The following is a 56,196-nucleotide window of genomic DNA, read 5'->3' on the forward strand; positions in this document are numbered from 1 at the left end:
GCGCCGAAGGCGGCGACTGGGGCACGAGCATGTTCGGGCTGAAAGGTATCGAAAATCTGGGCGGCGGCACGTCGGCCATCTTCACGCTCGAAACCGCCTTGCAGATCATGAACGGCACAACGGGCGGCGGACGCATGTGGTCGCGGCGCGCTTATGTGGGGCTGACTTCGAAAGAGTGGGGGCAATTGCAGGCCGGCCGTAATCTTTTCATCGATAGCGACGGCGTCTGGGAATTCGATCCCTTCGTGCAGCAGGCGGTGTCGTCGGCATCGCTCGTGAGAGGACGCAACTGGCAGCAAAGCAGCAATAACGTCGAATATCACAGCCCGGTGTTTCATGGCCTCGACGTGCAGGGGCAGTATGCGTTCGGCAATCAGCCGGGCGCGTTCAACAAGGGCGCGACGGGCGAGTTCGGCCGCTCGGACGGCATCATGCTTACCTATCATTCGTCGATGCTCGACGTGCGCGGCATCTACGATGAACTGCGCAGCGTGGATGGCCGGCTCGACAACATCTTCCAGGCGTCGCGCGAATACTTTGTCGGTGCAAACGTGAAGGTCGACAAGTTCAAGCTGCAGGCCGCGTACACGCACTACGCCGCGCCGGATTCGCCCGCAGGCGTGGCGGATAGCGCCGATCACTACTGGCTCGGCGCGACTTACCAGTGGACGCCGCAATGGGCCGTGACGGCCGCAGGCTTTTACATTCACGTGGGCGACGGCACGGGCGATACGGCGCACGATCCAGCCAGTCACGCGACGCTCTATGCGCTCGGCACGACCTACAACTTCACCAAGCGCACGTTCGTCTATGGCACGGTAGCCTACGTGCGCAACAGCGCGAACGGCACGTTTTCGGTGTTCGCCACGCCGCGCGACACGACGCCCAGCACGAGCCCGCTCGCGGGAGAATCGCAAACGGGTGCGTATGTCGGCTTGATGCACATCTTCTGATTCAGGCTTCGCGGCGCAACCAGTCTGCAAGACGCGTACGACCCAGACGCGCATCGGCGAGCGGCACGAGCGAATTTTCTTCGAGCGTGCCGCCGAAGTACGTGGCGTTTGTATCGACGACGACATCGCGCGTGTCATTCACCGCCTGCAGATAGCGCGATATCAATTCGTTCATGGGCGCGCGCTCCGGTCCGGCTATATCGAGCACGCCATTCAGTGGCGCGGTCAGCGCGATATCCGCGACGATGGCCGCCACGTCGTCCGCTGCAATCGGCTGAAATCGATGCGGCGAGAGACGCGTTTGGTCATCGCTCGTACAGACATCGGCGATGCCTTGCAGAAACTCGAAGAACTGCGTCGCGCGTACGATGGTGTAAGGCAAACCCGATTCGCGAATCAGCTTTTCCTGCTCGTCCTTTGCGCGAAAATAGCCGTTGTCCGGCATGCGATCCGTGCCGACAATCGACAACGCCACATGATGTTTCACGCCAGCGGCGTGCCCGGCTTCGATCAGGTTCATGGTCGACGTGCGGAAGAACGCCATCACGTCATCGGGCGCCCATGAAGGCGCGTTCGTTACGTCGATGACCGTATGCGCGCCCGTCAACGCTTCCTTCAAGCCTTCGCCCGTGACGGCATTCACACCGCTGCGCGACGATGCGGCCAGTACATCGTGAGCCTGTGCGCGCAGAATGGCGACTGCCTTCGCACCGATGAGCCCCGTTCCGCCAATAACGACAATCTTCATGTCCAGCCTCTTCAAGTGGATGAATGGTTGAAGCCATTGTGCAAGAATGATGGCTCACCCAGAAGGGACAAGATTCTCAAGATTGACTAGGCCATAGGATGCGTCATGGCGTGGAACATGGAAATCGATCGGCGCGAGGAATTGCCGATCTATCTGCAGATTTGCGAGCGATTCAAGTCGGCTATCGCGGCGGGGCATTTGCGGCCCGGCGACCGCGTGCCCGCCTTGCGCGGCCTGGCGACGCAGCTCAACACCGCGCGCGGCACGGTGGAGTTGGCCTACAGCATCCTCGTCAACGAAGGCTATCTGCACATGCGCGGCGCGGCGGGTACGTTCGTATCGTCGTCGTTGCCTCCGTCGGCGACCGCTGCGCGATCGCGCAAGAGCCGTGACCGCGCGCTTGCGCCCGCGCAGCCTGCGCGTGCGGATGACATCGGCAACGACGCGAAGCCGCTACGCCCCGGCCTGCCCGCGCTCGATGCCTTTCCGCGCAAGGTCTGGAGCAGGCTCGTGGCGTATCGCGCGAGAAGCGGCGATGTCGCCGCGCTCACCTATCCGGAACCAGCGGGCTATGGACCGTTGCGCGAGCACATTGCAACGTATGTCGGCTTGTCGCGCGGTGTGGAATGCTCGCCGGAACAGGTGTTCGTGACCAACGGCTATCGCGCGACGCTCGAACTCGTCTTGCGCGGCCTCGCTCGACCGGGCGACAGCGCGTGGTTCGAGGAACCGGGCTATCTGCTCGCGCGTAACTTTCTCATCGAAGCGGGACTGCGACTCGTGCCGGTGCGGGTCGATGACGAAGGTCTCGATGTCGAACGCGGCGTGGCGCTCGCGCCGGATGCGCGCTTTGCGTTCGTTACGCCATCGCATCAGAGTCCGCTTGGCGTCACGCTTTCGCTCGCGCGGCGCATGAAGCTGCTCGACTGGGCGAATCGCGCGGGAAGCTGGATCGTGGAAGATGATTACGACAGCGAGTTTCGCTACGTCGGGCGTCCGTTGCCGGCGTTGAAGAGCCTCGACCGGGATGATCGCGTGATTTATTGCGGCACCTTCAGCAAGGTGCTGTTTCCCGGCTTGCGGCTTTCGTATGTGGTGGTGCCCGAGCGGGCCGTCGCGCGCTTCGGGCAATTGACGAGGAGCACCAATGCGGGCTCGCCGTATCTATTGCAGGCGGCCGTGGCGGACTTCATCGCGCAAGGGCATTTCGCGCGGCATCTCAAGCGCATGCGTGCGTTGTACGACGAGCGTCGCACCTTGCTTGCCGATGCGCTCGTGCAGGCGTTCGGGGCGAGGCTAAGCGTGGAGTTGCCCGCTGGCGGCATGCATTTGGTGGCCATCTTCAATGCGGGCCGCGACGGTCCCGTGGATGATCTCGCGGTCGCCGCGCGCGCCCGCGAGGCAGGGTTCGCGGTGATCGGTTTATCGGCGTGGTATCTGGGCAAACGCACGAAGCGCACGTTGAGTGGCCTCGTGCTCGGCTTTGCCAATGTCGGCACCGCAGCGGAAGCGTCGCGTCTTGCGCGCATGCTGAGGCGCGCGTTCGATGGCTAAAGCGCGATTAAAGCGCGATTAGAGCGCGACGGAATCGCTCGAAGCGAAGAGCGCATGATGCGCGAGCCTGGCGCGTGCAACACGCAATGCGTCCTCGACTGCGGCGTCTCCCATGACGAGCCCCTGCAGCAACAAAAACTGCACGCTGTGAATGCCGATGGAACCCAGCGCATATCGCAGATACGGCGTCAGAAAGTCCGGCTGACGCGCGCGTTCCCCTGTATGAAAACCGCCGGACCCGACGATTACGAACGTGGGCCGGTCGCGCATCAAGCCGATCTTGCCTTCGGGCGTGGCCGCGAACGTGCGATGAATGCGCAACACATAGTCGATCCATAGTTTCAACGCGGCGGGAACGGTGAAGTTATGCATCGGCGTGTTGATGATGAGCGCATCGGTCGCTTCTATCTCGCCGACCAGCGTTTCGGAGAGATCGAACGCGCTGGCATCGGGCGTGCGCGAGGTAACGTTGCCGGCATAATCGCGTGTGATGGGCGCAAGAGGATGCGCCGTCAGATCGCGTTCGATCGCTTCGACGGTATTGATGCTGCGCAGACGCTCGATCATCTCCATGGCGAGTCGATGGCCGTGGCTGTTCTCGCCATGCGGGCTGGCGTTGAGCAGAAGAAGTTTCATCGCGTCTGCTCCGTCGTGTCGTTCAGCGTCTCGACGAAATGCATGCCTCGCGCGAGCAAGCCATTGCGGTAGTAGAAGCGCTGCGCAAGCGCCATATGCAGGCCTGTGTCGAGCACGAAGTGCGCACAATCGGATTTGCGCGCGATGTTGCGCACGGCATCGAGCAGGCTTGCGCCGATGCCGCTACGTTGCAACTCGTTCGTGACGACGAGATCGTCCACGTAGACGAAGCGTCCATAGATCAGATTCATCTGCGTGCGATAACCCGCGAGTCCGAGGACCGTGTCCGCGTCGGACGCGGCGATCAAACGGTAGCCTTGTTCATGCTGTGCTCGCAGTTGCGTGCAGAAAGCCGTGGCATCCGTCAGATGCGGACGCAGTTGTTTCATCACCGAGAAAGCGCGCGTCCAGTCGGCGGGCGTATCGAGATGGCGTATGACGATTCTTGGGTTCATGCGTGTTTCTCCTTGAGGCATGAACCGTACGATACATTCTCGATGACCCAGCGACGAGAGCCAAGAAAGCGCAAACCAACTAGGCCAAGATTTCAGCACACACTCGGCAGACGCTGCGCGCAAATGTCGAGCACATCGGCGGGATCGCGGCGCCACCAGTTGTCCTTCGAAAAAATCTCCACTTCGATCAAACCGTCATAGCCCGCCCGTTCGACCGCGGCCCGCAGCGCCGCGAGTTCGATCACGCCGTCGCCCATCATGCCGCGATCGAGCAACATGTCGCGCGTGTCGCGCAGCCAGTCGCATACGTGAAACGCACGAATCCTCTTGTCGCGTCCCGCCGCGCCTATCGATTCGACGAGCGCCGGGTCCCACCAGCAATGGTAGGCATCGACAGCGATGCCGAGGAAGCCATCCGCATGAGGATCGATGTCCGTGCATATCGCCAGCGCTTGCGCGATCGTGTTGATGGCCGAACGTTCTGCCGCGTACATGGGATGCAGCGGTTCGAGCGCGAGCGGCACGCCGCAGTCACGCGCGGTTTCATGCAACAAGCCGATGCCTTCCGCTATCTGCTCGCGCGCGCCGCGCAGGTCGCGACTGTCATCGGGCAGCGCGCCCACGACCATGACAAAGGCGCGTGCGTCGAGAATCGCTGCATCGCGCAGAGCCGCGCGGTTCGCTGCAATGTTCGCGTCGAACCCAGCACGCGTCGTCGCCGGAATGTAAGTCGAGCGGCAATAGCCTGTCACCGTGAGTCCGTGCGCGCGAATCTGCCGTGCAATCTGCTTGACATCTGCTTGTTCCACCTCATGCCGCCACGGCGCAATGCCGCCGAATCCCGTACGCGCGATACGGTCGATGGTCACGTCGAGCGGCTCGCGATGCCCAAGCGTCGCCGTGTTGATCGAGCATAGATCAGGTCTTCCTTGCAGGCTGCGCATGATGTCAGGCGCCGCAACCGAGGGCCGATAAAACCGCGCGCGCTCGCACAATCGCTTGCTCGGGATCGCGCAGTAGGCCGGCGCGATCGGCAAGACGCAATACATCCGCGAGATACACGGGCGGCCGCATGCCGTGATGCCCGCCGAGCATGAAGAAGTGATCCTGAAAGCCGTTCAGATACGCGAGAAACACGACGCCCGTCTTGTAATACTGCGTCGGCGCACGAAAAACATGGCGCGATAGCGGCACGGTCGGCGCGAGCAACGCGTGATAACGCGCGTGATCGTTGACGGCGAGCGCGGCGAGCGCCTGCGATGCGGCGGGCGCAATGGCATCGAAAATGCCGAGCAGCGCATGCGAATGCCCGATCTCGTCGCCTTCTATCAGGCCGGGATAGTTGAAGTCGTCGCCGGTGTACATCTTCACGTCATGCGGAAGGCGGCGCCGGAACGCGATCTCCTTCGCGTCGTCGAGCAGGGAAATCTTGATGCCGTCGATCTTCGCCGCGTTCTCGCCGATGATGTCAAGACACGTCCGCGCCGCGCTCTCGTAGTCTGGCGCGCCCCAGTAACCCGCGAGTTCCGGGTCGAACATGTCGCCGAGCCAGTGCAGGATGACGGGCTCGTTGCACATCGACAGGACTTCACGATAGACGCGCCGGTAATCGTCGCCATTTCGCGCCACCCGTGCGAGCGCGCGGCTTGCCATCAGGATGACGCGGCCGCCTGCGTGCTGGATGGCTTCGAGTTGTTCGGCGTAGGCGCGGATCACGTCGTCGCAAGATCCGACTGTATGCGGCGCGACGTGGTCGGTGCCGCAGCCCGAAGCGATCGAAGCGCCGGGCATGTCACGCGTGTCCGCTATCGTGCGCGTGATCAGTTCGAGCGCACTCTTCCACGGCAGGCCCATGCCGCGCTGCGCGGTGTCCATCGCTTCGGCGATACCAAGCCCTTGCCCGATCAGATAGCGCCGATACTCGAGCGTGCGCGCCCAGTCGATCGCAACGGGTTCGTGAAGCTCGCCGCTCTTGCGTGGATCGGCGACGACATGTGCCGCCGAGTATGCGACGCGATTGAACGGCGCATCGGGTTGGCGCGGCACGAGCGGCGTGCCAATCAGACGATAGGTTTCCAGTGTGCCGCGTTCGGTCGGAAGCGTGATCTGCATGCGTATGCTCAGTATTTGTGAACGAGAAGACCGCCGTCGATGCGAATCGACTGGCCGATGCTGTAGGGCAAGCCGCCCGTGGCGAGCGTGCGCACGGCGGTAGCCACTTCTTGCGGCGTGCCCCAGCGCTTGATCGCGGTGAGACCGTGTTCCATTTGCACGTCATAGCGCGCTTTCGAGGGCGCCGTCATCTCGGTTTCGATGAAACCCGGCTGCACTTCATAGACGCCCACGCCGAAGTCCGCGAGCCGTAGCGAGAAGAGCGTCGTTGCCATGGAGAGACCGGCCTTGGACACGCAATACTCGCCGCGCTGCACGGAGGCCGCGACGGCATTCGACGAAGTGATGGTGATGATCGAAGGTGGATAGTTCGCCCCAGGCGCAGCGGTATTGCGCGCGATGCGCCGCCCGAACGCCTGCATCAGAAAAAACGTGCCGCGCGTGTTCACCTGGAGGCACCGGTCGTAACTTTCCGGCGATACATCGAGCAAATCGCCGCGCGACATCACCGAGACGCCCGCATTGTTGACGAGACACGTCACCGGTCCCAGACGTTCTTCGATTGCGCCGAACAGGCTGTCGTGTTGCGCGATGTCGGCGAGATCGGAGAGTTGCACCGCGCATCGTGCGCCGCGTGTGGTGACGGCGTCGCGGGCATCGTCGAGTTCGGCGGATGCGGCGATATCCGTGATGGCGATATCGAAACCGGCGCTTGCTAGTTCCAGCGCGATCGCGCGGCCAATGCCGCGACGCGCGCCGGTGACGAGCGCAACGGGACGTTCGTTCATTGCCCTTTCCCTCCATGAATAATAAGTAACGATACGGTTCGTTATTTAATAAATCAAGCGATATTGGGCTGAAGAGGGTTTTTACCTAGCAGGAGAGCGGCGGCAGAGGAAGGGCCGCCGAAATGCGGTCAGCGCGGACGCAGCAGGCTGAGCACGGTATCGATATTGAATTCGAGGCGTTCGCGCAGCGCCTCTTTCGAGACGAAATCGAAGCCAAAGATCACTTCGCCGGTGAAGCGGTTGGTCAGATAGTAGTAGCCGATGGCCGCAAGCGTCAGATGCAACTGGCGCGCGTCGATGCCGCTGCGGAAGTCGCCGGCCGCGACGCCACGGTCGAGAATCGACTGCAGCATGTCGATGAAACCGCCGTGCAGTTCGCGAAAACGCAGCGACTTCTTCACATGCCGCGCGCGATGCAGATTCTCGCTGTTCACGAGCGCCATGAACTCGGGATGCTTGAGGTAATACTCCCAGGTGAACGTCATTAGCGCGCGGATGGCCTCGGCGGGCGGCAAGTGGCCGAGTTCCAGTTTGCGCTCCGCGTCGCGAATATCGGACCACGCGTCTTCCAGCACCGCCTGAAAGAGTTCGTCCTTGCCTTTGAAGTATTCGTAAATCATGCGCTTGTTGACGCCCGCCTTCTCGGCGATCGAATCGATGCGCGCGCCACCCAGCCCGACTTTCGCGAATTCCGCCTTGGCCGCGGCCAGGATCTTCGTCTGCGTCTGGATTGGATCACGCGTGCGTTTGGTTTTCTTCGGCGCGTCCGGCGCTTCGGCGGTCGTTATCGGCATTGCCCCGTCTCATTCGTGTTCGAAGCCTGAACGTTAGCCGACGCCGCCGGCACTGGCAATGCGCGGACTGTCGACGTGATCATCGTAAACCCCACTTTGTTCATCGAGCGCTTGAAGCCGATCCGAGCGTGTGCCAACATCTTCTTTAAGTAACGAACCAGTTCGTTTTTAGCGAATAAGAGCGAGGTAATTCAAATTGGATAAATGGACCCACGCCGAGGCCGTCGCGAACGCGATCCCCGACGGCGCGACGATTGCAATCACCGGTTCCGGCGGCGGCTTGCTGGAACCCGACGCCGTGCTCGCCGCCATCGAAACGCGTTTTCTGACGACGGGGCATCCATGTGACTTGACGGTGGTTCACGCGCTCGGCGTCGGCGACGGGCGCAGCAGCGGTCTGGGCCGTTTTGCGCACGAAGGCATGGTCAGGCGCGTGATCGGCGGACATTGGGTCTGGTCGCCGGCCATGCAGCAACTCGCCGAGAGCGGCCGTATCGAGGCGTACAGCTTTCCGGGCGGCGTGATTGCCACGCTGTTTCGCGAGATCGGGGCGAAGCGTCCTGGCGTGCTGACGCGCGTCGGCTTGCGTACGTTCGTCGATCCGCGCTTCGGCGGCGGCAAGCTCAACGATCAAACGCATGAGGATCTCGTCGAACTCGTGACGCTGGGCGGCGAAGAGTATTTGCGCTACATGCCGTTTCGCATCGACTGGGCCATCGTCATGGCGTCTTCCGCCGATGACAGCGGCAACCTCACCACGCGCCACGAACCCGCCGACCTCGATATCTACGCGGTCGCGCTCGCCGCGCACAACAGCGGCGGCACGGTCGTCGCGCAGGTAAAGACGCGTTCGCAAGACTACGTGCCCGCGCGGCTCGTGCGCGTTCCCGGCGTGATGGTCGACCGGATCGTCGAGACGCCCGCGCAACGTCAATGTGCGATCAGCGACTACGACGCGGCGTTGAGCGGCGAAGCGCTCAAGGAAGCGCATTCATCGAACGATGAGGCGGCTTATCCCGAAGGCATGCGCCTGATCGTCGCCGAGCGCGCGGCGCGGGAACTTGGCGTGGACCAGTCGGTGAACTTCGGCTTCGGCTTTCCGGGCGCGATTCCCGCCGTGCTCGCAAGACAGGGGCGCGCCAACGACTACTGGGGATCGGTGGAGCAGGGCGTGCATCGCGGCGTAATGCTCGACGGCGCCATGTTCGGCACGGCGCGAAATGCCGATGCCATTCTCCCGAGCGTCGATCAATTCGACTTTTATAGCGGCGGCGGTATCGACGTGACCTTCCTCGGCATGGGCGAATTCGACGAAGAAGGCAACGTCAACGTGTCGAAGCTCGGCAGCACGGTGGTCGGCCCGGGCGGATTCATGGACATTGCACAGGGCGCGAAGAAGATCGTCTTCTGCGGCGCATTCGAGGCGAAAGGTCTCGAAGTGAAGCAGCACGCCGACAGCCTCGAAATAGTCACGCCCGGTTCGGTGCCCAAGGCCGTGAAGCGCGTGCGCCATGTCACGTTCAGCGGCGTGCAGGCGCGTCTCGAAGGCAAGGAAGTCCTCTACGTGACCGAGCGCGCCGTGTTTCGGCTCGATGCGCTCGGCGTGCGGCTCATCGAAGTGGCGAAGGGTATTGACGTGCGCCGCGACGTGCTCGCGCGCATGGCGTTCGAGCCGCTCGTCGACGAGCATTTGCTCGAAGTGGAGTCGGCCGCATGACAACGAATCGGAACGAGGAGACAGGCATGCAATCGGAATCCGGCATTCGCTTCGCCGTCGAGGGCGGCATCGCGGTCATCACGCTCGAACGCGTGGCGCGTCATAACGCGCTGACGCTTCACATGCTCGACGAAATCGCGCGCGCCGTGAAAGAAGTCGAACGCAACGATGACGTGCGCGTCTTGCGCTTCGAAACCGCGAGTCCGCGCTTCTTTTCGAGCGGCGCGGATATCAACGAGTGGGGCGACATCGATCCCCAGAAGATGGGCACGCGCTTCATACGCGAGGGAAATCGCGTGTTTCGTGGCATCGCGGAACTGGATATTCCGACCATCGCGGTGCTCTCGGCCAGTGCGCTTGGCGGCGGACTGGAACTCGCGCTTGCATGCGATCTGCGCTATGCGAGCGTCGATGCGAAGCTCGGTTTTCCCGAGGCCTCCGTCGGCGCGATTCCCGGCTGGATGGGCTGCGCGCGTCTCGCGGAACTCGTGGGCGCGGTACGCGCGCGTGAACTGATTCTGCTCGGTGAACCTATCGATGCCGCGCGCGCAGTGGCTTGGGGCATCGTCAACGAAGCCTTGCCCGCGGATACCTTGCGCGTACGTGTCGATGCCGTGAGCGCGTTGCTCGTCGGCCGGTCGCGGACCTCGCTGTCGGTTGGAAAGCGGCTGCTTCGACTAGTCGAAACGGGCCAGGCAGAAATCGCGCACGAACTGGCGGCTTCGGTATGCAAGGCATCGCCGGATGCGCTCGAAGGGGTGGCGGCTTTTCGCGAGAAACGCAGCGCGAGATTTTAGTGCCTCTCGGCGCAGTCATCGTGGGCCAGATAATTACTTAGTAAACCGTATGAAGTGGAGAGAGACAAGACATGGACCGTTCCAGTTACCGCTGGCGCATCTGCGCGCTGCTGTTTTTTGCGACCACCATCAACTATTTGGACCGGCAAGTGCTCGGTCTGCTCAAACCCGCGCTCGCGGTGCAGTTCAGTTGGACGGAGACGCAATATAGCTACATCGTCGTCATTTTCACCGCTTGCTATGCAGTGGGCATGCTGCTGTCGGGAAAGCTCGTCGATCGCGTCGGCGTGAAAATCGGCTATGGCGTGTGCGTGTTGTTGTGGAGCATCGCGGCGTGCGGACACGCGCTCGTGCGCAGCACCTTCGGCTTCGGCGTGATGCGAGCCTTGCTCGGCTTATCGGAATCGGGCAGCTTTCCATGCGCGGTAAAGAGCGTATCCGAATGGTTCCCGCGCAAGGAACAGGCGTTCGCGGTCGGCATCCTGACTTCGGGCACGAGCATCGGCGCGGTGGCGGCGCCGGCGACCGTGCCTTGGCTCGCGGCCGTGTACGGATGGGAAGCGGCTTTCTTCGTCACCGGCCTGACCGGTTTCGTGTGGCTCGGCTTCTGGTACTTCATGTATCAGGCGCCTTTGAAACACAAGAAGGTGTCGCGGGAAGAACTTCGCCTGATCGACGATGGCGCTTCCACCCACGCCGCGCCGCAACCGCGCATCAGCTGGTTCGCGCTCTTGAAGTTGCGGCCGACATGGGCGTTCTTCGTCGGTAAATTGCTGACGGATCCCATCTGGTGGTTCATGCTGTTCTGGCTGCCGTCGTACTTCAATTCGCGCTTCAATCTCGACTTGAAGAACCTCGGGCTGCCGCTCGTGATCGTGTATGTCGCGACGTCCATCGGCAGCGTGGGTGGCGGGTGGGTATCGTCGAAACTGATTGCGCGCGGCTGGAGCGTTTCGAAGGCGCGTGGCACGACCATGTTCGGCCTCGCGCTGCTCGTCACGCCAATTGCATTCGCGCCGTGGATCGACAACATGTGGGCGATGGTCGGTTTGCTCAGTCTCGCGGCGGCGGCGCACCAGGGCTGGTCGGCGAATCTTTTCACTACCGCGTCCGACATGTTCCCGAAGCAACTGGTCGGCTCCGTGGTCGGCATCGGCGGATTGGCGGGTGCCTTGGGCGCGACACTCTTTCCGCTTTTCGTCGGCGCGGTGCTCGACCACTTCAAGTTGCTCGGCAACATCGGCGCGGGTTACAACGTCATCTTCGTGATCTGCGGCAGCGCTTATCTCATTGCGTGGCTCTTGATGCGCGTGATTCGCGCGTCCAGGACGGTGACCGATGTCGAAGGCCTGCAGGCCGACGCGAGTTAAAGGCAAACGATAGAATCGTACGTATCGCCGTGCGCTTCCATCGTCCTCATGCCGCTCAATCCTGCTTCGCCGCTCGCCCGTCTCATGCTCGCGCCCGTGCTGCCCGGCGGAATAGTATGGATAGGCTTGCGCACGGCGCGGCGCGCGCCCATGCAACAGGTCGAGAGTACGACGGCGCTGACAGGCGGCGGCCTTGACGGCGACCACTACAGCCGCAAGCAGGGCAATCGGCAAGTGACGCTGATACAGCTCGAAAGCATGCGTGCCATTGCGAGCCATCTTGGCCGCGACGAAGTCTCGCCATTCGATCTGCGACGCAATATCGTCACGTCGGGCATCAATCTGCATGCGCTGAAGGACCGTCGGTTTCGTATCGGCGATGCGGTGCTCGAAGCGAGCGGCGAATGTCATCCCTGTTCGCGGATGGAAGAGACTTTCGGCGTCGGCGGCTATAACGCCGTGCGCGGCTTCGGCGGAATCACGGCACGCGTGATCGAAGGCGGAGAGATCGCGCTTGGCGATGTGATCGTGCCTTTGACGTAAGATAGCTCGCTTCCGAACGTCCATTATCGAACAGGAGCGTCAAGCGTGATCGAGCCGAAGAGCGTATTCAAGGACAACCTGGCGCAATTGCCGGGCATCGATGGTATCGGGCGTATCGATCTGATCGATAGCCGAGGCGCGGTGGTGTCGAGCATCGAAAACAAGCCGGGCAAGCAGGGCTCGCTTGCGGTGTATCACTATCTCAAGCAGGCCTTCGGCACGCTCGATGTCGAGGCCGCCGAGTATGGCCTCGCTCTTTTCGCCGAACATACGACCGATGCGCGCAGCCGTCCGGGCGCGCATCCGAATGTGGATCGGCTGGTCGAGATTGCAAATGGTGGCGAACCGTTGCGTATTGAAGTGATCGCCGCGGAATGAGAAAAAGCGGCCACGAAGGCCGCTTTCATCGACTTAAGCCGACACATCGAGCTGACACATCAAACCGGCTTCAACTCCACCCGCTTGATGTCCTTGACGATCACGAGATAGGCAAACACCGTGATCAGCGCATTGACGCCGACGAACGCCAGCGCGCCGTTGAACGAGCCGGTCCGCGCGAGGATATAGCCGATCACGATCGGCGTGACGATGCCCGCCGCATTGCCGAACATATTGAAGATCGAACCCGACAAGCCGATGGCTTCCTTCGGCGCCGTATCCGCGACCACCGCCCAGCCCAACGCACCTATGCCCTTGCCGAAGAACGCGAGCGACATCAACGCCACGACGAGCCAGTCCGCATCCACGTAGTTGCAGCCGATAATGCACGACGACAGCAACATGCCGGCGACGATCGGCAGCTTGCGTGCGAACGTGACCGAACGCCCGTGGCGGATCAGCGAGTCGGACAGCACGCCGCCCAGCACGCCGCCGAGAAAGCCGCAGATTGCAGGCAGCGAGGCGATCAGGCCCGCTTGCAGAATCGTCATGTGACGCGCCTGCACGAGATAGATGGGAAACCACGTCAGGAAGAAGTACGTCAGCACGTTGATGCAGAACTGCGCGAGATAAACGCCGAGCAGCATGCGGTTCGTGAGCAACTGGCGCACGGCGCTCCAGCCCAAAGCGTTGCCACCGTTGCCGCCGACGCGCCCACGCCGATGCCCGCGCACGAGACCGCCGCCTTCCTCGATGTAATCGAGTTCCTGCTTGTTGATGCCCGGATGATCGGCGGGATTCTTCATGACAGCGAGCCATGTCAGCGCAAGCAGCAAGCCGGCGATACCCATGACGATATACACGTGATGCCAGCCGAAAGCGTGCGTGAGCCAGGCCATCAACGGCGTGAACACGACAGCGGCGAAATACTGCGCCGCATTGAAAATGGCCGATGCCGTGCCGCGTTCGCTCGTCGGAAACCAGCTTGCGACCACTTTGGCGTTGGCGGGGAAGGCGGGCGCTTCGGCCGCGCCCATCATGAAGCGCAGCACGAACAATGCGGTCACGGCGGTGGCGGCGCTGCCGAGCAGGCCGATCGAGCTTTGCAGCAGCGTAAACAGCGACCACAGAAAGATACTCGCCGCATACACGCGCCGCGCGCCGAATCGGTCGAGCAGCCAGCCTGCGGGAAGCTGGGAGAGCACATACGCCCAACTGAAGGCCGAGAAGATATACCCCATGCGGATGGCGTCGAAACCGAACTCGGCGCGCATCGCGGAGCCGGTGACCGACAAGGTCGCGCGATCCGCATAGTTGAAGGTCGTGATCACGAAGATCAGCAACAGAATCACGTAACGCACTTTCGTGCGCTTCATGGCGTCGGCCGGAGCAGCAGCGCGGCTCATCGACATGGCAATCTCCTTTTGGTTACGGCAAAAAAACGCGCGGCGCTCGTTGATTACGGCGCCGCGCGTTTTTGTGTCTCCTGCCTGTCGTACTCTTACTGTGCGCCGAGCTTCTTGATCAGCACGTCGAGCTGGGCGACTTCTTCCTCGGTCAGGTCGGTGAGCGGTGCGCGCACCGGGCCCGCGTCGTGACCGACCAGCTTCGCGCCCGCCTTGACGATGCTCACCGCATAGCCCGCACGGCGATTGCGGATGGCAAGGTACGGCAGGAAGAAGTCGTCGATCAGCTTGCCGACGGTTTCGTGGTCGTCCGCCGCGATGGCGCGATAGAAGTCCATCGCGGTCTTCGGAATGAAGTTGAACACGGCCGACGAATACACCGGCACGCCGAGCGCCTTGTAGGCGGCGGCGTAGACTTCCGCGGTCGGCAGGCCGCCGAGGTACGAGAAGCGGTCGCCCAGACGGCGGCGGATGGTGACCATGGGCTCGATCTCGCCCACGCCGTCCTTAAAGCCGATCAGGTTCGGGCAGCGGTCGGCCAGACGTTCGAGCATGTCGGCGTTGAGCTTGGAGTTGGCGCGGTTATAGATGATGACGCCCATCTTCGGCACGGCCTTGCAGACTTCTTCGGCGTGAGCCGCGATACCTTCTTGCGACGCTTCGGTCAGATAATGCGGCATCAGCAAAATGCCCTGCGCGCCGTTCTTCTCGGCTTCCTGCGCAAACGCGATGGCCGTGCGCGTCGGGCCGCCCGCGCCGGCGAGAATGGGCACCTTGCCACGGCACACTTCGGTGGCCGTCTTCACGATCTGCGAATATTCGGGTTGCGTCAGCGAAAAGAACTCACCCGTGCCGCCCGCCACGAACAGCGCCGATGCGCCGTAGGGCGCGAGCCATTCGAGGCGTTCGGCGTAAGTATCCGCGCGGAAATTGCCTTGGCTGTCGAAGTCGGTCACGGGAAAAGAAAGCAGGCCTTCGGAAACGATTTGCTTGAGTTCTTGCGGTGTCGTCATGGTGTTATCTCGGTGGGCAGCGTCCGGCGGTTGCAGCGCTTATAGGTCATCGTACAACATGGGGTGACGTCGTACAACCAAAAGTGAATGGAATCGACGCTCTTCGGGGTAAACACCGACCAAAAGACAGCGGCTATGTTGTAGGATGACATAACTCTAGCCGGCAGAAGTTTTCGCGCCAAGGATCATCAAGAATGAATCAGTCCCCGCTCTATATTCGCGTGCACCCGGACGATAACGTCGCGATCGTCGTCAACGACGGCGGTCTGGGCGAAGGCGCCACGTTCGCCGACGGCCTCGTGCTGCGCGAGCGCGTGCCGCAAGGCCACAAGGTCGCGCTGGCCGATCTGCAGGAAGGCGACGCGGTCATCCGCTATAACGTCGTGATCGGCTATGCGAACAAGCCGCTGCCAAAGGGAAGCTGGATCAACGAGCACGTGCTGCGCATGCCCACGCCGCCCGAGTTGCACGATCTGCCGATCGCGACCATCAAGGCGCCGGACAACTCGCCGCTCGAAGGCTTCACGTTCGAGGGGTATCGCAATGCGGACGGCTCGGTCGGCTCGCGCAACATCCTCGCCATCACGACGACCGTGCAGTGCGTGGCCGACGTCGTGCAGCACGCGGTGACGCGCATCAAGACGGAACTGCTGCCGCAATACCCGAATGTCGACGACGTCGTGAGCCTCGGCCATACGTACGGCTGCGGCGTCGCCATCGACGCGCCCGACGCCATGGTGCCTATCCGCACGGTGCGCAATATCGCGCTGAATCCGAACTTCGGCGGCGAAGTCATGATGGTGAGTCTCGGCTGCGAAAAGCTGCAGCCCGAGCGCCTGATGCCGCCTGGCACCATTCCTATCGCGGCGGCATCGGTGGAAGTGGACGACGTTGCCGATATCGGCGATCTCACGGCGGACGAGAACGGCGGCGCGGTCGTGCTGCAGGACGAATCGCACGTCGGCTTCGAGTCGATGATCGATTCCATCATGCGCATGGCCGACTCGCACCTGAAACGCCTCAACAATCGTCGCCGCGAGACGTGTCCGGCGGCGGACCTCGTGATCGGCGTGCAGTGCGGCGGCAGCGACGCCTTCTCCGGTCTGACGGCGAATCCGGCAGTCGGTTTCGCGACCGACCTGCTGGTGCGTGCAGGCGCGACCGTCATGTTCTCGGAAGTCACCGAAGTGCGCGATGGCGTCGCCCAGTTGACGGCGCGCGCCGCGAACGGCGAAGTGGCGGCGGCAATCATCCGCGAGATGCAGTGGTACGACGATTATCTGAAGCGCGGCGGCGCGGATCGTAGCGCGAACACCACGCCGGGCAACAAGAAGGGCGGGCTGTCGAATATCGTCGAGAAGGCGATGGGGTCCATCGTCAAGTCGGGTAGCTCGACCATTTCGGGCGTGCTTTCGCCGGGCGAAAAGGTCAAGCAGAAGGGCTTGATATACGCGGCGACGCCCGCGAGCGACTTCATCTGCGGCACGCTGCAACTGGCTGCGGGTATCAACTTGCATGTGTTCACCACCGGACGCGGCACGCCGTACAGCCTGGCCGAAGTACCGGTCATCAAGGTCGCGACGCGTTCGGATCTGGCGCGGCGCTGGCACGATCTGATGGATATCAACGCGGGCACCATCGCGACGGGCGAAGCGACGATTGCAGACGTGGGCTGGGAGTTGTTCCGTCTCATGCTCGATGTCGCGAGCGGAAAGAAGCAGACGCGCGCCGAGAAATTGAAGCTGCATAACGCGTTGGTTCTGTTCAATCCGGCGCCGGTGACCTGAGTTTTTATCGCTGTTCGCTGGAACGATGCGCCCCGTCACCGGCATGGCTGGTGAACGGGGCGCAGTCGTTTGTGGTCGTGAGCGCGTCGAGGCGAGCGCTGCCGTCGCTGCTTGCCGCGATGGCTCCGGGTACACTACTTGCCCCTTGAAACGACCGTCCCACGCCTGGCCCTCATGCCCTCCATCGCTCCCGCACTCGAATGCCGCCGCCTCAGCAAGTCCTACGGCAACGGCCGCATCGTGCTCGCGGGCCTCGACTTCATCCTCGAATCGGGCGAGTTCGTCGCGATCATGGGTGACTCGGGCGTCGGCAAGTCCACCTTGCTGAATCTGATCGCCGGTCTCGATACCGCCGACAGCGGTGACGTACTGATCGATGGCGCGCCGATGTCCACCCAAAGCGACGATGCCGCCACGCGCACGCGCCGCGAGAAGCTCGGCTTCGTCTTTCAGGCGTTTCACGTGCTGCCGCATCTCACGCTCGCGCAAAACGTCGCCGTGCCGCTGCTGCTCAACGCCATGCCGCCTGCGCCCGCGAACGCGATGCTCGCCGCTGTCGGTCTCGCGGGCCGCGACGATGATTTGCCGCGACAGTTGTCCGGCGGCGAGTTGCAGCGCGTGGCGATTGCGCGCGCGTTGGTGCATCGGCCGCGCCTCATTCTCGCCGATGAACCCACCGGCAATCTCGATCCGCAAACGGCGCACGAAATCCTCGCGCTCTTGCGCCACGAAACGAAATCGACGGGCGCCGCGACCATCATGGTCACGCATTCCGAAGCGGCCGCCGCGGTTGCCGATCGCGTGCTCGTGCTCGCGGACGGCACCTTGCACGAGGCGGAATCGCTCGCGGCGTTCAACGCAGCGCGCGTCCAATGACGGCGCTCGCCGCCGCGCCCCGCACGCTCACGCGCTGGCTGCTCGGCGCGCAATGGCGCAGTCATCGCGGCCGCGCGCTGGTCGCCATACTCACTATCGCGCTTGGCGTCGGGCTCGGCTACGCGGTGCAACTCATCAACAGCGCCGCGTTCAACGAGTTTTCCGCCGCCGCGCGCAGTCTGTCCGGCCAGGCGGACTTGCAGGTACGCGGCGCACAGCCGTTCGTCGATGAAAACATCTATCCGCAACTCGCCGCGCACGAAGGCGTGGTCATGGCGAGTCCCGTGCTCGAAGTCGATGCCGCCGTGCCCGGCCGCGATGCGCCGCTCAAGGTGCTTGGCATCGATGTGTTCCGCGCCAAGCGCGTCGCGCCGGACCTCACGGGCGTGCCGTCCGCCAACGCGCCGTTCGACGTGCTGTCGGGCGATGCCATCTTTCTGTCGACCGCCGCATTGCAATGGCTCGGCGCGCGCGCCGGTGGCAATGTTGCGTTGTTGAGCGGGACCGAGAAGGTGCCGTTGCGGGTGGCGGGCGGAATCGCGCGGGCATTGCCGGGACAGCGCATCGCGGTGATGGACATTGCGGCCGTGCAGACGCGCTTCCATATGACGGGCAAGCTGTCGCGCGTCGATCTGCAACTCGCGCGCGGTGTCGATCGCGACGCCTTCCAGCGCGAGCTGCAGCAGTCGCTCGGAGCGCGTTTTGTCGTCGGACAGACGCGCGATGTCGAAAGCCGCACCGATCGGCTTTCGCGCGCGTATCGCATCAACATGAACGTGCTGGCGCTCGTCGCGCTTTTTACCGGCGCGTTTCTGGTGTTTTCGACGCAAGCGGCGGGCGTCGTGCGCCGCCGCGCGCAATTCGCGATGTTGCGCGTGCTCGGCATGACGCGCAGGCAACTCGTGCGGCAGATCATGCTCGAAGGCGCATTGCTGGGCGTGGTGGGCGCGATCATCGGCATTGCGCTGGGTTATGCGGTGGCGGCGGTGGCGCTGCGCTTTTTCGGCAGCGATCTAGGCGGCGGCTACTTTCCGGGCGTGCAGCCGCGGGTCGGTTTCGAACCGCTTGCGACGGCCATCTTTCTTGCACTCGGGATTGGCGTGGCGCTGGCGGGGACGCTCGTTCCCGCGCTCGAAGCGGCGCGCGCGCGGCCCGCGCCCGCGCTCAAGGCGGGCAGCGAGGAAGCCGCGCTCACGCCGCTGCGCAAGCCGTGGCCGGCGTTGATCTGTCTTGCGCTCGGCGTGGTGCTGACGCAAGTGCCGCCTGTCTTCGATGCCCCCATCGCCGGTTATCTCGCCGTCGCGTTCCTGCTCGTCGGTGGCATCGCGCTCATGCCGCGTCTGACGGCCATCGTGTTTCGCGCGGCGAGCGTCGGGTATGCATCGCGAAAGAATAAGGCGCCGCGCGCGCGCGGCACGATCGCCACGCTCGCGCTCGCGCGGCTTGCGAATGCGCCCGGTCAAGCGTCGATTGCCATGGGCGGCGTGCTGTCGAGCTTCACGCTGATCGTCGCGATGGCGATCATGGTGGCGAGCTTTCGCGTGTCGGTGGAAGACTGGCTCATGCATCTGCTCTCCGCCGATCTCTACGTGCGCATGGCGTCGAGCGGCGATACGGGCGGCTTGCGTCCGGTCGAGCAGGCGCAACTCGCGGCGACGAAGGGCATCGAACACGCGGCGTTTTTGCGCACCTCGCAGGTGACGCTCGATTCGGCGAAGCCGCCTATCGTGCTGATTGCACGCGAAATCGATGCCGCCGATCCGGGCGCCACGTTGCAGATGACGGGTTCCGTGCTGCCGCCTTCGTCGTGGCAACCGAACGAGACGCCGGTATGGGCGTCGGAGGCGACGGTCGATCTTTATGGCTATCGGGTCGGCGAGCGCATCGCGTTGCCGGTCGGCGCGGCGAAGGAGCGCTTCGTCATCGCGGGCATCTGGCGCGACTACGTGCGGCAGACGGGCGCGTTGCAGATCCGGCTCGCCGATTACCGCCGCATCACGGGCGACTCCACCGCGACCGACGCCGGCATCACGCTGTCGAAGGGCGTGCCGGCCGCACAGGTGATCGACGCGCTCAAGCACTTGCCGTTCGGCGCCGCGCTCGAATTTTCGCAACCGGGCGACATCCGCGCGCGCACGCTCACCATCTTCGACCGGAGTTTCGCGGTGACTTATTTGCTGGAAGGCGTGGCAATCGTGATCGGCCTGTTTGGCGTGGGCGCGACGTTTTCGGTGCAGACACTTGCGCGCGCTCGCGAGTTCGGCATGCTGCGGCATGTCGGCGTCACGCGCGGGCAGATCCTGGCGCTGCTTGCAAGCGAAGGCGGCTTGCTTACCTTGCTCGGTATTGCGATGGGTTGCGTGCTTGGGTTCGCGATCAGTTTGATCCTCGTGTTCATCGTCAATCCGCAGTCGTTTCACTGGACGATGTCACTGCATGTGCCCTGGTCGATGATCGCGATCATCGGCTGCGTGATGCTCGCTTCTTCATGCGCGACGGCGGTGCTGGCGGGAAGACGCGCGGTGTCCATCGATGCCGTGCGCGCGGTGCGGGAGGATTGGTGATGCGTGCGTCTTTGCTTTCGACGATGATGCTTTTGGCGACCGTCGCAGGCGCGGCAGATGCGGCAGATGCGGCGAATGCGGCAAGCACCACGGAGACGTCCGACACAGCCAGCGCCGTCGACCGGCAATTCGCATCCGTCAGCCCCGGCCACTCCATTCAATGGCCCCAAGACACCGGCTCCCACCCGGCTTACCGCACCGAATGGTGGTACGCAACCGGCTGGCTCGAAACACCCGATCACAAGCCGATGGGTTTCCAAATCACCTTCTTCCGTTCGAAGACAGGCAAGGGCGAGCCAGCGAGTGCTTTCGATCCATCGCAACTCATCATCGCGCATGCCGCCCTGAGCGATCCCGCGCACGGCCGCCTCGTGCACGATCAGAACGTCGCGCGACAAGGCTTCGATCTCGCCTACGCGAAAAACGGCAACACCGACGTCAAGCTCGATTCATGGCGCATGACGCGCGCAGCGGACGGCCGCTACACCGTCAGCGCCGATGCCGCCGGCTTCGCATTGCACCTCGTCTTCGCGCCGACGCAGCCGCCGATGCTGCAAGGCGATGCGGGCTACTCGCAGAAGGGCCCGCTTCCCGCGCAGGCGAGCTACTACTACAGCGAGCCGCAATTGAGCGTGAGCGGAAGCGTCACGCGGCCGTCGGCATCCGAGAAAAAAGGCGATACGGTCGCCGTCACCGGCAAGGCCTGGCTCGATCACGAATGGTCGAGCACGCTGCTTTCGTCGGATGCATCCGGCTGGGACTGGCTCGGCGCGAATCTCGACGACGGCTCCGCACTCATGGCCTTCAAGGTGCGCAGCCGCGACGGCCACGCGATCTGGGCGCATGCCGCATTACGCGATGCCGCCGGACACGCGACGCAATACGGCCCCGCCGATGTCGACTTCACGCCGCAACGTCAATGGCGCTCGCCGCGCACGGGCACGACGTATCCGGTGGCGATGAAGGTGCACGTTGGCGCGCTGCAATGGCAGCTTGCGCCGCTCATCGACGATCAGGAACTCGACTCGCGCGATTCCACCGGCTCGCTTTACTGGGAGGGCGCGGTAACGCTGACAGGAACAGGCGCCGCGCCCGCTCAACGGGGGCGCGGCTATCTCGAACTGACGGGTTATGCAAAGGCCATCGAAGTCGAAAAGCGCTGACGCCGGTTAGGGCGCCGTCGCGCTCGGCGTGCCGCCGGGACCGTAAGGATCGGGATTGCCGAAGCGAGGCAAGTTGCCGTTCATGCGCGCCCGGCGCAACTCGTCCTGCACTTCGGCGCGCGTTTTCGGCGCCTGAGTCGATACGACGTAAGCCGGGGCCGCGTTAGCAACCGGGCTTGGTTTCGCGGCTACTGGCATGGGCGCATCCGTGGCTGGAGCGCGCGCGGGTTTATCGAGCGTATTCGCGGCTGCGGATTCGAGCGGCGCGCGTTGCACGGGCGGCACAGGCGCGCGCACCGCCGCGGCCTCAAGCGGCGCCACGCGGGTTTGCGCGACGGCATGGTTACCGCGATGCTTTTCGCGCGCAGTCTTTCTGGTTTCCAATGTCCGCTTCTGTGCGCGATGCACGCGCGCCGGTTCTGCCTGTGCAACCGGCCTGGGCGCGGGTTCATCGCGTGTAATTTCGGCTGCGGTTGCGGTTGCGGTCGCGGTTTCGGTCTGGGGACGCGCATCGGCGACGGCTACGACAGGCGCCTTTGCAGGCTCCGGCGCTTCCTCGCGCACGCTGCCGCGCACGACTGCGCCGCGGTCGCGCGACATCATGTTCGTCCTGTCGTCGCTGCGTCGGTCCTGCTTGGGCAGCAGGTTGACGGCCAGCAAGGACAGCACGATGACACCCGCGCCAATAAACGTAATGCGGTCTGCGTAGCGGAGCATGAGAGCGTGATCCTCCTCGAATCGTCTGGCAAAATGGCGGACAACGTGCATCGGACCACCGCGTGTCAGATTGGTACGCGCGATGCCGTCCGACGGATGCGCCAATCGTTCGCCAATCGCCGCCAAACTCACTCGATTGATGTGAAGGATCACCGCGCCGCCGCGTCACTTGTAGTGCGCAACGCGCGGTCCAGGCATCAGCTTTGATCCGATGCCGCCGGCCAGCGGTTCTCGAACACGCATTCCTCGCGGGTACGGCGCTTGGCCCAGCCTTCGGTTTCGAGCATGGGTTCGTCGTAAAAGCGCTCGACATGTCCCAAGCAGAGAATCGCGACCGGCTGCGCGCCTTCCGGCATGCCGAGCAGGTCGGCGACGTCGTCGGGATCGAAGATAGAGACCCATCCCATGCCGATGCCTTCCACGCGCGCCGCAAGCCACATGTTCTGGATGGCGCACGCCACCGACGCGAGATCCATTTGCGGCAAAGTGCGCCGGCCGAAGACGTGCGCCTCGCGTCCGTCCATGAGCGCCATCACGATGATTTCCGCGCACTCGCGCATGCCTTCCACCTTGAGCGCCATGAAAGCGTCGCGACGCTCGCCGAGGGCATCGGCGGTGGCGACACGTTCCCGTTCGACGATAGCGTGAAGCGCTTCGCGCGTTGCATCGCATGTGATGCGCAGCATGCGCCAAGGCTGCATGAAACCGACGCTCGGCGCACACAGCGCGGCATCGACGATACGCTTCAACGCGTCTTGCGCGACCGGTTCGCGCGTGAAGTGGCGCATGTCGCGCCGTTCGTGGATTGCGCGATAAACGGCATCGCGCGCGGCTTCGTCGAAAGGCTCGTTCATTGAGAAATGCGCTGGAAAAGTGGGTTCGTGCTGCGCGGATTCTAGTTCATGCGGATGCGCTCGCGCTGTTCGTGCTGCGTAGCCGATGACCTCATCAAGTGCAAACAAGCCCATGCTGAATGCAACAACAGCTTACAAAAACCTTGATCGATACCCTGCGCGACCCGTAGAATGCGAACCATTCTTATTTGACGAGCGTCGCTGGCATGTTGGCAATTGCGTTGAATGATCTTCCGAAGGCGTGCTGACGTGCGGCCCGTTCTGGTTCGGCTCCATCGATGGCTCGGCGTCGCGACAGCGCTCTTCTTGTTCGTGTCCGGTCTCACGGGCGCGGTGATCGCGTGGGATCACGAAATCGACGCGTGGCTCAATCCGGCGTTGTTTCACGCGCGCACGGAAGGCGCCGCGTTGCCGGCGCTCGAACTCGCGCATAAGGTCGAAGCCGCCGATCCGCGCGTTCAGGTGACGTATCTGCAACTCGGCGCCGAACCCGGCCACACGCTGCAGATGCTCGTCACGCCGCGCACGAACCCGGCAACGGGTGCGCCATTCGATGTCGATTACAGTCAGGTCGCGGTCGATCCGGCAACGGGCGTCATTCAGGGCAAGCGGCTGTGGGGCACGGTGTCGCTGGCGCGTATCGATCTGATGCCGTTCCTCTACAAACTGCATTACACGCTGCATCTGCCGGTGCTCGGCGGCATCGATACGGGAACGTGGCTGCTCGGTATCGTCGGGATTTTGTGGTTTTTCGACAGCGGCATCGCGCTCGTGCTGTCGTTTCCGAGCGTCAAGGCATGGCGCAAGTCCTTCGCGTTTCGCTTCAGGCGCGGCGGTTATGCGCTCACGTTCGATCTGCATCGGTCGGGCGGCGTCTGGATCTGGGGATTGCTGCTGATGGTCGCTATCACTTCGATATCGATGAATCTCGGCGATCCGGTCGTGCGTCCGCTCGTCTCGCGCCTCTCGCCGCTCGCGCCGACCATGTTCGATAACCCGGAACTCACGCGCGCGGCGCCCAAGGGCAGCACGGCGTTGCCGGCCGAAAGCGTCCTCGCGACCGCCGTCGCGGATGCAAAGCGCCTCGATATCGCCGCACCGCCCGGCGCGCTGTATTACCTTCCGGCGATGCAAGCTTACGGCGTCGGCTTCTTCGCTCCGGGCAACGATCACGGCGACGGCGGTCTCGGCAACGCCTGGCTTTACTACAACGGCTACACCGGCAAGCTCGCCGGATCGTCGATTCCCGGACGCGGGTCGGCCGGCGACATCTTCATGCAGGCGCAGTTTCCGTTGCATTCGGGACGCATCATTGGCGTGACCGGACGCGTGCTCATCAGCTGCGTCGGCGTCATGGTGGCGATCCTCAGCGCGACTGGCCTGATGATCTGGCTGCGCAAACGCACGGCGCGCTCGCGTTCGGCGGCGTCGGCACGCGAACGCGTCGCACGCGGCCAGTCGGTTTCGTCCTGATTTGCTTGGCGGCATCGGCGGGTGCTTCGTGCATGACCTGAGAGTAGAAGACGCCTCTGCGAGTCGAAAGACCGCCGAGGCGTTTTTTCGTGGCGCTTGCGCGGATTCGCGGGACGGCGGGACCCTGTGCAGTACCATCACTCGGTGCATGAAAAGAAGACCCGGAGCGCTCATGAATGCATCGGAACAAATCGACGAATTGATCGCGGGAATCACCGACTGGCGCGGCGAGACGTTCGCGGACATTCGCCGCGTGGTTCTCTCGGCGGACCCGCGCATCATCGAGGAATGGAAGTGGATGGGCAGCCCGGTCTGGTCGTGCGACGGCATGATCGCGGTGGCCAACGCACACAAGGGCAAGGTGAAGCTGACCTTCGCGCACGGCGCGGGTATTGCCGATCCGGACCAGCTCTTCAACGCGGGCCTCGAAGGAAACGCGCGACGCGCCATCGACTATCTCGAAGGCGACAAGGTCGATGCCCGCGCTTTGAAGGCGCTCGTGCGCGCGGCTATCGCTTATAACCAGACCAAGCTCAAGAAGAACGCGCCTGCGCGCAAGCGGGTGAAGGCGGGTAGCGAAGGCTGAACGGCGGATATAACGCGGCGTCATCAATCCAATAACCTCAAAGCCATTTTTCGCATCGAATACGCGCTCTACCATTCGACTCATCGTTTCATAACGAACACGGAGAGTCGATCATGTACGTCATCACGGGAATCAGCGGAAAGGTAGGCGGCGCGCTCGCCAAGGCATTGCTCGACGCGGGTCAGACGGTCCGCGCGGTCGTGCGCGATGCGAAGAAGGGCGACGCGTGGAAGGCGCGCGGCTGCAAGGTGGCGCTCGCCGACATGACGGATGCGCGAGCGCTTGCGCATGCGTTCGAAGGCGCGACGGGCGTGTTCATTCTTCCGCCCTCGGATTTCGATCCGGCGCCCGGTTTTGCGAGCGCGTGCGAAGTGATCGATGCGGTCGTCGCCGCTATCGCGCTTGCGAAGCCGAAGAAGATCGTTTGTCTGTCGACCATCGGTGCGCAGGCGAAAGAAAGCAATCTGCTCTCGCAACGCACGCTGATGGAAGAAGCGTTGAGCGAACAGGATATTCCCGTGACCTTTCTGCGTCCGGGCTGGTTCATGGAAAACAGCGAATGGGACGTCGATACGGCGCGCAACGAGGGCATCGTCCATTCGTTCCTGCAGCCGCTCGATCGCGCCATCCCGATGATCGCCACGGAAGACGTCGGCCGCACCGCCGCCGCCTTGCTCCAAGAGGAATGGAGTGGCGTGCGGTATGTCGAACTCGAAGGCCCGCAACGCGTCCGCCCAAACGATATCGCAGCGGCGTTCGCGCAGACGCTCGGTAAGCCGGTGCGCGCGCAAGCCGTGCCGCGCGAACAGTGGGAAGCGTTATTCGTGAGTCAGGGCATGCGGCATCCCACGCCGCGCATGCGCATGCTCGACGGCTTCAACGAAGGCTGGATCGACTTCGAAGGCCCGGTGGAGCGTGTCCGCAAGGGCTCGGTCTCGCTGCTGGCGGTGATCGGGAAACTCGTTTCCTCGCGCTGAAGTTTCAAGGCGCCGCTTCGGTCTGCGCACGCGCGAGTTCCGCGTGCGCTTCGTCCACCTTGCGCTGGCGCTCCGCGATCTTCTTCGCGCTCTTGCCTTCGGTCTTCGCTTTCTGCAGATCGTGCTCGCGTTCGGCGAGCTTCTTTTGCGCGGATGCGACCTTGCGCTGGCTCTCGTTGCGTAAGGACGCTTCCGTGCAATTGGCGTTCAGTTTGCCAAGTGCGGTCTCCAGGCCATCGATACGACTCGCATTGCCATGCGCACGCGCATAGGTAATTTCCTCTTCGATCGAGGCGCGCTTCGAGTCGCAACTGGTCTGTGCGGAACAAACGAGCGGCATGGCCGCCATTGCCAGACATGCCGCCGTGAACGCCGTTTTCATAGTCGATCCTCGCGATGAATGGTCCGTCAGCATAGCGCAAAGCGCTTGACCTATTTGCCTGCTTGCACCAACTTGCCGGTTGCGGATCTTTCGATCGAAACGAAAGATGGCTTGGAATGACCGGCGCTTCATTCACGCACGCGCGAAAGCAGGGCGAGCGCGGCGAGCAAGCCCCAACGTCCGATCACCAGCGCAGCAGGCGCGGCCCGAGCCATGCGCCGATAGCGGCAGGCATGAGCATGCCGATGGCATACCACACGCTCCAGAACGCGGGGCTCATCTCCGGGCAATGCAGGCAATACGCCAGCGTGGCGAGCGAGCTTGCGAGTAAGCCCGCGACCGCCCCAGCGAGCCGCAAACGTGTGGGTGCAAGCCCCTTGACGGCCCAAAACACGGCCGGAAACGTCGGCAACGATAGCAGCGTGATATTGAACGGACAACTGCGCCACGAATGCCCAAGAACGAGCGGCACGCGGTCCACGGGAAGCGCGGCCGCAAGGACGAACGCCCCGGCAACCCAGACGACGACGAAAGGCAGCACCACGAGCGCCCACGCATGACCCGCGCGCGCACCCGGCCTGCCGAGCCGCGTCACGGCGAGCAACGCGCCGATGCCGACGCACGAGGGAAATGCGATCTTCGCCCAGAACATCGCGGTGCCCGCGACGCTGCGCAAGTCGGGCCGCATTCCATAGACCATCAGCATCAACACGACGGAGCCGAGCACACCGAGCGGCAACGCCTCGCCGAAGCGTCGTGCAATGGCCGCGCGATCGACGCGCGTCGCGCCATTCGAGAGGAGATCGATCAGGTCATCGGTTTTCATCGGATACCCCGGATGCGCGCGGCAAGTGCCTTCAGGCCGCGATGCACGCCCACCTTCACCGCCGACTCGGACAGCCCCGTGATGCGCGCCGTTTCGGTGACGGAAAGGCCTTCGAGCTTGACATGAACGATAGGCAAGCGCTGTTTGTCAGGAAGATGTTCGAGCAACTTGCCGATGTCGTGACGCGCGCGCGCGGGTTCGTCGTCGCTGAGCGCGAAGAGGTCGGTATGGTTGTCGAGCGGGTCGTTCAGCGATTCGTGACGCGAGCGCGAGCGGAAGAAGTCGGTCAGCTTGTAGCGGGCAATGGCATGCACCCACGCCGTGAGCGGTTCGTCCGGCCGATACGTATGCCGCGCATTGTGCACGGCGAGCAGGATTTCCTGCACGAGGTCTTCGACATCTTCGCGATGCTGCGGAATACGTTTGCGCAGATAAGCCCGCAAATGCCGCGTCAGCGCCTGCAGGAATTCGCGGTAGGCAGTCTGCTCGCCGTCCAGGCCGAGCACGAACAGAGCCTTCAGGCGGTGTTCCGCGTCATGCAAGATGGGTCCTGTGTTGACGAGGCGACGAATGGGCGATTCCGCATTGCGCTGCGTGGCCGCGCGGTCACGTTCACGTTCTGGATCGGTCGATCCAGAATAGCCGAAGCCAAGATGCGTCGCAACATTGGCGCTGATTGCGTGCAACGTGCCGTCGGTGTTCATCGTCATCATCATGTAGTGGAAGGGTCGACCTGGGTAGTTCGTTGCAACGCGTCCCGTGGTTACAGTTTCTTTGCATCGATAAAAATCCTGTGTCGCTGTAACCGGCGGCGCGTTGGCGGCGAATTACTCGGAACACAACCGCGTTACGCCTCGAACGATCATGCAAACCACTCTTGTCGATCAGCCTTCTGAACTCGTGCATCCGCTCTGGCTGCGCGTCTCGCACTGGCTCAATGCCTTTGCCGCTTTCATCATGCTGTTCTCGGGATGGCGCATCTACGACGCATCGCCCGTCTTTCCCGGCTTCGTCATTCCGCCATCGATCACCCTTGGCGGCTGGCTCGGTGGCGCGTTGCAATGGCATTTCGCGGCCATGTGGCTGCTGTTCTTCAACGGCATCTTCTATCTGATACTCAATCTCGCGAGCGGCCGTTTCCTCGCCAGGTTCTTCCCAGTGTCGCCACGCGCCGTATGGCGTGACCTGGTCGCGGCGCTCACCGGCAAGCTCTCGCATGGCGACTTGCGCCAGTACAACGCGGTGCAGAAGCTCGCGTATCTCGTCGTCGTGATCGATCTGATGGTGCTCGTGCTCTCAGGGCTCGCGATCTGGAAGTCGGTGCAGTTTCCGCTGCTGCGCGAACTCATGGGCGGTTATGACCGGGCGCGCGTCGTCCATTTCTGCGCGATGGCGGTGATGGCGGCGTTCATCGTCGTCCATGTGGCGATGGTCGCACTCGTGCCGCGTTCGCTTCTGACCATGCTGCGCGGCCGTTGAACCGATACGAGACTCCACGATGAAACCCAAGGACAGAAGCATCATGACGCTCGATCGCGCATCGATTCTCGCGGATGCGCGGCGCGAACTCGATATGCCGTCGCGGCGTCTTTTCGGCAAGCGCCTGTTGTCGCTCGGCGGACTGGCGATGCTCACCGGCTGCTCGATCACCGACGACGACTCGGTGAACACATTCCTGACTGCGGTATCGCGGCTCAACGACCGCGTGCAAGGCGCGCTATTCGATCCCGCGCGGCTCGCACCGACCTACACGGAAGCGCAAATCACGCGGCCGTTTCCATTCAACGCGTTCTACGGAATCGACGACGTACCGAGCGTGAATGGCAGCGACTATCGGCTGAAGGTGAGCGGGCTCGTGGCGGGGCAGCGCGTATGGACTTTGCCGCAGCTTTACGCGCTGCCGCATGCCGAACAGATCACGCGTCATATCTGCGTGGAAGGCTGGAGCGCCGTAGGACGTTGGGGCGGCACGCCGTTCTCGGAGTTCCTGCGTCGCGCCGGCGCGGATACAACGGCGAAGTACGTCGGTTTTCGTTGCGCGGACGACTACTACGAGAGCATCGACATGCCGACGGCGCTGCATCCGCAGACACTGCTCACTTTCGATTACGACGGCGAACGCTTGCCGGCGAAATACGGTTATCCGATGAAGCTTCGCATGCCGACCAAGCTCGGCTACAAGAACCCGAAGCATATCGTCGAGATCTTCGTCACGAACACGTATCCCGGCGGCTATTGGGTCGACCAGGGCTACAACTGGTTCGGCGGTTCATGATCGCCGCTCGTTGAAATCCGGCTTTGGCCGGAGCAAAAGACTCAACCTCACTCACTCAAGGAGAAGTAGCATGAAGCAATTGATGACGGCAGTTTTCACCGCGGTCCTTGCAATCGGCACGACGGCCGCATACGCGCAGGCAAGCGATACGATGGCGCAGGGCTCGATGAGCAAGGACAGCATGTCTCACGATTCCATGAGCAAGGACGCGATGTCGCATGACTCGATGGGCAAGGGCGACAAGATGAAGAAGCACGACAAGATGAGCAAGGATCACGCGGCTTCGGGCGCGATGGCGCAGTAAGCGCAAAGGCCGGGAGTGATATCCTGGCCTTATTCCTTTTAGGACAGATGCGCTTCAAAGCCATGCGAAGCGACAACCGCTGCGGCAACAAGCATTACGAAGACTCGCGTCCCGCGCACCACCGCCATCCTGTCTTCACCGTCTCGACTTCCGGCACTTCGCGCCACCATTTCTCACCGCGATGCGGCTCGACCAGATTCAGCCGCTCGCCCATGCGCGGCGTCGCCAGCGCGATACCCCGTGCAAGCGCGAGCCCAGTCACGCGCTCGAACGGTTCCTGCCAGCGATGCATCGCCAGATCGAACGTGCCGTTGTGAATGGGCACGAGCCAGCGGCCGCGCAAGTCCACGTGCGCCTGGACGGTCTCCTCGGGCTGCATGTGCACGTAGGGCCATTGCGCATCGTAGGCGCCGGTTTCGATGAACGCGACATCGAACGGTCCGAGCCGCTCGCCGATGGTCCGAAATCCTTCGAAATAGCCGGTATCGCCGCTGAAGAACACGCGCAAGGCGTCATCGACGATCACCCACGACGCCCACAACGTGCTGTTGCCATCGAAGAGACTGCGGCCGGAAAAGTGCTGAGCGGGCGTCGCGGTGAATGCGAGGCCGTCTAGCTCCACGCTTTGCCACCAGTCGAGCTGGCGCACCTTGCTCGCGTCGATGCCCCATTCGATCAGCCTGTCGCCCACGCCGAGCGGCGTCAGAAACACGTCCGTCGTCGCGGCGAGCGCAAGCACGGTCTCGCGGTCGAGATGGTCGTAGTGATCGTGTGAAAGGATCACGCCGCGCAACGGCGGCAGGTCGGCAAGCGCGATGGGCGGCGCATGAAAACGCTTCGGCCCGACATTGCGGAACGGCGATGCGCGCTCGCCGAACACCGGATCGGTCAACCAAAACTCGCCGCGCAGTTTGAAGAGCAGCGTGGAGTGGCCGAGGCGAAAGAGGCTGCGGTCCGGCGCGGCATCGAGTTGCGCGCGCGTCAGTGTCAGCACGGCCGGCGGCTCTACGGGCGCGGTGCCGCGCGGCTTGTTGACGATCATGTTCCACATGATGCGCAAGGTCTTGCCCATGCCCTCGACCGGACGCGGCTTGACATTGCGAAAGCGCTCGCCGTCGTGCTGCGGCGACGTATGCGACAGTTCGCGTCCGCGCCTGGCTGCGGTGAGTCCGAGCGCGCGGCTGATCGAGGCGGTAATCGACGTCATGGCAAATGGCATCCGGTTGGTGCAGCAGGAAAGTAGACTGCCCAGTGTAGTTTATTTTCGAGATGAAAGTAAACCGCTCAGTGTAAAATTGCCTGATGGAATCGAACGCTGACCAACCTCGTCTGACCGACCGCAAACGCGCCGCCATCGTGAGCGCGGCGGTGGAGGAATTCATCGCCTCGGGTTATGACGCCACGAGCATGGACCGCATCGCGGCGCGCGCGGGGGTATCGAAGAGAACGGTGTACAACCATTTCGACGGCAAGGACGCGCTGTTCGCGGCGATCCTCCATCAGTTGTGGACCGCAAGCCAGTCCGACGACGCTCCTGCCTACGACCCTCGATCGCCGTTGCGTGCGCAGTTGCTCGACCTGCTTGCGCGCAAGTTGAATCTGTTGAACGACGCCGCGTTTTTATCGCTTGCGCGAGTGGCGATTGCGGAGGGCATTCATTCGCCCGAGCGCGCGCGGGAGATGGTCGGCAAGCTTGGCGAGCGCGAAGAAGACTTGACGCGATGGATACGCGCCGCCGCCGCCGATGGCCGCCTGAATGTGGCGTCGGACCCGGCGTTCGCGGCGCAGCAGTTGCATGGCATCGTCAAGGGATTCGCGTTCTGGCCGCAGGTCACGATGGGTCAATCGCCCTTGTCCAAGCGCGAGCAGAAGCGGGTAGCGGAAGCGGCGGTGGATCTCTTTCTGGCGGGGTATGGCGTGCCCGATTCACCGTCGAAATAACTTCAATTTTTCCCTTAAAACAAGGTTCGAACGAATGAGACTGAAAGGAAAAGTAGCGATCATCACGGGCGCGGCGCAGGGCATCGGCGCGGCCACGGCACTCAAGTTCGCGCAGGAAGGCGCGATCGTCGCGGCATGCGACCGCAACGCGGAAGCGCTGGGAGCGGTGGTCGAAGCATGTCGGCAAGCGGGCGCCGAAGCGAGCGCATTTTGCGTCGATATGTCGGATCGCGAGCGCGTCGACGAGATGGTGGCGACGGTGCGCGACCGCTACAAGCGCATCGACGTGCTCGTGAACAATGCGGGCATCACGCGTGACGCACGCCTGCAGAAAATGACGCTCAAGCAATTCGACGATGTCATCGACGTGAATCTGCGCGCCGTCTTTCACGCGAGCCAGGCCGTGGTCGATGGCATGATCGCGCAAGGTTCGGGCGTGATCCTGAATGCGAGTTCGGTGGTCGGCATCTACGGCAATTTCGGGCAGACCAATTACGCGGCGGCCAAGTTCGGCGTGATCGGTTTCACGAAAACGTGGAGCCGTGAACTCGGGCCGAAGGGCATCCGCGTGAATGCGGTTGCACCCGGTTTCGTCGATACCCCGATTCTCGCGACCATCCCCGCCGAAGTGCTAGAAAAGATGCGCGCCGATGTGCCGCTCGGCCGTCTCGGCAAGCCCGAGGAAGTCGCGAATGTCTATGCGTTCCTCGCAAGCGACGAAGCCAGTTACGTCAACGGCGCGGTGATCGAGGTAGCGGGCGGCATGACGCTTTGAAGGTTGGCGTTCAGCCCGGTTCCTTCACTTGCCCGGCTTGCGCGGCGGCGTCTTGCGCCGCCTCTTCTTCCGCACGCCAGCGCTGACGCGATCGATACATCGTCGCCAGCGCAATGCGCGCCATCTTCACCCAGCCCGAACGGCGCGGATCGGCCAGCATGCTGAGCGCGCGCGCGTAGTCGAGCGTGAGGCCCGGCGTCCACGCCATGGTCGCCGCGCGCTTGCGCACTTGCGCCGCCACCCATAGCTCGGGCGTCGTCATGATGCGCACGAGCGGATTCCACCCGCCGCGCTTGCCCCACACACGCGCCGATGCGCCTTCGATGGCCGCTTCGAGCGCGCGCGCCACGGTGCTCGAACAGTTGCGATACGTGAGGTTGTAGGTCGTGTCGCGCTGATATTCCTGCCAGAAGCGCGCGAGCCTTTCGGGATCGTAATTGCGGATGCGTACCTGTTGCGTCGACGGGCACCATGCTTTCGATTCGGTCGCGTAGTCGGGTTGAAACATGCCGGGCACATCGTTATCGCGGGTCGCACGCAAGAGGCGCGAGAACTCGTCCGGCGAGCGGTCTATCTCCACCGCCGGATACAGGCTGATATACACGCCCTCGGGCGTTTCGAGCGCGGCATGGCCGGTCGAGATGGTGCCGTTGCGGTCGACGGCGGCAATGTACCGGTCGATGATCAACTGCCTGCGCGGCTGCATCTTCGCGGTGCCGACCGGCGTCCATACATGCACGGTCAAGGCGGCTTCGTCGGGTCCGGGAGGGCCGTCCCAGACGACGCCCGCGACCGGCGTGCGTGCCGCCTGCACGGACGCCTGCGATGCAGCTGCGGCGGCCGCGGCGTCATCGGCTGCGGGGTTGCGCGCGAGACGCCGCACGCGCGAGGCGAGCAGCAGCATGTTCCATCCACCGAAGAAAAGGCCAAACGCCACGCAATAAGCCACCGTGCCCGCGTAGTAATCCGGATACGGCTGGTAGAAGAAAATGGCGATGGCGATCTCGAACACGCCGCCTGCCATCGCGAGCTTCCAGCGGCGATAGCGGACCACGCGCGCGGAGACGATCTGCAACGCGCCATCCACGAGAAAGAGCGTGCCGAAGATGAGCGACAGCACGAAGTTGCCGCGCTCGCCGCCGATCAGCACGAGCAGCGCCGACAAAGAGAACGCCGCGCTCTTAACGTAGCGCAGCGTGCGTTGCCCGCCCATGCCGGTCCACGCAACCGCAAGCGTGGCGAGTCCTTCGAGCAGCAAGGCGAGCGCGAACGGGATGATGGGAAAGTACAGCGAGCCGTCGAGGGCATCGACGAAAATGACTCCGCCCAGCGCGATGCTCAGAAAGCCGAGCACCATGACTTCGCGCCAGCGCGTGCGCAGATAGTCCACGCCGAGAAGAATCATCACGAGACGAACCATGTCGAAGCTCCGTCGAACTGTTCGGTGCGTGGAGTGCGTCCATTCGCAAACGACGCGGCCACTCACTATATAAAGCATCGGACGGGGAAGCGGCAAGCTCGCGATGACAAGCCCTAACCTAACGCCTGACTGGCGATGGCGTATTCGATCGATATGGCATCGACGGGCAAGGGACCATTGCGCACCACGCGCTCGATGCTGTCGACATGCGGCAAGCCGAGGCCTTCGAGCCATGTCGAAAGTCCGAGCCTCGCGGGGGTATCGACACGTACGAACATACCTGCATGCAGCGCGAGCCAATAACTGATGAGCGCTTTCGCGCGGCTTTCATTCGGCGAGTCGGGCGCGACCACAGGGCCGATCACATGACCGTCGCCGAAGCGCCGGAACAATGCGAAGCCGAGCAACTCGCCGTCGCGATCGAGCGCGATACCGCTTGCGACATCGAGCAATTGCGGCAGCACGGCGCTCCGATCCAGCCCGCTTGCACGCGAGGCGAGATCGACCAGACGCGGCGTGTCGTTCGCGCCGATGGGCCGCAGCCGCTCGCCCGGCGGCAGCGAAACGAGCGGCGGCTGAAACGCCGCGCCCTGATGCTGATGGATGGTGCCGGTCTTCTCGAAGCCGAGCGTTTCGCATAGCGCGAGCCCGGAACCGATCGCATGCATGACGACCGTGCGCGCGCCGAGTTCTCCTATGTGCCGCTCGATCAGCTCACGGCCGATGCCGAGTTGCTGATGCTCCGGCGATACGATGAACATGCCGATGGACGCGGCCTCCACACCGAACTTCCACGCGAGCGCCGTACCGACCACCGCGCCGGAAGCGTCGACGGCGGCGATGCCGCTGCTGGTCTGCGCGGCAAATCGCCAGTCGTCCGGGCGATGCCGCCACCGGACGGCGCTCGACAACGCGTGTCCTGCCGCGATGTCGTCGGGCGTGAAAGCGCGATATCGAATCGCATCGTGCTGATTAGAGTCGGGCACGCCGGCCTCCTGGTTCTGAGCGTTCTGTAGACGGTTATCGCGACTGTGACATCGCACAACGCGCATGACTAGGACGATCTTCCTATCAAGCGTTGCGCTTTTGATGCAATGCAAAACCACGGGTTAGGCGTGCAAGAACGCGCCCGATATGCCGATTGCGCAATTTTGTCAGCGAATTATGCCGGGCCTTCGGACCTAAGATTTCATACGACATCAACGCATACAAGGCCCAAGCACATGGACCGTTTCGATCCCGCCGTCATTGCCGTGCCGCGCGGCCACTTCATCGGCGGCGAGTTCGTCGATGCAGGCATCACGCGCATCGACGTCACGCGGCCTTCGGATGGCGTCGCGTACGCATCCATTCCAGTCGCCGATGCGGCCATGATCGACCACGCCGTGCAGAACGCCTACACCGCGTGGCGCACGAGCGGCTGGGCAAGCTGCGCGCCGCGCGAGCGGGCCCGCGTGCTGCGCCGTTTCGCGGATCTCGTTGCCGCCGACGCTGCCACGCTCGCGCCGCTCGAAGCGCTCGGCTCCACGCGTCCCGTGCGCGATGCATTCAACTGGGACGTGCCGTTCACCGCCGAAGGCATCCGCTTCTACGCGGAACTCGCCGACAAGATCGGCGGTGAGGTCGCGGCGACGGATCATCGGCATCTCGGCATGACCATGACCGAGCCGTATGGCGTGATCGGCGCCATCGCACCGTGGAATTTTCCGCTGGTGATGGCGTCGTGGAAGATCGCGCCGGCGCTCGCGGCCGGTAACGCGGTGGTTCTCAAGCCTTCGGAGATGACGCCGTTCTCGGTGCTGCGTCTCGCCCGGCTCGCGCTCGAAGCAGGCGTGCCGCCAGGCATCTTCAATGTCGTTCAGGGCGATGGCCGCACGACCGGCGACGCGCTCGTGCGTCATCCGCGCATCGCCAAGGTGACGTTCACGGGTTCGACACGCACGGGCGCCGCGATCATGGCCGCCTGCGCCGAAACCGGCACCAAGCCCGTGACGCTGGAACTGGGCGGCAAGAGTCCGCAGATCGTCTTCGCGGATGCCCCGCGTATCGATGAAGTCGCGCGGCGTATCGCCGGTGCGATCGCCGGCAACGCGGGCCAGGTATGCGTCGCGGGATCGCGGCTCCTGGTCGAGCGTTCGATTGCGGATGAACTCGCCGAACGCATTGCACATGTATTCGGCGAACTGCATGCCGGACCGACCTGGGCCGCCGACACCACCTTGCCGCCGATCATCTCCGAGCCGCAAGCCGCGCGAATCGAAGCGATCGTACAACGCAGCGTCGCGAGCGGCGCCGCGCTGCGCTGCGGCGGAGAACGCCCGCGTGCCGCGACGCCCGGACCGTTCTATGCGCCGACGCTTCTGACCGGCGTGACACAGGAAACGGAAGCCGTGCGCCACGAAATCTTCGGCCCGGTGCTGACCTTGCAGACCTTCGACAGCGAAGAGGAAGCGCTCGCACTCGCCGCTCACCCCGACTATGGCCTCGCCGCCGGCGTGCACACGGCGGACCTCGGCCGCGCGCTGCGCATGGTGCGCGGCATCGAGGCGGGCACGGTGTGGGTCAACCGCTACGGCCGCACCAGCGACTTCGTGATTCCCACCGGCGGCTACAAGGGTTCGGGCATCGGCAAGGACCTCGGGCGGCAAGCCTTCGAAGCCAATTTTCGCATCAAGAGCGTGCTGATCGACATCGGTCAATGAACGATCGATCGTGCGTCGAAAGCGCGCCGCATAAGCTGCTGCGGACATGCCTCGAAACGAGTTGTTTTGCATGGTCGAAGCACCCGCATTCAACGACATCAGTATTTTTGCCCTGATTAAATTTTCTTCAGGAAATGCGTTTTTCCTGGCCCTCGCCCCTGAACCCTGCGCGGTTCATTACCCGATAGGACTGACACCATGATCGATTTCGAGCCTAAGTACATCACCTTCGACTGCTACGGCACGCTGACGAAGTTCCGCATGGCCGATATGGCCCGCGAGATGTACGGCGACCGTCTGAAGGGCGCCGAGCTTGAAAAGTTCGTCGCATTCTTTTCCGGATACCGCCGCGACGAAGTGCTCGGCGCGTGGAAGCCGTATCGCGATGTCATCGTCAATGCCGTGCGCCGTGCGTGCCAGCGCATGAACGTCGAGTTCAACGAAGCCGAAGCCGAAAAGTACTACCTCGCCGTGCCGAGCTGGGGCCCGCATCCGGACGTCCCGGAAGGTCTGTCGCGTCTCGCTTCGAAGTACAAGCTAGTGATTCTCTCGAACGCATCGAACGACCAGATTCAAAGCAACGTCGACAAGCTCGGCGCGCCGTTCCATCGCGTGTTCACGGCACAGCAGGCGCAGTCGTACAAGCCGCGCATGCAAGGCTTCGAGTACATGTTCGAACAGCTCGACTGCAACCCCGAAGACGTGCTGCACGTGTCGTCGAGCCTGCGCTACGACCTGATGACCGCGCACGACATGGGCGTGAAGCACAAGGCGTTCGTCAAGCGCGGCCACGAGCCGAGCACGCCGTACTACGAGTACTACGAAGTCGACACCATCGGCGATCTCGCCACCGAGCTCGGCCTGTAATCGTCATCCACCGGACCCGCCGATGAAACTCGACTCCTACTGGCTCGATACCGCACCCGCCTTCACGGCGGCGCAGGAAGGCCCGGCCGATGGCCGGGTCGATGTGGCGGTGATCGGCGGCGGCTTCACCGGTCTGTCGGCGGCGCTGGCGCTTGCCAAACGCGGCGCGAGCGTCGCCGTGTTCGATGCGGGGAAAATGGGCGGCGGCGCTTCCGGGCGCAACGGCGGCCAGTGCAACACCGGCGTGGCGCAGGACTATGCGGCGTTGCGCTCGCAACTGGGCGTCGAGCGTGCGCAGGGCTGTTATCGCGCGTATGCGGCCGCCGTCGATACCGTCGAGCGTTTGATTCGCGAGGAAGGTATCGATTGCGATTATGTTTCGACGGGCAAGCTCAAGCTCGCGTCGAAGCCGCATCATCTCGCGCATATCGAACGGACCGCCGAACTCATTCGCCGCGAAGTCGATCCCGATATCGACGTGCTGACTCGCGAACAGGTTCGCGGCGAAGTGCAGTCGGACAGTTTTCATGGCGGCTTGCTGCAACGTCATGGTGGCCAGATGCATATGGGCAAGTTCGCGGCGGGTCTTGCGAACGCCGCCGTGCGGCAAGGCGCGAAGCTTTTCGAACATGCGGAAGTGCGCGGCATCACGAAGGAAGACGGCGGATTTCGAGTCGATACGGCGCGCGGCGCGGTGAGCGCAAAGCAAGTGTTGATCGCGACCGGTCCTTCCAAGCACGGTCCGTTCTCATGGTACAGACGCAGGCTCGCGCCGGTGGGCTCGTTCATCATCGTGACCGCGCCGCTGCCGGCAGAAGAGCTCGCGCGCATCTTGCCCAAGCGCCGCTCCTACACCACGAGCCGCCTCATGCATAACTATTTTCGCGTGACGCCGGATGCGCGTTTGCTGTTCGGCGGACGCGCGCGCTTCACGGCATCCGAAAGACCTTCGGATGCGAAGAGCGGCCGCATCCTGCAGGACAACCTCGCGCAGATGTTCCCGAGTCTCGCGAGCGTAGGCATCGACTATTGCTGGGGCGGTCTCGTCGATATCACCGCGGACCGTCTGCCGCGCGCCGGGCAGCACGACGGCATCTACTTTTCGATGGGCTACAGCGGCCACGGCACGCAGATGTCCACGCACATGGGCCAGGTCATGGCCGACGTGATGAACGGCAAGGCCGACGCCAATCCGTGGCGCGATTTCGACTGGCCCGCCATTCCGGGTCACACGGGCAAGCCGTGGTTCCTGCCGTTGGTCGGTGCGTACTACTCGATCAAAGACGTTTTCTATTGAAGCATCGAAGCATCGAAGCAAATACAGCCAGCCGGAAACAACCGAGCCGGCGATTCATTCAGCCCCAATCTCACGCGGAGAAGTTCATGAGCATCGATCAATCGCCTGATGCAGTCGACCATGCCGGTATCCGGCTCGACGAACTGACGAAAAAAGGCGCGTCGCGCCGTAGCGTGCTGCGCGCGCTGACCGCGGGCGGCTTGCTGTCCGTCACCGGCACGGGCCTGCTTTCCGTGAGCGGCGCCGCATTTGCGCAGGAAAAGCCGAAGCAGGGCGGACGGATTCGCGTGGCGACGCAATCGTCTTCGTCCGCCGATACGCTCGACCCCGCCAAGGGCGCGCTCGGCACCGACTACGTGCGCGGCTTCATGATCTACAACGGCCTGACCGAACTGGATTCGCATCTCGGCGCGCAGATGTCGCTGGCTGAATCGCTCGAAACGAAAGACGCGACCGTGTGGGTCGTGAAGCTTAGAAGCGGCGTGCAGTTCCACGACGGCAAGTCGCTCGCGCCGCAGGACGTGATCTATTCGCTGATGCGTCACAAGGATGCAGCGGTCGGCTCGAAGGCCAAGACCATTGCCGACCAGTTCAAGGACGTGAAGGCCACCGGCCCGAACGAAGTGACCATCACGCTCGCCGGCGCGAACGCCGACCTGCCCGTGATTCTCGCGGATTCGCACTTCCTCATCATCAAGGACGGCACCACCGACTTCAAGACGGCGATCGGCACGGGTCCGTTCAAGGTCAAGGAATTCACGCCGGGCGTGCGTACGGTCGGCGTGCGCAACGAGAAGTACTGGAAGCCGGGCCTGCCGCATCTGGACGAAGTGGAGCTGATCGGTATCGCCGATGAATCCGCGCGCGTCAACGCGCTTCTGTCCGGCGACGTGCAACTGATCAACGCCGTGAGCGCGCGCTCGACGGACCGCATCAAGGGCACGCAAGGCTTCAACGTGCTGGAAACGAAGACGGGTCAATACACCGACCTGATCGTGCGCGACGACGGCGGCATCACGGGCACGAGCGATTTCCGGCGCGGCATGATGCACTTGATGGATCGCGACCAGATTCGCCAGACCGTGTTTCGCGGCTATGGCGCAATCGGCAACGACCAGCCGATCGATCCGACCAACAAGTACTACATGGCCGGTCTGCCGCAACGCAAGTTCGATCCGGACAAGGCCAAGTTCTACTTCCAGAAGGCGAAGCTCGGCAGCGCGCCGGTGCAACTGTACGCATCGCCGGCGGCTGAGGGTTCGGTCGAAATGGCCGTGCTCTTGCAACAGGTCGCGCCGCAAGCGGGCCTGAATCTGCAAGTGGTGCGCGTGCCCGCCGACGGCTATTGGTCGAATCACTGGATGAAGCATCCGCTCGGCTACGGCAACATCAACGCACGCCCGAGCGCGGATGTGCTCTTCACGCAGTTCTTCAAGTCCGATGCACCGTGGAACGAAGCCAACTGGAAAAACCCGCAGTTCGACCAGATGCTGGTGGCCGCGCGCGGCGAGCCGGACGACGCCAAGCGCAAGAAGATCTACGGCGACATGCAACAGCTCGTGCACGAGGACGGCGGCATTGGCATTCCGATGTTCCAAAGTTCCCTCGATGCCCACACCGCGAAGCTCAAGGGCCTCGGCTCGATTCCGCTCGCCGGTCTCGGCGGCTTCATGTTCGCGGAAAAGGTCTGGCTCACGGCGTAAAGCACGCTGCGTCTCAAGCGACATCGCGCGCCCTCAACGGACGGCGCGCGAACCTCAAACCGGAGGCGATTTCCGATGAAAGTTCATGCGCAACGACTCGTCGCCACGCGCATCGGCCTCGCGTTGCTGACCTTGCTGATCGTCTCGGCGGTGGTGTTCGGCATCACGGGTCTCTTGCCCGGCGATGCCGCACAGCAGGCGCTCGGCCAGGCGGCCACGCCCGAGCAGGTCACGGCCCTGCGTCACGAGTACGGGCTCGATCAGCCCGCGCTGCAACGCTACGTGCAATGGCTCGTGCATGTGGTCTCGGGCAACTTCGGCACGTCGCTGTCGAACAATCTCCCGGTGAGTCAGCTGATCGCCTCGCGTCTGCCGAATTCGCTCGTGCTGGCCGGTTTGACCGCGCTGGTTTCGGTGCCGGTGGCGCTCTTCATCGGCATCGTATCGGCCATGTTTCGCGGCTCGCTGCTCGACCGCGCGCTCAACGTGCTGACGCTTTCGACCGTGGCCGTGCCCGAGTTTCTCGTCGCGACCATCGCCGTCCTGATCTTCGCGGTGAAGCTGCGCTGGCTGCCAGCGCTCTCGTATCTCTCGGATGTGTCGTCGTTCGGCGCGCTCTTGCGGGTCTACGCGATGCCAGTGATGACGCTCTGCTGCGTGATCGTCGCGCAAATGGCACGCATGACGCGCGCGGCGGTGCTGGATCAGCTCAACGCGTCTTACGTGGAGATGGCGCGTCTAAAGGGCGCATCGCCGATGCGCGTGGTGTTGCGGCACGTCTTGCCCAACACCATCGGCCCGATTGCGAACGCGGTGGCGCTGAGTCTCTCGTATCTCTTCGGCGGCGTGGTGATCGTCGAATCGATTTTTAACTATCCCGGTCTTGCAAGCCTCATGGTCGATGCCGTCACCAACCGCGACATGCCGCTCGTGCAGGGCTGCGTCATGGTGTTCTGCGCGGCGTATCTCGCGCTCGTGCTGATTGCCGACCTGGCCCAGATCGTATCCAACCCACGGCTGCGTCAACGATGAATCGTCCCTCGACACCTCACGTGCCACACGCCTCGCAGGTCATGTACGAGCCGGAGCCCGGAATACCGGACGTGGCCGAAGCGCCGGTCATCGTGCAGAAGCGCGGCCCGCTGCGGCGTCTCGCCGGACGCTTCTCGCTGCTCGGCTTGATCGGTCTTTTCATCGTCGTGTTCTGGCTCGCGGTCGCGTTCCTGGCTCCGCTCGTCGCGCCGTACAAAGGCGGCGCGATGACTTCCATCGACATCTTCGGCAGCTATAGCGCGGCGCACTGGCTCGGCACCGATTATCTCGGCCGCGACATGCTGTCCCGCGTGCTGTACGGCACGCAGTACACGGTGGGCCTCGCGCTCGCGGCGACGCTGCTCGCGAGTTTCATCGGCACGTTCTTCGGTCTGATCGCGGCTGTGTCTGGCCGCTGGGTCGATGAAATCCTGAGCCGCTTCTTCGATGCGCTCATCTCCATTCCGAGCAAGGTGCTCGCGCTGGTGGTGATCGCCGCGTTCGGCTCGTCGATTCCCATGCTGACGATGGTCGCCGCGCTCGCCTACATTCCCGGCGCGTTCCGCATTTCGCGCTCGCTCGCGGTCAACATCATGACGCTTGAATACGTGCAGGTGGCAAGAGCGCGCGGCGAGAAGCTGTTCTATATCGCTCGCGTCGAAGTGCTGCCGAACATGATCCACCCGATGCTCGCCGACTTCGGTCTGCGCTTCGTGTTCATCGTGTTGCTGCTGTCGGGCCTGAGCTTTCTCGGCCTCGGTGTCCAGCCGCCGAACGCGGACTGGGGTTCGCTCGTGCGCGAGAACATCGGCGGTCTGGCGGAAGGCGCGCCGGCCGTGCTCATGCCGGCGGTCGCCATCGCCACGCTGACGGTCGGCGTGAATCTGCTCATCGACAGCCTGCGCCGCCACGGTGCGCGCGGCAACGGAGGCGCGCAATGACCACCAACATGATCGAAGTGAAAGGCCTGCGCGTGGTCGCGGGCGCGGCGCCGGACCCGGTCGTCGAGATCGTGAAAGGCGTGGACTTCGTCGTGAAGAAGGGCGAAGTGCTCGCGCTGATCGGCGAGTCGGGCTCGGGCAAGACGACGATTGCGCTGGCGCTGCTCGGCCATGCGCGCACCGGCTGCGCGATTGCGGGCGGTTCCGTCAAGATCGGCGACACCGAAGTGCTCGAACTGAGTGAAAAGGGCCGTCGCGCGCTGCGCTCGCGCACGGTGGCTTATGTGGCCCAGAGCGCGTCGGCGGGGTTCAATCCGGCACGCACGATCATGGATCAGGTGACCGAGCCCGCGTTGCTGCACAAACTCATGTCCGCCGCGGCGGCGCGCGAGAAGGCGGTCGCGTTGTTCCGCGCGCTCGCGTTGCCGAATCCGGAAAGCATTGGCGACCGGTATCCGCATCAGGTCTCGGGCGGGCAGTTGCAGCGGTTGATGGCCGCGATGGCGCTGATCACCGATCCCGCCGTCGTCGTGTTCGACGAACCGACCACCGCGCTCGATGTGACCACGCAGATCGAAGTCCTCGCCGCATTCAAGCGCGTGGTGCGCGAACTCGGCACGACGGCGGTGTACGTATCGCACGACCTCGCCGTGGTGGCGCAGATGGCGGACCGCATCGTCGTGCTGAACGGCGGACGCGTGCGCGAGAACGGCGCGACCGCGCAAGTGCTCGACGCTCCCGCCGACGATTACACGCGCCAGTTGCTCGGCGCGGTGCGGCGCCCCGATGCGCTGCTCGCCGAACTCTCGCCGCTCACCAGTCAGGGCGAAAAGCCGTTGCTGGAAATTCGCCGCCTGAGCGCGGGTTATGGCCGTGTCGATGCGAACGGCGTGCCCGCCGTGCGCGTGCTCGACGACGTGAGCCTGAAGATCGCGCGTGGCAGCACGCTCGGTGTGATCGGCGAATCGGGATCGGGCAAGACGACGCTTGCACGCGTGGTCGCGGGTCTGGTGGACCGGGCGCGCGGCGACGTGCTGCTCGACGGCAAGCCGCTGCCGGCCAAGCTCTCCGAACGTACGCTCGAACAATACCGGCGCGTGCAGATCGTGTTCCAGAACGCCGATACCGCGCTCAACCCGAGCCGTACCATCGCCGATATTCTCGCGCGGCCGATGAACTTCTATCACGGCCTGCGCGGTGCGGCGGCACGGAAGCGCATGCTGGAACTGCTCGATCTGGTGAAGCTGCCCGCAGCGATTGCGAAGCGCCAGCCGGGCGGTTTGTCGGGCGGACAGAAGCAGCGCGTGAATCTGGCGCGCGCGCTCGCCGCCGACCCCGCGCTCATTCTCTGCGACGAAGTCACGTCCGCGCTCGATACGGTGGTCGGCGCGGCCATTCTCGATTTGCTCGCGGAATTGCGCCGCGAACTCGGCGTCTCGCTCATGTTCATCAGCCACGACATCTCGACGGTGCGGGCCATCTGCGACGAAGTCATCGTGCTGTATGCGGGCCAGTGTGTCGAAGCGGGCCAGCGCGAGTCGCTTTCGCATCCGCCGTATCACCCGTACACGGGTCTGCTCGTCGATTCGGTGCCTGCGCTGCAACCGGGCTGGCTCGACGAGCGGCGCGCATCGACGCTGACTGCCTTGCCCGTGCTCGGCTCGGATAGCGGCGTGGATGCGTTGTGCAGCTTCCGTGCGCGTTGCACGGTGCGCATCGACGGCAAGTGCAACGTGACACCGCCATCGGTCAAGACCTTGCCTTCGGGCGCCGCCATTCTGTGCCACCGCTCGGCCGACGACCTCACGCGCATGCAGACACAAGACAACGCGGTGGCTGCATGAACGCACGTTTCGTGAGAGTGGCGGAGACGGGGCGCAAAACGGTGACCATCGTTATCGACGGCAGCATCGCACAGGCCAAGGAAGGCGACACGCTGATGGTCGCGCTGCTGACGGCGCAAGACACCTTGCGCGATTCCGAGTTCGGCGATGGCCGCCGCGCCGGTTTCTGCCTGATGGGCGCGTGCCAGGATTGCTGGGTTTGGACCGCGAGCGGCGAACGCCTGCGCGCCTGCACGACGCCGGTTGAAGAAGGCATGTCGATCGTCACACGCATCGGTCAGACGAAGGAGGGTGTATGGCCGCGCGCGAGCGTTTGAAGGTCGTGGTCATCGGCGGCGGACCGGCGGGCGTGCGCGCAGCCGAAGCGCTCGTGCGCGCGGGCTTGCGTCCGACCGTGGTCGATGAAGGACGGCGCGACGGCGGGCAGATTTATCGGCGGCAGCCCGACGGGTTTTCGCGCTCGTATGAAACGCTTTATGGCAGCGAAGCCGTCCGCGCTCAGTCGCTGCATCGCACGTTCGACGGCTTGCGCGCGCAGATCGACTATCTGCCCGAGACGCTCGTGTGGAACATCGAACCGAACGTGGTGCACATCGTCAGCGGCACGCGTTATCGCAAGCTCGACTTCGACGCGCTCATCGTGTGCAGCGGCGCCACCGACCGCCTCATGCCGGTGCCGGGCTGGCATCACGCAGGCACGTATAGCCTCGGCGGCGCGCAGGTCGCGCTGAAGTCGCAAGGCTGTGCAATCGGCGCGCGCACGGTGCTGATGGGCACGGGACCGCTGCTCTATCTCGTCGCCGCGCAATACGTCAAAGCAGGCGCGACGGTCGGTGCGGTGCTGGACACCTCGACGCTTGCACAACGCATTCGCGCATTGCCGCAACTGCTCGCCATGCCATCGACGCTCGTCAAGGGGATCGGCTTGATGCGCGTATTGCGTCGCGCGGGTATGGCGGTGCATCGCGGCATCACGCCGGTTGGCATCGGCGGGACGGCCGAACATGGCGTCACCGGCGTGCGCGTTGAAACGGCGAACGGCGCGCAACTCGATATTGCCTGCGATGCCGTCGCGCTCGGCTATCACCTCCGTCCCGAAACGCAGCTCGCCGATCTCGCGGGCTGCGAATTCGTCTTCGATCAGGCCGCGCGGCAATGGCTTGCTCGCATCGACGGCGATGGCCGCAGCAGCGTGCCCGGCGTCTATCTCGCGGGTGACGGCGCACGCGTGCGCGGCGCGGACGCCGCCGAGCGCTCCGGACAACTCGCGGCGCTCGCCGCCTTGCACGATGCGGGGCTCGCGCCCGACAACGCGCGCGTCACGCAATTACGCGCCGAACTTGCGCGCTTCACGCGATTCGCCGCCGGCCTGCGGGCCGCTTTCCCGTGGCCCGCGCGCTTCGCTGCCGCGCTTCCGGACGAGGCGATCGTCTGCCGCTGTGAAGCCATCACCGCGGGCGAATTGCGTCGCGTGGTACGCGAAATGGGCGCGCGGGAAGCGAATCGCGCGAAGGCGTTTTCCCGCGTCGGCATGGGCCGCTGTCAGGGCCGATATTGCGCGCACGCGGGCGCGGAAGTCATCGCCGCCGAGGCGCGCGTGCCGCTCGAAGCGGTCGGACGTCTGCGCGGACAAGCGCCTGTCAAGCCGCTGCCGATGGCCGTGACGCCGCAGGACGAAGTGCATCGAGGAATCGAAAAGGAGTTGAGCGAATGAACGAGCGCGCCGATGTGATCGTGATCGGCGGCGGTATCGTCGGCACGACGACCGCATTCTTTTTGCGCCGCCGTAAGCGTTCCGTGATCGTGCTCGAACGCGGTCTCACCGGGCAGCAGGCAAGCGGCGTGAACTTCGGCGGCGTGCGTCGCCAGGGCCGCGCGCTTTCGCAACTGGCCATGTCCAATCGCGCCTTGCAGACCTGGAAACGCTCGCGGGAACTGCTCGGCGAAGATGTCGAATTCCTGCCTTCGGGCCATACGCGCGTCTGCTATCACGCGCATGACGCCGAGTATTTTCAGCGCTATGCCGATGAAGCGCGCGCCCACGGCCTCGATCTCGAAGTGCTAGAAGGCCGGGCGATGTTCGAGCGCTTCCCCTTCCTCGGCCGCGAAGTCCTTGCCGCATCCGTTTCGCCGCTCGATGGCCACGCCAATCCGCGACTCGCCGCGCCTGCGTTCGGGCGTGCGGCGGCGCGGCTTGGAGCGCGCATCGTCGAGAACACGGAAGTGGTGCGTATCGAGAAAGAAGCGGGCGGCTTTCGCGTGGAAAGCGCGGCGGGCGACATCTATCGCGCCGAACAAGTGCTGGTATGCGCGGGCGCGTGGGCCAATACCTTGTCGACGCAACTCGGCGAGCCTGTGCCGCTCGTCGCGCGCGGCCCGCAAATGGCCGTGACCGAACCCGTGCCGTATGTCTTCCAGCATTCGATGGGCGTCTACACGACAGTCAAGGCCGAGAGCGTGTACTTCCGCCAGATTCCGCGCGGCAATCTCGTGCTCGGCGGCGGCCCGCCCGGTCCCGCCGATATCGCCACGCGCCGCGCGGGCGTGCTGCCGGAAAACACCGTCGCGCAGATGGCGCAGTTTCGCCGCATGGTGCCGGCGCTCGGACCCTTGCATGTGATACGCGTCTGGAGCGGCGTCGAAAGCTATCTGCCGGATTCGGAACCGGTGATCGGCCCGAGCACGAAAGCCGATGGCCTCTTCTATGCGTTCGGTTTCAGCGGCTCGGGGTTTCAGATCGGGCCGGGCGTGGGCGAAACGCTCGCGGAACTGCTCGATACCGGCGCCACACCCATTCCTCTCGATTCGTTCTCCATTCAACGATTCCAGCGCGGCGCATCGGCACACGCGGAATCGGCCACGTCAGAGACTTCTTCATGAACCACGAGAGCCACGCGAACATCAAGCCCGCCGTGCTCGGCAACGCGCTCGACTATATCGAAGCGAATTTCGACAAGACCGTGAGTCTTGCGCAGCTCGCCGATGTCTCGGCGTTGTCGGTGTCGCGCTTTGCGACCGTGTTTCGCGAGCAGATCGGGCTTTCGCCCTACAAGTATCTGTGCCGCGTGCGGGTGCGGCGTGCGCAGAGTCTGTTGCTCGCGGGCATGCCGGGATCGGTGGTGGCGACGGAAGTCGGCTTTTTCGATCAAAGCCATCTCGCGCGGCATTTCAAGCGCTTGTGCGGCATGACGCCGAGTACGTTCATCGAGCACGCACGCGAGCACGCACGCGACCATGCGGACACGCGTTCAGCCAAGCTCGATGCCGGTTGCCTTAAGGGCGTCGCGAAGACCCAGCCGCGGATACTTGCTCTCGACGACGCGCATGTCGCCTAGCGTCTCCGCGATGAGCCAGTCGCGCACGTCGGCGACGATAGGCCGCAACGGCCGGTTCGGCGGCGTGACGAGGCAGCAGCGCCGGCTCGTCACGATGAGTTCCAGTTCCGCCGGCACGAGCGCGCCTTGCGCGAGCCAGTGAGACGCCACGTTGAGCCAGCCGAGCGCCATGCCTTGCCCGAGCAACGCGGCCTGCACGACGATGGCGTAGTCGTTGAAACTGAGCATGCCGGCGACATGCCGCTCTTGGTCGGCGAACGCATGAAAGCGCTCATGCCAGCCGCGTTCGCCGTCGTCCATGACGATCACCGTATCGCCATGCGCGCGGCCCGCTTCGGTACACGCGGTTTCGTGGTATCGCTCGTTCGATACCGGCAGCAGCGCTTCGGGCATGACCAGCACGGCGTTCTCGTCGATCTCTTCATCGTGAAGGAAGCGCATGCCGAGATCGACATCGACGAGCGGCCCGCCAATGCGCCCCGAGATCAGTTGAAAACGCAGGTCCACCGAAGGAAACGCCTGATTGAGCCGGCTCATGCGCGGCATCAGCCAGTGCGTGGTGAAGGCGGTGGAAACCGACAGCGTGACCGACTCCACGCCGGTGGCGCGTGCCTCGATTTCGCGGATGGCGCTTTCTATGCCATTGAAGCCTTCCGATATCTTGCGATACAGAATGCGCCCGCTTTCCGTCAGTTCGATGCCGCCGCGCACGCGCTCGAAAAGCCGCACGCCGATATGGTCTTCCATGCGCGCGAGCATGCGGCTGACCGCCGGCTGACTCACGTAAAGTTCTTGCGCGGCACGCGTGAAATTACCGCAGCGCGCGGCCGCTTCGAAGACGAAGAGCGCGTTGGCGCTGGGCAGTTTCTTGCGAAGGTTGGGCATGACCTGATGTTATGCCCGATCCAACAATTTTGGAATTGCCGTCAAAAACATCGCGCCGTATATTTTTCTTAATCCTCAAGCCCGAAGACACGAGACGACACTCATGGATGCACGAGCGAAAACCGGCGTATCGATCAGGTCGGCAACCAAGCGCTACGGCGCGCTGGCCGCACTCGACGATGTTTCTCTCGACATCGCGCCGGGCGAATTCGTCTCGTTGCTCGGCCCGTCGGGTTCGGGCAAGACCACGCTACTAGGCATTCTCGGCGGCTTCGTGCAGCCAACGTCCGGAAGCGTCTGGGTCGGCGAGCGCGACATTACATTTGCGCCGCCGCACAAGCGCGATATCGGCATCGTGTTCCAGAACTACGCGCTCTTTCCGCATATGACGGTGGGCGAGAACGTCGCGTTCTCGCTGCGTGCGCGACGCGAGCCGAAATCCACCTGGCCGAAGAAGGTCGCCGATGCCCTGGCGATGGTCGAACTCGCGGGCTACGAGAATCGCGGCATCGACCAGTTGTCGGGCGGGCAGAAGCAACGCGTGGCGCTCGCCCGCGCGATGGTCTTCGAGCCGCAACTGATCCTGATGGACGAGCCGCTCTCCGCGCTCGACAAGCAATTGCGCGAGACCATGCAGATCGAGCTGCGGCGGCTGCATCGGCGGCTTGGCGCGACCATTGTCAACGTGACGCACGATCAGCGCGAGGCGCTCACCATGAGCGACCGCGTGGCCGTGCTCAAAGACGGCAAGCTCGTGCAGATCGACACGCCCGAGCGTCTCTACGACCGTCCTTGCGATGCGTTCGTCGCGAGCTTCATCGGCGAGGCGACCTTGCTCGACGTGAGCCGCGCGGGCGACGACACCGTGCGTCTCGGCAACACGGTCTTGCGCACGGCGCACCCGTTGCCACGCGGCGAGAAGCTCTTGCTCGCGGTGCAGACGGAGAAGCTTTTCATCGCGCATGGCGACGCGCAAGCAAACGCCAACCGCTTTTCCTGTCGCGTGACCGAAGTGCTTTATCAGGGCGAAAGTCTGCGCGTGTTCGCGGTGCTCGCAGACGGCACGGCCATCAGCCTGAGACAGCCCGGCAGCTTCGAGGCGCGCCGCCGCATTCCCCAGCCGGGCGCCGAGATGATCGTGGCGCTCGATCCCGCGGACACCATCGTCGTGCCCGCATGAACGGTTTTTCATCGCCTGTGCACGGGCGATTCGACTGGCACATGTTGCCAACTCATACGCAACCCGCAAAAGGATGATGCAATGAATCTCACCGATTTCAAGGTCCTGACGTTCGATGTCGTCGGCACGCTGATCAACTTCGAAAAAGGCGTGCTCGATTCCGTGCGGCGTCTGGGCGGCCCGAAGGCGAAGGACCTGACCGATGACCAGATCTTCACGCCGTACATGGATGGCCGCGCGAAGTATCCGGGGCGTTCGAGCCATGAGATGGCCAACGTCTATCTGCATCTGGCGAAGGAACTCGGTTTGCCCGACGACGCGCAATCGGCTGCCGCGTTCCAGCGCGACGTGCTCGAATGGCCCGCCTTCGAAGATTCGGTTGCCGCATTGAAGCGCCTGCGCAAGCACTTCCGGCTCGTCGCGATGACCAACGCGGACCGCGTCGCGCTGTCGGCGTATGCGCATACGCTCGGCAATCCGTTCGACGATACCGTCTGCTGCGACGAAACCGGTGTCGCCAAGCCCGACCCGCAATTCTTCGCTTACAACCGTGGACGTCAGGCTGCGTTCGGCTACAAGTTCGACGAGATTCTGCATACGGCGCAGAGCCAGTATCACGACATCGGCGTCGCGACGAAGCTCGGTTATGCGACGTGCTGGATCGAACGCCGTCAAGGTCAGAAAGGCTTCGGCGCCACGCCCGTGCCGGAGAACGTGACGACGCCGACGTTCAAGTTCGCGACCCTCGCCGCGCTCGCCGATGCGGTCGAGGCCGAACTGCGCGCCGCCGCCTGATCATGCGCGCCCCGACGACGCCGCGTCCCGTACCCGACTCGCTCTGGCGGGCGATGGCCGGCCCCGCTGCCGCCACGGCGCCCTTGGCTCGCGACCTCGATGTGGAAGTCGCGATCATCGGTGCGGGCTATTCGGGGCTGACGGCCGCCCATGCCTTGCAAAAGCGCGGCGTGGCGTGCGCCGTGCTCGATGCGAATCCGGTCGGATGGGGCGCAAGCGGTCGCAACGGCGGCGTGGTGTCGTCGAAATTCAGGCTGTCGTTTCCGTCGATTGCGAGCGCGCATGGCGTCGCTATGGCCAAGCGCATGCATCGGCTCGCGCACGAGGGCGTGCGCGCGGTGGAAGCGCTCATCGACGAATTCGGTTTGCAGGCCGCGCAATTCGAGCACACGGGCAGTCTGCGTTGCGCTCATACCGAGCGCGCTTTCGCCTCGATACGGGCGGAAGCCGAGTGGGTTCGCACGACACTCGGCGACACGACCATGAGCGTGCAGTCGCGCGCCGAAGTGGAACACGAGACGGGTTCGCGTGGTTTCGTGGGCGGCGTGTTGAGCGCGGACGCGGGCACCATCTTGCCGCTGGAATACGTGCGCGGGCTTGCCGACGGTCTGACTGCGCGCGGCGTGCCGATCTTCGAATCGACACCGGTGATCGACATGACGCGCGCGGACGATCGTCGCGTGATCTTGCGTGCCCCTGGCGGCACGGTGCGCGCGAAACAGGTGATCGTCGCAACCAACGCTTATTCGAATCTTTCCGATGCCACTGCCGCCTATCATCGCGAACTCGTGCCGTTTCGCAGCGCGATGATCGCGACCGCGAAGCTTCCCGCCGACCTCGACGCGCAGATGATGATCAATCGCCGCAGCTACGCCGAAACGCGCCGCATGATGAAGTGGTTTCGCAAGGTGGATGGCCGCATGCTCTTCGGCGGACGCGATGCCTTCGGCAAGGAAGGCGAGCCAACCGGCTTCGATGCGTTGCAACGCGCGATGATCGCGCTGTTCCCGCAACTCAACGGCGTGCCGGTCGCGTACCGCTGGTCGGGCTATGTCGGCATGACCTTCAACGCGCTGCCGCATGTCGGCCGTAGCGACGACGCCACCACGTTCTGCCTCGGCTACAACGGCGCGGGGATTTCCATGGCGAGCCTCGTCGGGCAACATGCAGCGGCGCTCGCCCTCGGCGACAAGCCCGATCTCGCGCTGCTCGCGCAAGACGGCTTGCGGCCGGTGCCTTTTCATGCGCTGCGCGCGCCGGGCGTGAGGCTCGTCGCCGCGTGGTATCAGTTTCTCGACGCCGTGGGTGCATGATGACGATAGCCAAACGGATACTAGAGGATGCAACGCCGATGCATGCCGCCGCAACCGACCCCTCGGTGCGCCATCAAAGACGCGAAGACCGCGCCATGCTGCTGCTCATGGCGCCCGCGTTGTTCGTGGTGATCGTGCTGCTGGTGGTGCCGCTCGCGTGGCTGTCGTGGCAGTCCATTTATCACGAAGGCGCGTTCACGCTCGTGAACTATCGGCGCGTTTTCACGGGCGCTTATCTCGACACCTTTCTGCTGACGTTCAAGCTGTCCATTATCGTGACGGGCGTGACGCTTTTGCTGGGATATCCGGTCGCATATTTCGCGGCATCGGTTTCGCCGCGATGGAGCGCGTTGATACTCGGCATGGTCATTCTGCCGTTCTGGACCAGCGTGCTCGTGCGCACTTACGCATGGCTCGTGCTGTTGCAGCGCACGGGCCTCATCAACAAGGCGCTGCTCGGCATGGGGCTGATCGAGCGGCCCTTGCAGCTTTCGTATAACCAGTTCGGCACGATCATCGCGATGGTGCATATCCTCTTGCCTTTCATGGTGCTGCCGCTCTATTCGGCGATGCAGAAGATTCCGCCGAACCTGTCGCAAGCGGGCGCGAGTCTCGGCGGTTCGCCCTTGCATGTGTTCATGCGCGTGTTCTTGCCGCTCTCGATGGGCGGCGTCGTCGCGGGCGTGACACTCGTCTTCGTGTTGTGCCTGGGCTTCTACATCACGCCGGAACTCATGGGCGGCGGCAAGTCGATGATGGTCTCCATGATCGTCAGCCGTAATGTGGAGATCTACAACAGTTGGGGCGCGGCGAGTTCGGTGAGCGTGGTGCTGCTGCTGTGTGTCTTTGCGATCTTCTGGCTCGCGAGCCGCGTCATTCCGCTCGAAAAAACGCTGGGGGCGAAATGAAGAGACTGTCGCTCGGCCGGATCATACTCGGCGCATCGGTGCTGCTGATCCTCGTGTTCCTGATGGTGCCGGTGGTGATCGTCGTGCCGCTGTCGTTTTCGGATGCGCGCTTTCTGACCTTTCCGCCGCCCGCGTATTCGTTGCGCTGGTATCACGCGTTCTTCGACAACCCCGCGTGGATCGACGCAGCCAAGACGACCTTCGCCGCATCGACATGCGCGTCATTGATAGCGACGCCGCTCGGTATTGCGGCGGCTTATGGCATTCAGTACGGCTCGCACTGGTCGATGCGCTATCTGCGCACGCTCCTCATGTTGCCGATGATGGTACCGATCATCATCGTCGCGGTGGGCGTGTTCTTCGTGTTCACGCAAGCGGGATACGTGAATACGCTGGGCGGGCTCATCATCGCGGACACCATGCTGGGTCTGCCTTATGTGCTCATCTCGGTCGGCGCGGATCTGCGCAGCTTCGACCGCACGCAGGAAATGGTCGCGCGCAGTCTCGGCATGAACCGCTTTCGCAGTTTCATGGCGGTGACGCTGCCGCAGATTCGCGCGAGCGTGATCTCGGGCGCGGTGTTCGTCTTCATTCAGGCGCTCGATGAAACCGTCGTCGCGCTGTTCATTTCGGGCGGCAGCAACCAGACGCTCACGCGTCGCATGTTCGTCACCTTGCGCGACGAGATCGATCCGACCATCGCGGCCATCAGCACCATGCTCACGGCGATTACGTTGTGCCTCGTGATGATCGTGGTCGTGAGCCGGCGCTCGGCGGTGGCGCGCACTTAACGCTTATAGAAACGGATCAACGCATGTCACACTCATTGCAGTTCTACATCGATGGCGCGTGGGTCGAACCGGCCGGCACGCGACGTCTGCCCGTGATCGATCCCTGCACGGAAGAAGCGTTTGCAGAGATCGCACTCGGCGATGCGCGCGATGTCGATCGCGCGGTTGCAGCCGCGCGGCGTGCATTCGAAACGTACTCGCGGACATCGGTGCCAGAGCGCGTCGCGTTGCTCGAACGCATACTCGAAGCGTACCTTGCGCGTTACGACGAGATGGCCGAAGTCATCACGCGTGAAATCGGCGCGCCTTCCAAGTTATCGCATGCGTGGCAGGCGTCGCTCGGCAAGCGGCATATCGAAGAGACCTTGCGCACGGTCGCGCGCTTTCAGTGGCAACGCAGGAAGGGCACGACGCTCATCAACCACGAACCGGTCGGCGTCGCTGCGCTCATCACGCCGTGGAACTGGCCGATCAACCAGATCGTCTGCAAGGTCGCGCCCGCGCTCGCTGCGGGTTGCACGGTGGTGCTCAAGCCAAGCGAAGTATCGCCGCTGAATGCGCTCTTGTTTGCCGAGATTCTCGATGCAGCAGGCGTGCCGCCGGGCGTGTTCAATCTCATCAATGGCGACGGTCCGACCGTGGGCGCGGCGCTGTCTTCGCATCCGGATGTGGACATGGTGTCGTTCACTGGCTCGACGCGCGCGGGAGTCGAGATTGCGAAGCTGGCCGCGCCGACCGTGAAGCGCGTGCATCAGGAGCTGGGCGGCAAGTCGGCGAACATCCTGCTTGACGATGTCGATCTGGAAGCGGCCGTGACGGCGGGCGTGAACTCGTGCTTCGGCAATAGCGGTCAGTCGTGCAATGCGCCCACGCGCATGCTCGTGCCTGCATCGCGTCATGCAGAGGCCGTGGAGATCGCGCGGCGTGCGGCTTCGAAGCAGCGCGTCGGCCCCGCCGATGCGGACGGCACGACGATGGGCCCGGTCGTCAGCGACGTGCAGTTCACGCGCGTGCAGCGGTTGATTGGCATCGGCATCGAAGAAGGCGCCGAGTTGGTGGCGGGCGGTTTGGGGCGTCCGGACGGGTTGGAACGTGGTTACTACGTGAAGCCGACGGTGTTCGCTGGTGTCGATCCGTCGATGACAATTGCGCGCGAGGAAATCTTCGGGCCGGTGCTTGCGATCATGCCGTATCGCGATGACGAAGAAGCAATTGCGATTGCCAACGATACGCCGTTCGGGCTTGCGGCTTACGTGCAGTCTGGGGATAAGGAGCGGGCGCGGAAGGTGGCGCTACGCATGCGCGCGGGTAGCGTTTATGTGAACTATCCGGCATGGGATGCGGGGTCGCCATTTGGCGGATATAAGCAGTCGGGGAATGGGCGCGAGTATGGGGAGTGGGGGTTGGAGGCGTTTTTGGAGGTCAAGGGGATCGTGGGGTTTGGGGAGTAGTCAAGCGCACGCGCCTCGATTCTTAGCGCGCGTGACGCGAACGCCAATCTCACGCCCTACGATATCCGCTTCGACCCATACCCATCCACCACCCCGACCTCGCTCGCAAAGCGATTGGCGCTCGACTCCGCCCGCAGCATATCCGCCACGCGCTCGGCCATCATGATCGTCGGCACATTTGTATTGGCACAGGGTATCGAAGGCATCAGCGAGGCGTCGCATACATAAAGACCATCAACGCCATACACCGCGCCGCGCGCGTCAGTCACGGCGAGCGGATCGTTTTCAGCGCCCATGCGGCATGTGCCCGACGGATGCCACGTTCCGCCAACCGATCGTGTCACGAACCGCGTGAGCGCTTCGTCATCGTTCATCAAGTCGGCGATGCTCACGCCCTGCGTCACCACGCGTCGGATCAGCCATCCACGCAACGGTCCGGCAACATCCAGCAGCGCACTCAACGCGCCGCGCTGCAACGCGTTCCACATTCCCGGCACGGCGACCGCTGCGACGCGCGGCGAATAGCTCGACGGAAACACGATGTCGCGATGCGCATCCATCGACGCCGCGTTAAGTGTTTGCGCGCCGAAGCGCAAGGCAAGCTTGAGCCGTTCGAGGTCGCGTGTATCGGAAAGCATGGCGAAATCGACCTTCGGTTCATCGAGTGGATTCGCCGATGCCAACGTCACCCGCCCGCGCGAATACGACTTGTTGACCCAAAAGAAGATCGTGCCGAGCCGATAACCCACCGAATGCCAGCCGGAACGCGAAAGAATCGCGCCGTGCATGTCGCCGGGCACGGTGTCATCGAGATGTGATGAGAAGCGCACGATCGCCTGCTCGTGATGCTCATCGGGATAAGGCGTGCGCGCCGAACGCGGCAAAAACGCGGACACCGCAATCGACGGATGCTCCATCAGATTGCCGCCCACGCCCGGCCGGTCCGCGCATACTTCGATGCCGAGCGC

At 63.6% G+C, this 56,196-nt stretch carries 56 protein-coding genes (2 of these 56 only partly in view); 37 read left to right on the plus strand and 19 right to left on the minus strand.

Going from position 1 to position 56,196, the window contains the following annotated elements:
• Positions 1-953, plus strand: partial view of a porin gene (locus LDZ28_RS24890; protein ID WP_255784700.1) — the 3' portion only. It extends 166 nt beyond the left edge of the window; only the last 953 of its 1,119 coding nucleotides appear in the window; the start codon falls outside the window, past its left edge; the stop codon is at positions 951-953.
• A gap of 1 nt (position 954) precedes the next feature.
• Here LDZ28_RS24890 and LDZ28_RS24895 read toward each other — a convergent pair whose 3' ends face one another.
• Positions 955-1,701, minus strand: coding sequence for an SDR family oxidoreductase (locus tag LDZ28_RS24895; RefSeq protein WP_244830064.1), 747 nt, complete (start codon positions 1,699-1,701; stop codon positions 955-957).
• Between the two features lie 117 nt (positions 1,702-1,818).
• On the opposite strand from LDZ28_RS24895, the gene LDZ28_RS24900 reads away from it, so the two are divergent.
• Positions 1,819-3,255: a PLP-dependent aminotransferase family protein gene (locus tag LDZ28_RS24900; RefSeq protein WP_370652233.1), complete on the plus strand. Its 1,437-nt coding sequence runs from the start codon at positions 1,819-1,821 to the stop codon at positions 3,253-3,255.
• Positions 3,256-3,273: 18 nt separating this feature from the next.
• On the opposite strand, the gene LDZ28_RS24905 is transcribed toward LDZ28_RS24900, so the two are convergent.
• From LDZ28_RS24905 to LDZ28_RS24930, 6 genes are all read right to left on the minus strand, one after another.
• Positions 3,274-3,891 (minus strand): FMN-dependent NADH-azoreductase, encoded by a 618-nt coding sequence (locus LDZ28_RS24905; RefSeq protein WP_244830066.1) that lies wholly within the window; start codon positions 3,889-3,891, stop codon positions 3,274-3,276.
• Complete coding sequence (locus LDZ28_RS24910) at positions 3,888-4,346, minus strand: GNAT family N-acetyltransferase (RefSeq protein ID WP_244830067.1); 459 nt, start codon at positions 4,344-4,346, stop codon at positions 3,888-3,890. Before LDZ28_RS24910 ends, LDZ28_RS24905 begins: the two co-directional genes overlap by 4 nt.
• 92 nt (positions 4,347-4,438) lie before the next feature.
• Complete coding sequence (locus tag LDZ28_RS24915) at positions 4,439-5,290, minus strand: sugar phosphate isomerase/epimerase (RefSeq protein WP_244830068.1); 852 nt, start codon at positions 5,288-5,290, stop codon at positions 4,439-4,441.
• A gap of 4 nt (positions 5,291-5,294) precedes the next feature.
• On the minus strand, positions 5,295-6,458 hold the full coding sequence (locus LDZ28_RS24920) for a dihydrodipicolinate synthase family protein (RefSeq protein WP_244830070.1): 1,164 nt from the start codon (positions 6,456-6,458) through the stop codon (positions 5,295-5,297).
• 8 nt (positions 6,459-6,466) lie between these two features.
• Positions 6,467-7,246 (minus strand): 3-ketoacyl-ACP reductase, encoded by a 780-nt coding sequence (locus LDZ28_RS24925; RefSeq protein ID WP_244830072.1) that lies wholly within the window; start codon positions 7,244-7,246, stop codon positions 6,467-6,469.
• Between the two features lie 128 nt (positions 7,247-7,374).
• On the minus strand, positions 7,375-8,040 hold the full coding sequence (locus LDZ28_RS24930) for a TetR/AcrR family transcriptional regulator (RefSeq protein WP_244830074.1): 666 nt from the start codon (positions 8,038-8,040) through the stop codon (positions 7,375-7,377).
• A 196-nt stretch (positions 8,041-8,236) separates the two neighbouring features.
• Here LDZ28_RS24930 and LDZ28_RS24935 point away from each other — a divergent pair, with 196 nt between their 5' ends.
• From LDZ28_RS24935 to LDZ28_RS24955, 5 genes are all read left to right on the plus strand, one after another.
• Positions 8,237-9,757: an acyl CoA:acetate/3-ketoacid CoA transferase gene (locus LDZ28_RS24935; protein WP_244830076.1), complete on the plus strand. Its 1,521-nt coding sequence runs from the start codon at positions 8,237-8,239 to the stop codon at positions 9,755-9,757.
• A gap of 26 nt (positions 9,758-9,783) precedes the next feature.
• Positions 9,784-10,554 (plus strand): enoyl-CoA hydratase/isomerase family protein, encoded by a 771-nt coding sequence (locus tag LDZ28_RS24940; protein WP_244830077.1) that lies wholly within the window; start codon positions 9,784-9,786, stop codon positions 10,552-10,554.
• A 71-nt stretch (positions 10,555-10,625) separates the two neighbouring features.
• Positions 10,626-11,924 (plus strand): MFS transporter, encoded by a 1,299-nt coding sequence (locus LDZ28_RS24945; protein WP_244830078.1) that lies wholly within the window; start codon positions 10,626-10,628, stop codon positions 11,922-11,924.
• Positions 11,925-11,972: 48 nt separating this feature from the next.
• Positions 11,973-12,467 (plus strand): MOSC domain-containing protein, encoded by a 495-nt coding sequence (locus LDZ28_RS24950; RefSeq protein ID WP_244830079.1) that lies wholly within the window; start codon positions 11,973-11,975, stop codon positions 12,465-12,467.
• A 45-nt stretch (positions 12,468-12,512) separates the two neighbouring features.
• Entirely contained in the window at positions 12,513-12,845 is a 333-nt protein-coding gene (locus tag LDZ28_RS24955; RefSeq protein ID WP_244830080.1) for a DUF2322 family protein, read from the plus strand.
• A gap of 59 nt (positions 12,846-12,904) precedes the next feature.
• Here the strand turns inward: LDZ28_RS24955 and LDZ28_RS24960 are convergent, their stop codons facing one another.
• Complete coding sequence (locus LDZ28_RS24960) at positions 12,905-14,257, minus strand: MFS transporter (RefSeq protein WP_244830081.1); 1,353 nt, start codon at positions 14,255-14,257, stop codon at positions 12,905-12,907.
• Positions 14,258-14,346: 89 nt separating this feature from the next.
• Entirely contained in the window at positions 14,347-15,264 is a 918-nt protein-coding gene (gene kdgD / locus LDZ28_RS24965; RefSeq protein WP_244830083.1) for a 5-dehydro-4-deoxyglucarate dehydratase, read from the minus strand.
• A 194-nt stretch (positions 15,265-15,458) separates the two neighbouring features.
• On the opposite strand from kdgD, the gene garD reads away from it, so the two are divergent.
• From garD to LDZ28_RS24985, 4 genes are all read left to right on the plus strand, one after another.
• A complete protein-coding gene (garD, locus tag LDZ28_RS24970) occupies positions 15,459-17,051 on the plus strand; it encodes a galactarate dehydratase (protein WP_244830086.1) in 1,593 nt (530 codons plus the stop codon).
• 174 nt (positions 17,052-17,225) lie between these two features.
• Positions 17,226-17,927 carry an ABC transporter ATP-binding protein gene (locus tag LDZ28_RS24975; RefSeq protein ID WP_244830087.1) on the plus strand — a complete coding sequence of 234 codons (702 nt, stop codon included), beginning with the start codon at positions 17,226-17,228 and terminating at the stop codon, positions 17,925-17,927.
• A complete protein-coding gene (locus LDZ28_RS24980; protein ID WP_244830095.1) occupies positions 17,924-20,491 on the plus strand; it encodes an FtsX-like permease family protein in 2,568 nt (855 codons plus the stop codon). Before LDZ28_RS24975 ends, LDZ28_RS24980 begins: the two co-directional genes overlap by 4 nt.
• Complete coding sequence (locus tag LDZ28_RS24985) at positions 20,491-21,654, plus strand: carotenoid 1,2-hydratase (RefSeq protein WP_244830096.1); 1,164 nt, start codon at positions 20,491-20,493, stop codon at positions 21,652-21,654. Before LDZ28_RS24980 ends, LDZ28_RS24985 begins: the two co-directional genes overlap by 1 nt.
• Before the next feature lie 6 nt (positions 21,655-21,660).
• Here LDZ28_RS24985 and LDZ28_RS24990 read toward each other — a convergent pair whose 3' ends face one another.
• Together LDZ28_RS24990 and bluB are read right to left on the minus strand one after the other, a co-directional pair.
• Positions 21,661-22,371 (minus strand): DUF4148 domain-containing protein, encoded by a 711-nt coding sequence (locus LDZ28_RS24990; protein WP_244830097.1) that lies wholly within the window; start codon positions 22,369-22,371, stop codon positions 21,661-21,663.
• Between the two features lie 197 nt (positions 22,372-22,568).
• The gene (bluB, locus tag LDZ28_RS24995; RefSeq protein WP_244830098.1) at positions 22,569-23,225 is read right to left on the minus strand and encodes a 5,6-dimethylbenzimidazole synthase; all 657 of its coding nucleotides are present in this window, start codon (positions 23,223-23,225) and stop codon (positions 22,569-22,571) included.
• Between the two features lie 249 nt (positions 23,226-23,474).
• Here bluB and LDZ28_RS25000 point away from each other — a divergent pair, with 249 nt between their 5' ends.
• From LDZ28_RS25000 to LDZ28_RS25010, 3 genes are all read left to right on the plus strand, one after another.
• Positions 23,475-24,698, plus strand: a complete 1,224-nt coding sequence (locus LDZ28_RS25000; protein WP_244830099.1) for a PepSY domain-containing protein — start codon at positions 23,475-23,477, stop codon at positions 24,696-24,698.
• A 172-nt stretch (positions 24,699-24,870) separates the two neighbouring features.
• The gene (locus LDZ28_RS25005; protein WP_244830100.1) at positions 24,871-25,284 is read left to right on the plus strand and encodes a DUF1801 domain-containing protein; all 414 of its coding nucleotides are present in this window, start codon (positions 24,871-24,873) and stop codon (positions 25,282-25,284) included.
• Positions 25,285-25,397: 113 nt separating this feature from the next.
• On the plus strand, positions 25,398-26,261 hold the full coding sequence (locus LDZ28_RS25010) for an NmrA family NAD(P)-binding protein (RefSeq protein WP_244830101.1): 864 nt from the start codon (positions 25,398-25,400) through the stop codon (positions 26,259-26,261).
• Positions 26,262-26,265: 4 nt separating this feature from the next.
• Here LDZ28_RS25010 and LDZ28_RS25015 read toward each other — a convergent pair whose 3' ends face one another.
• The 3 genes from LDZ28_RS25015 to LDZ28_RS25025 form a co-directional block, all read right to left on the minus strand.
• Positions 26,266-26,643: a DUF1090 domain-containing protein gene (locus tag LDZ28_RS25015; protein ID WP_244830102.1), complete on the minus strand. Its 378-nt coding sequence runs from the start codon at positions 26,641-26,643 to the stop codon at positions 26,266-26,268.
• Between the two features lie 184 nt (positions 26,644-26,827).
• Positions 26,828-27,469, minus strand: coding sequence for a DUF1109 domain-containing protein (locus tag LDZ28_RS25020; RefSeq protein WP_244830103.1), 642 nt, complete (start codon positions 27,467-27,469; stop codon positions 26,828-26,830).
• A complete protein-coding gene (locus tag LDZ28_RS25025) occupies positions 27,466-28,011 on the minus strand; it encodes a sigma-70 family RNA polymerase sigma factor (RefSeq protein WP_244831034.1) in 546 nt (181 codons plus the stop codon). Before LDZ28_RS25025 ends, LDZ28_RS25020 begins: the two co-directional genes overlap by 4 nt.
• 322 nt (positions 28,012-28,333) lie before the next feature.
• On the opposite strand from LDZ28_RS25025, the gene LDZ28_RS25030 reads away from it, so the two are divergent.
• The 3 genes from LDZ28_RS25030 to LDZ28_RS25040 all read left to right on the plus strand — a co-directional run bounded on the left by LDZ28_RS25030 (position 28,334) and on the right by LDZ28_RS25040 (position 30,048).
• Positions 28,334-28,948 (plus strand): cytochrome b/b6 domain-containing protein, encoded by a 615-nt coding sequence (locus tag LDZ28_RS25030; RefSeq protein WP_244830104.1) that lies wholly within the window; start codon positions 28,334-28,336, stop codon positions 28,946-28,948.
• 19 nt (positions 28,949-28,967) lie between these two features.
• Complete coding sequence (locus LDZ28_RS25035; protein WP_244830105.1) at positions 28,968-29,744, plus strand: molybdopterin-dependent oxidoreductase; 777 nt, start codon at positions 28,968-28,970, stop codon at positions 29,742-29,744.
• Between the two features lie 70 nt (positions 29,745-29,814).
• On the plus strand, positions 29,815-30,048 hold the full coding sequence (locus tag LDZ28_RS25040) for a pentapeptide MXKDX repeat protein (RefSeq protein WP_244830106.1): 234 nt from the start codon (positions 29,815-29,817) through the stop codon (positions 30,046-30,048).
• Positions 30,049-30,142: 94 nt separating this feature from the next.
• Here LDZ28_RS25040 and LDZ28_RS25045 read toward each other — a convergent pair whose 3' ends face one another.
• Positions 30,143-31,255 (minus strand): MBL fold metallo-hydrolase, encoded by a 1,113-nt coding sequence (locus LDZ28_RS25045; RefSeq protein WP_244830107.1) that lies wholly within the window; start codon positions 31,253-31,255, stop codon positions 30,143-30,145.
• 95 nt (positions 31,256-31,350) lie between these two features.
• Here LDZ28_RS25045 and LDZ28_RS25050 point away from each other — a divergent pair, with 95 nt between their 5' ends.
• Positions 31,351-31,989 (plus strand): TetR/AcrR family transcriptional regulator, encoded by a 639-nt coding sequence (locus LDZ28_RS25050; RefSeq protein WP_244830108.1) that lies wholly within the window; start codon positions 31,351-31,353, stop codon positions 31,987-31,989.
• A gap of 34 nt (positions 31,990-32,023) precedes the next feature.
• Entirely contained in the window at positions 32,024-32,764 is a 741-nt protein-coding gene (locus LDZ28_RS25055; protein WP_244830109.1) for a beta-ketoacyl-ACP reductase, read from the plus strand.
• Positions 32,765-32,774: 10 nt separating this feature from the next.
• Here LDZ28_RS25055 and LDZ28_RS25060 read toward each other — a convergent pair whose 3' ends face one another.
• Both LDZ28_RS25060 and LDZ28_RS25065 read right to left on the minus strand, forming a co-directional pair.
• Positions 32,775-34,184, minus strand: coding sequence for an HdeD family acid-resistance protein (locus LDZ28_RS25060; protein ID WP_244830110.1), 1,410 nt, complete (start codon positions 34,182-34,184; stop codon positions 32,775-32,777).
• A gap of 113 nt (positions 34,185-34,297) precedes the next feature.
• Positions 34,298-35,170 carry a GNAT family N-acetyltransferase gene (locus tag LDZ28_RS25065; protein ID WP_244830111.1) on the minus strand — a complete coding sequence of 291 codons (873 nt, stop codon included), beginning with the start codon at positions 35,168-35,170 and terminating at the stop codon, positions 34,298-34,300.
• 237 nt (positions 35,171-35,407) lie between these two features.
• Here LDZ28_RS25065 and LDZ28_RS25070 point away from each other — a divergent pair, with 237 nt between their 5' ends.
• The 12 genes from LDZ28_RS25070 (at position 35,408) to LDZ28_RS25120 (ending at position 47,905) form a co-directional block, all read left to right on the plus strand.
• Positions 35,408-36,886 (plus strand): aldehyde dehydrogenase, encoded by a 1,479-nt coding sequence (locus tag LDZ28_RS25070; RefSeq protein ID WP_244830112.1) that lies wholly within the window; start codon positions 35,408-35,410, stop codon positions 36,884-36,886.
• A 70-nt stretch (positions 36,887-36,956) separates the two neighbouring features.
• Positions 36,957-37,088 carry a hypothetical protein gene (locus tag LDZ28_RS32735; protein ID WP_255784709.1) on the plus strand — a complete coding sequence of 44 codons (132 nt, stop codon included), beginning with the start codon at positions 36,957-36,959 and terminating at the stop codon, positions 37,086-37,088.
• Complete coding sequence (locus tag LDZ28_RS25075) at positions 37,085-37,753, plus strand: haloacid dehalogenase type II (RefSeq protein ID WP_244830113.1); 669 nt, start codon at positions 37,085-37,087, stop codon at positions 37,751-37,753. The genes LDZ28_RS32735 and LDZ28_RS25075 overlap by 4 nt, the downstream gene beginning before the upstream one ends.
• 22 nt (positions 37,754-37,775) lie before the next feature.
• Positions 37,776-39,050, plus strand: coding sequence for an FAD-binding oxidoreductase (locus tag LDZ28_RS25080; RefSeq protein ID WP_244830114.1), 1,275 nt, complete (start codon positions 37,776-37,778; stop codon positions 39,048-39,050).
• A gap of 86 nt (positions 39,051-39,136) precedes the next feature.
• Positions 39,137-40,753, plus strand: coding sequence for an ABC transporter substrate-binding protein (locus LDZ28_RS25085; RefSeq protein ID WP_244830115.1), 1,617 nt, complete (start codon positions 39,137-39,139; stop codon positions 40,751-40,753).
• A 75-nt stretch (positions 40,754-40,828) separates the two neighbouring features.
• Positions 40,829-41,785: an ABC transporter permease gene (locus LDZ28_RS25090; RefSeq protein WP_244830116.1), complete on the plus strand. Its 957-nt coding sequence runs from the start codon at positions 40,829-40,831 to the stop codon at positions 41,783-41,785.
• The gene (locus tag LDZ28_RS25095) at positions 41,782-42,726 is read left to right on the plus strand and encodes an ABC transporter permease (RefSeq protein ID WP_244830117.1); all 945 of its coding nucleotides are present in this window, start codon (positions 41,782-41,784) and stop codon (positions 42,724-42,726) included. The genes LDZ28_RS25090 and LDZ28_RS25095 overlap by 4 nt, the downstream gene beginning before the upstream one ends.
• Positions 42,723-44,570: an ABC transporter ATP-binding protein gene (locus tag LDZ28_RS25100; protein ID WP_244830118.1), complete on the plus strand. Its 1,848-nt coding sequence runs from the start codon at positions 42,723-42,725 to the stop codon at positions 44,568-44,570. Before LDZ28_RS25095 ends, LDZ28_RS25100 begins: the two co-directional genes overlap by 4 nt.
• Positions 44,567-44,887 carry a (2Fe-2S)-binding protein gene (locus LDZ28_RS25105; protein WP_244830119.1) on the plus strand — a complete coding sequence of 107 codons (321 nt, stop codon included), beginning with the start codon at positions 44,567-44,569 and terminating at the stop codon, positions 44,885-44,887. Before LDZ28_RS25100 ends, LDZ28_RS25105 begins: the two co-directional genes overlap by 4 nt.
• Complete coding sequence (locus tag LDZ28_RS25110) at positions 44,866-46,284, plus strand: FAD/NAD(P)-binding oxidoreductase (RefSeq protein ID WP_244830120.1); 1,419 nt, start codon at positions 44,866-44,868, stop codon at positions 46,282-46,284. The genes LDZ28_RS25105 and LDZ28_RS25110 overlap by 22 nt, the downstream gene beginning before the upstream one ends.
• On the plus strand, positions 46,281-47,450 hold the full coding sequence (locus LDZ28_RS25115; protein ID WP_244830121.1) for an FAD-binding oxidoreductase: 1,170 nt from the start codon (positions 46,281-46,283) through the stop codon (positions 47,448-47,450). The genes LDZ28_RS25110 and LDZ28_RS25115 overlap by 4 nt, the downstream gene beginning before the upstream one ends.
• Positions 47,447-47,905: a helix-turn-helix domain-containing protein gene (locus LDZ28_RS25120; protein WP_244830122.1), complete on the plus strand. Its 459-nt coding sequence runs from the start codon at positions 47,447-47,449 to the stop codon at positions 47,903-47,905. Before LDZ28_RS25115 ends, LDZ28_RS25120 begins: the two co-directional genes overlap by 4 nt.
• On the opposite strand, the gene LDZ28_RS25125 is transcribed toward LDZ28_RS25120, so the two are convergent.
• Positions 47,819-48,790 carry a LysR family transcriptional regulator gene (locus LDZ28_RS25125; RefSeq protein WP_244830123.1) on the minus strand — a complete coding sequence of 324 codons (972 nt, stop codon included), beginning with the start codon at positions 48,788-48,790 and terminating at the stop codon, positions 47,819-47,821. The two genes, LDZ28_RS25120 and LDZ28_RS25125, sit on opposite strands and share 87 nt — an antisense overlap.
• 103 nt (positions 48,791-48,893) lie before the next feature.
• Here LDZ28_RS25125 and LDZ28_RS25130 point away from each other — a divergent pair, with 103 nt between their 5' ends.
• The 6 genes from LDZ28_RS25130 to LDZ28_RS25155 all read left to right on the plus strand — a co-directional run bounded on the left by LDZ28_RS25130 (position 48,894) and on the right by LDZ28_RS25155 (position 55,228).
• Positions 48,894-49,970 carry an ABC transporter ATP-binding protein gene (locus LDZ28_RS25130; protein WP_244830124.1) on the plus strand — a complete coding sequence of 359 codons (1,077 nt, stop codon included), beginning with the start codon at positions 48,894-48,896 and terminating at the stop codon, positions 49,968-49,970.
• A gap of 81 nt (positions 49,971-50,051) precedes the next feature.
• Positions 50,052-50,765 (plus strand): HAD-IA family hydrolase, encoded by a 714-nt coding sequence (locus LDZ28_RS25135; protein ID WP_244830125.1) that lies wholly within the window; start codon positions 50,052-50,054, stop codon positions 50,763-50,765.
• Between the two features lie 2 nt (positions 50,766-50,767).
• Positions 50,768-52,078 carry an FAD-binding oxidoreductase gene (locus tag LDZ28_RS25140; protein ID WP_244830126.1) on the plus strand — a complete coding sequence of 437 codons (1,311 nt, stop codon included), beginning with the start codon at positions 50,768-50,770 and terminating at the stop codon, positions 52,076-52,078.
• A gap of 38 nt (positions 52,079-52,116) precedes the next feature.
• Positions 52,117-52,986 carry an ABC transporter permease gene (locus tag LDZ28_RS25145; protein WP_370652234.1) on the plus strand — a complete coding sequence of 290 codons (870 nt, stop codon included), beginning with the start codon at positions 52,117-52,119 and terminating at the stop codon, positions 52,984-52,986.
• Positions 52,983-53,777, plus strand: coding sequence for an ABC transporter permease (locus tag LDZ28_RS25150; protein ID WP_244830128.1), 795 nt, complete (start codon positions 52,983-52,985; stop codon positions 53,775-53,777). Before LDZ28_RS25145 ends, LDZ28_RS25150 begins: the two co-directional genes overlap by 4 nt.
• 23 nt (positions 53,778-53,800) lie before the next feature.
• Complete coding sequence (locus LDZ28_RS25155) at positions 53,801-55,228, plus strand: aldehyde dehydrogenase family protein (RefSeq protein WP_244830129.1); 1,428 nt, start codon at positions 53,801-53,803, stop codon at positions 55,226-55,228.
• A gap of 56 nt (positions 55,229-55,284) precedes the next feature.
• On the opposite strand, the gene LDZ28_RS25160 is transcribed toward LDZ28_RS25155, so the two are convergent.
• On the minus strand, positions 55,285-56,196 hold the 3' portion of the coding sequence (locus tag LDZ28_RS25160; protein ID WP_244831035.1) for a GMC family oxidoreductase. It continues 831 nt past the right edge of the window; 912 of the gene's 1,743 nt are visible here — the last part of the coding sequence; the start codon falls outside the window, past its right edge; it ends in the stop codon at positions 55,285-55,287.

The organism is Caballeronia sp. TF1N1, assembly GCF_022878925.1.
GTDB lineage: Bacteria > Pseudomonadota > Gammaproteobacteria > Burkholderiales > Burkholderiaceae > Caballeronia.

Coding starts and splice junctions, on each gene's coding strand:
- LDZ28_RS25080 (WP_244830114.1), top strand. CDS start 37,776: ATGAAACTCGACTCCTACTGGCTCGATACCGCACCCGCCTTCACGGCG.
- LDZ28_RS24945 (WP_244830078.1), top strand. CDS start 10,626: ATGGACCGTTCCAGTTACCGCTGGCGCATCTGCGCGCTGCTGTTTTTT.
- LDZ28_RS24910 (WP_244830067.1), bottom strand. CDS start 4,346: ATGAACCCAAGAATCGTCATACGCCATCTCGATACGCCCGCCGACTGG.
- LDZ28_RS25130 (WP_244830124.1), top strand. CDS start 48,894: ATGGATGCACGAGCGAAAACCGGCGTATCGATCAGGTCGGCAACCAAG.
- LDZ28_RS25050 (WP_244830108.1), top strand. CDS start 31,351: ATGGAATCGAACGCTGACCAACCTCGTCTGACCGACCGCAAACGCGCC.
- LDZ28_RS25110 (WP_244830120.1), top strand. CDS start 44,866: ATGGCCGCGCGCGAGCGTTTGAAGGTCGTGGTCATCGGCGGCGGACCG.
- bluB (WP_244830098.1), bottom strand. CDS start 23,225: ATGAACGAGCCTTTCGACGAAGCCGCGCGCGATGCCGTTTATCGCGCA.
- LDZ28_RS25010 (WP_244830101.1), top strand. CDS start 25,398: ATGTACGTCATCACGGGAATCAGCGGAAAGGTAGGCGGCGCGCTCGCC.
- LDZ28_RS24985 (WP_244830096.1), top strand. CDS start 20,491: ATGCGTGCGTCTTTGCTTTCGACGATGATGCTTTTGGCGACCGTCGCA.
- LDZ28_RS25055 (WP_244830109.1), top strand. CDS start 32,024: ATGAGACTGAAAGGAAAAGTAGCGATCATCACGGGCGCGGCGCAGGGC.
- LDZ28_RS25120 (WP_244830122.1), top strand. CDS start 47,447: ATGAACCACGAGAGCCACGCGAACATCAAGCCCGCCGTGCTCGGCAAC.
- LDZ28_RS25150 (WP_244830128.1), top strand. CDS start 52,983: ATGAAGAGACTGTCGCTCGGCCGGATCATACTCGGCGCATCGGTGCTG.
- LDZ28_RS24975 (WP_244830087.1), top strand. CDS start 17,226: ATGCCCTCCATCGCTCCCGCACTCGAATGCCGCCGCCTCAGCAAGTCC.
- LDZ28_RS24915 (WP_244830068.1), bottom strand. CDS start 5,290: ATGCGCAGCCTGCAAGGAAGACCTGATCTATGCTCGATCAACACGGCG.
- LDZ28_RS24920 (WP_244830070.1), bottom strand. CDS start 6,458: ATGCAGATCACGCTTCCGACCGAACGCGGCACACTGGAAACCTATCGT.
- LDZ28_RS25155 (WP_244830129.1), top strand. CDS start 53,801: ATGTCACACTCATTGCAGTTCTACATCGATGGCGCGTGGGTCGAACCG.
- LDZ28_RS24980 (WP_244830095.1), top strand. CDS start 17,924: ATGACGGCGCTCGCCGCCGCGCCCCGCACGCTCACGCGCTGGCTGCTC.
- garD (WP_244830086.1), top strand. CDS start 15,459: ATGAATCAGTCCCCGCTCTATATTCGCGTGCACCCGGACGATAACGTC.
- LDZ28_RS25135 (WP_244830125.1), top strand. CDS start 50,052: ATGAATCTCACCGATTTCAAGGTCCTGACGTTCGATGTCGTCGGCACG.
- LDZ28_RS25105 (WP_244830119.1), top strand. CDS start 44,567: ATGAACGCACGTTTCGTGAGAGTGGCGGAGACGGGGCGCAAAACGGTG.
- LDZ28_RS25005 (WP_244830100.1), top strand. CDS start 24,871: ATGAATGCATCGGAACAAATCGACGAATTGATCGCGGGAATCACCGAC.
- LDZ28_RS25115 (WP_244830121.1), top strand. CDS start 46,281: ATGAACGAGCGCGCCGATGTGATCGTGATCGGCGGCGGTATCGTCGGC.
- LDZ28_RS25085 (WP_244830115.1), top strand. CDS start 39,137: ATGAGCATCGATCAATCGCCTGATGCAGTCGACCATGCCGGTATCCGG.
- LDZ28_RS25095 (WP_244830117.1), top strand. CDS start 41,782: ATGAATCGTCCCTCGACACCTCACGTGCCACACGCCTCGCAGGTCATG.
- LDZ28_RS24940 (WP_244830077.1), top strand. CDS start 9,784: ATGCAATCGGAATCCGGCATTCGCTTCGCCGTCGAGGGCGGCATCGCG.
- LDZ28_RS24895 (WP_244830064.1), bottom strand. CDS start 1,701: ATGAAGATTGTCGTTATTGGCGGAACGGGGCTCATCGGTGCGAAGGCA.
- LDZ28_RS25140 (WP_244830126.1), top strand. CDS start 50,768: ATGCGCGCCCCGACGACGCCGCGTCCCGTACCCGACTCGCTCTGGCGG.
- LDZ28_RS24930 (WP_244830074.1), bottom strand. CDS start 8,040: ATGCCGATAACGACCGCCGAAGCGCCGGACGCGCCGAAGAAAACCAAA.
- LDZ28_RS25060 (WP_244830110.1), bottom strand. CDS start 34,184: ATGGTTCGTCTCGTGATGATTCTTCTCGGCGTGGACTATCTGCGCACG.
- LDZ28_RS24990 (WP_244830097.1), bottom strand. CDS start 22,371: ATGCTCCGCTACGCAGACCGCATTACGTTTATTGGCGCGGGTGTCATC.
- LDZ28_RS25125 (WP_244830123.1), bottom strand. CDS start 48,790: ATGCCCAACCTTCGCAAGAAACTGCCCAGCGCCAACGCGCTCTTCGTC.
- LDZ28_RS24900 (WP_370652233.1), top strand. CDS start 1,819: ATGGAAATCGATCGGCGCGAGGAATTGCCGATCTATCTGCAGATTTGC.
- LDZ28_RS25045 (WP_244830107.1), bottom strand. CDS start 31,255: ATGACGTCGATTACCGCCTCGATCAGCCGCGCGCTCGGACTCACCGCA.
- LDZ28_RS25090 (WP_244830116.1), top strand. CDS start 40,829: ATGAAAGTTCATGCGCAACGACTCGTCGCCACGCGCATCGGCCTCGCG.
- LDZ28_RS25015 (WP_244830102.1), bottom strand. CDS start 26,643: ATGAAAACGGCGTTCACGGCGGCATGTCTGGCAATGGCGGCCATGCCG.
- LDZ28_RS24925 (WP_244830072.1), bottom strand. CDS start 7,246: ATGAACGAACGTCCCGTTGCGCTCGTCACCGGCGCGCGTCGCGGCATT.
- LDZ28_RS25075 (WP_244830113.1), top strand. CDS start 37,085: ATGATCGATTTCGAGCCTAAGTACATCACCTTCGACTGCTACGGCACG.
- LDZ28_RS25070 (WP_244830112.1), top strand. CDS start 35,408: ATGGACCGTTTCGATCCCGCCGTCATTGCCGTGCCGCGCGGCCACTTC.
- LDZ28_RS25145 (WP_370652234.1), top strand. CDS start 52,117: ATGCATGCCGCCGCAACCGACCCCTCGGTGCGCCATCAAAGACGCGAA.
- LDZ28_RS32735 (WP_255784709.1), top strand. CDS start 36,957: ATGGTCGAAGCACCCGCATTCAACGACATCAGTATTTTTGCCCTGATT.
- LDZ28_RS25020 (WP_244830103.1), bottom strand. CDS start 27,469: ATGAAAACCGATGACCTGATCGATCTCCTCTCGAATGGCGCGACGCGC.
- LDZ28_RS25100 (WP_244830118.1), top strand. CDS start 42,723: ATGACCACCAACATGATCGAAGTGAAAGGCCTGCGCGTGGTCGCGGGC.
- kdgD (WP_244830083.1), bottom strand. CDS start 15,264: ATGACGACACCGCAAGAACTCAAGCAAATCGTTTCCGAAGGCCTGCTT.
- LDZ28_RS25035 (WP_244830105.1), top strand. CDS start 28,968: ATGAAACCCAAGGACAGAAGCATCATGACGCTCGATCGCGCATCGATT.
- LDZ28_RS24950 (WP_244830079.1), top strand. CDS start 11,973: ATGCCGCTCAATCCTGCTTCGCCGCTCGCCCGTCTCATGCTCGCGCCC.
- LDZ28_RS24960 (WP_244830081.1), bottom strand. CDS start 14,257: ATGTCGATGAGCCGCGCTGCTGCTCCGGCCGACGCCATGAAGCGCACG.
- LDZ28_RS25040 (WP_244830106.1), top strand. CDS start 29,815: ATGAAGCAATTGATGACGGCAGTTTTCACCGCGGTCCTTGCAATCGGC.
- LDZ28_RS25030 (WP_244830104.1), top strand. CDS start 28,334: ATGCAAACCACTCTTGTCGATCAGCCTTCTGAACTCGTGCATCCGCTC.
- LDZ28_RS24905 (WP_244830066.1), bottom strand. CDS start 3,891: ATGAAACTTCTTCTGCTCAACGCCAGCCCGCATGGCGAGAACAGCCAC.